General features: G+C 62.0%; 42 protein-coding genes and 1 pseudogene (2 of these 43 cut by a window edge). 22 read left to right on the plus strand and 21 right to left on the minus strand.

What is annotated here, in order from left to right:
* The 4 genes in view from QMG40_RS14060 to QMG40_RS14075 are tightly spaced (at most 60 nt apart) and all read right to left on the minus strand, a layout consistent with a single transcriptional unit that may run on beyond the window.
* On the minus strand, positions 1 to 1,708 hold the 5' portion of the coding sequence (locus QMG40_RS14060; RefSeq protein WP_283531731.1) for an ABC transporter permease. It extends 23 nt beyond the left edge of the window; the window shows 1,708 of its 1,731 coding nt (coding positions 1-1,708); its start codon is at positions 1,706 to 1,708; the stop codon falls past the left edge of the window.
* Positions 1,709 to 1,768: 60 nt separating this feature from the next.
* The gene (locus QMG40_RS14065) at positions 1,769 to 2,779 is read right to left on the minus strand and encodes an ABC transporter substrate-binding protein (protein ID WP_283531732.1); all 1,011 of its coding nucleotides are present in this window, start codon (positions 2,777 to 2,779) and stop codon (positions 1,769 to 1,771) included.
* Positions 2,780 to 2,834: 55 nt separating this feature from the next.
* Positions 2,835 to 3,671 carry a metallophosphoesterase family protein gene (locus QMG40_RS14070; RefSeq protein ID WP_283531733.1) on the minus strand — a complete coding sequence of 279 codons (837 nt, stop codon included), beginning with the start codon at positions 3,669 to 3,671 and terminating at the stop codon, positions 2,835 to 2,837.
* Complete coding sequence (locus tag QMG40_RS14075; protein ID WP_283531734.1) at positions 3,665 to 4,396, minus strand: tyrosine-protein phosphatase; 732 nt, start codon at positions 4,394 to 4,396, stop codon at positions 3,665 to 3,667. Before QMG40_RS14075 ends, QMG40_RS14070 begins: the two co-directional genes overlap by 7 nt.
* Before the next feature lie 405 nt (positions 4,397 to 4,801).
* Between QMG40_RS14075 and QMG40_RS14080 the strand changes: the two genes are divergently transcribed.
* Together QMG40_RS14080 and QMG40_RS14085 are read left to right on the plus strand one after the other, a co-directional pair.
* Positions 4,802 to 6,250: a purine-cytosine permease family protein gene (locus QMG40_RS14080; RefSeq protein ID WP_283531735.1), complete on the plus strand. Its 1,449-nt coding sequence runs from the start codon at positions 4,802 to 4,804 to the stop codon at positions 6,248 to 6,250.
* The gene (locus QMG40_RS14085) at positions 6,237 to 6,902 is read left to right on the plus strand and encodes a cyclase family protein (RefSeq protein ID WP_283531737.1); all 666 of its coding nucleotides are present in this window, start codon (positions 6,237 to 6,239) and stop codon (positions 6,900 to 6,902) included. Before QMG40_RS14080 ends, QMG40_RS14085 begins: the two co-directional genes overlap by 14 nt.
* 155 nt (positions 6,903 to 7,057) lie before the next feature.
* Here QMG40_RS14085 and QMG40_RS14090 read toward each other — a convergent pair whose 3' ends face one another.
* Positions 7,058 to 7,873, minus strand: a complete 816-nt coding sequence (locus tag QMG40_RS14090) for an isocitrate lyase/PEP mutase family protein (RefSeq protein WP_349361624.1) — start codon at positions 7,871 to 7,873, stop codon at positions 7,058 to 7,060.
* A 358-nt stretch (positions 7,874 to 8,231) separates the two neighbouring features.
* Here QMG40_RS14090 and QMG40_RS14095 point away from each other — a divergent pair, with 358 nt between their 5' ends.
* The 12 genes from QMG40_RS14095 (at position 8,232) to QMG40_RS14155 (ending at position 21,965) form a co-directional block, all read left to right on the plus strand.
* Complete coding sequence (locus QMG40_RS14095; RefSeq protein WP_283531739.1) at positions 8,232 to 9,101, plus strand: aldo/keto reductase; 870 nt, start codon at positions 8,232 to 8,234, stop codon at positions 9,099 to 9,101.
* Positions 9,102 to 9,170: 69 nt separating this feature from the next.
* Positions 9,171 to 9,872 carry a type 1 glutamine amidotransferase domain-containing protein gene (locus QMG40_RS14100; protein ID WP_283531741.1) on the plus strand — a complete coding sequence of 234 codons (702 nt, stop codon included), beginning with the start codon at positions 9,171 to 9,173 and terminating at the stop codon, positions 9,870 to 9,872.
* A 402-nt stretch (positions 9,873 to 10,274) separates the two neighbouring features.
* The gene (locus QMG40_RS14105; RefSeq protein ID WP_283531742.1) at positions 10,275 to 11,438 is read left to right on the plus strand and encodes an ROK family protein; all 1,164 of its coding nucleotides are present in this window, start codon (positions 10,275 to 10,277) and stop codon (positions 11,436 to 11,438) included.
* A 230-nt stretch (positions 11,439 to 11,668) separates the two neighbouring features.
* Positions 11,669 to 12,127, plus strand: coding sequence for a PTS sugar transporter subunit IIA (locus QMG40_RS14110; RefSeq protein ID WP_283531743.1), 459 nt, complete (start codon positions 11,669 to 11,671; stop codon positions 12,125 to 12,127).
* 66 nt (positions 12,128 to 12,193) lie between these two features.
* A complete protein-coding gene (locus QMG40_RS14115; protein ID WP_283531744.1) occupies positions 12,194 to 12,466 on the plus strand; it encodes a PTS sugar transporter subunit IIB in 273 nt (90 codons plus the stop codon).
* Between the two features lie 33 nt (positions 12,467 to 12,499).
* Positions 12,500 to 14,038: a PTS ascorbate transporter subunit IIC gene (locus QMG40_RS14120; protein WP_283531745.1), complete on the plus strand. Its 1,539-nt coding sequence runs from the start codon at positions 12,500 to 12,502 to the stop codon at positions 14,036 to 14,038.
* Between the two features lie 135 nt (positions 14,039 to 14,173).
* A complete protein-coding gene (tal, locus tag QMG40_RS17405) occupies positions 14,174 to 17,008 on the plus strand; it encodes a transaldolase (protein ID WP_459253017.1) in 2,835 nt (944 codons plus the stop codon).
* A gap of 32 nt (positions 17,009 to 17,040) precedes the next feature.
* Positions 17,041 to 17,316 (plus strand): HPr family phosphocarrier protein, encoded by a 276-nt coding sequence (locus QMG40_RS14135; RefSeq protein WP_283531746.1) that lies wholly within the window; start codon positions 17,041 to 17,043, stop codon positions 17,314 to 17,316.
* A gap of 182 nt (positions 17,317 to 17,498) precedes the next feature.
* A complete protein-coding gene (tkt, locus tag QMG40_RS14140) occupies positions 17,499 to 19,577 on the plus strand; it encodes a transketolase (protein ID WP_283531747.1) in 2,079 nt (692 codons plus the stop codon).
* Between the two features lie 18 nt (positions 19,578 to 19,595).
* Positions 19,596 to 20,303: a deoxyribose-phosphate aldolase gene (gene deoC / locus QMG40_RS14145; protein WP_283531748.1), complete on the plus strand. Its 708-nt coding sequence runs from the start codon at positions 19,596 to 19,598 to the stop codon at positions 20,301 to 20,303.
* An 80-nt stretch (positions 20,304 to 20,383) separates the two neighbouring features.
* Positions 20,384 to 21,577: an ROK family protein gene (locus QMG40_RS14150; protein ID WP_283531749.1), complete on the plus strand. Its 1,194-nt coding sequence runs from the start codon at positions 20,384 to 20,386 to the stop codon at positions 21,575 to 21,577.
* Between the two features lie 10 nt (positions 21,578 to 21,587).
* Positions 21,588 to 21,965 (plus strand): YfgM family protein, encoded by a 378-nt coding sequence (locus QMG40_RS14155; RefSeq protein WP_283531750.1) that lies wholly within the window; start codon positions 21,588 to 21,590, stop codon positions 21,963 to 21,965.
* A gap of 438 nt (positions 21,966 to 22,403) precedes the next feature.
* Here QMG40_RS14155 and fepB read toward each other — a convergent pair whose 3' ends face one another.
* From fepB to QMG40_RS14205, 10 genes are all read right to left on the minus strand, one after another.
* Positions 22,404 to 23,408 carry a Fe2+-enterobactin ABC transporter substrate-binding protein gene (gene fepB / locus QMG40_RS14160; RefSeq protein ID WP_283531751.1) on the minus strand — a complete coding sequence of 335 codons (1,005 nt, stop codon included), beginning with the start codon at positions 23,406 to 23,408 and terminating at the stop codon, positions 22,404 to 22,406.
* Between the two features lie 132 nt (positions 23,409 to 23,540).
* Positions 23,541 to 24,293, minus strand: coding sequence for a 4'-phosphopantetheinyl transferase family protein (locus QMG40_RS14165; protein ID WP_283531752.1), 753 nt, complete (start codon positions 24,291 to 24,293; stop codon positions 23,541 to 23,543).
* Positions 24,290 to 25,627: an enterobactin transporter EntS gene (gene entS / locus QMG40_RS14170; RefSeq protein ID WP_283531753.1), complete on the minus strand. Its 1,338-nt coding sequence runs from the start codon at positions 25,625 to 25,627 to the stop codon at positions 24,290 to 24,292. Before entS ends, QMG40_RS14165 begins: the two co-directional genes overlap by 4 nt.
* Positions 25,614 to 26,453, minus strand: a complete 840-nt coding sequence (locus tag QMG40_RS14175) for a siderophore-interacting protein (protein WP_283531755.1) — start codon at positions 26,451 to 26,453, stop codon at positions 25,614 to 25,616. Before QMG40_RS14175 ends, entS begins: the two co-directional genes overlap by 14 nt.
* Entirely contained in the window at positions 26,450 to 35,068 is an 8,619-nt protein-coding gene (locus QMG40_RS14180) for an amino acid adenylation domain-containing protein (RefSeq protein ID WP_283531756.1), read from the minus strand. Before QMG40_RS14180 ends, QMG40_RS14175 begins: the two co-directional genes overlap by 4 nt.
* A gap of 13 nt (positions 35,069 to 35,081) precedes the next feature.
* Positions 35,082 to 35,324 carry an MbtH family protein gene (locus QMG40_RS14185; protein WP_283531757.1) on the minus strand — a complete coding sequence of 81 codons (243 nt, stop codon included), beginning with the start codon at positions 35,322 to 35,324 and terminating at the stop codon, positions 35,082 to 35,084.
* Positions 35,321 to 36,235, minus strand: coding sequence for an isochorismatase family protein (locus QMG40_RS14190; RefSeq protein ID WP_283531758.1), 915 nt, complete (start codon positions 36,233 to 36,235; stop codon positions 35,321 to 35,323). Before QMG40_RS14190 ends, QMG40_RS14185 begins: the two co-directional genes overlap by 4 nt.
* Before the next feature lie 55 nt (positions 36,236 to 36,290).
* Complete coding sequence (locus tag QMG40_RS14195) at positions 36,291 to 37,928, minus strand: (2,3-dihydroxybenzoyl)adenylate synthase (RefSeq protein ID WP_283531848.1); 1,638 nt, start codon at positions 37,926 to 37,928, stop codon at positions 36,291 to 36,293.
* 2 nt (positions 37,929 to 37,930) lie between these two features.
* A complete protein-coding gene (locus QMG40_RS14200; protein ID WP_283531759.1) occupies positions 37,931 to 39,088 on the minus strand; it encodes an isochorismate synthase in 1,158 nt (385 codons plus the stop codon).
* A 31-nt stretch (positions 39,089 to 39,119) separates the two neighbouring features.
* Positions 39,120 to 39,908, minus strand: coding sequence for an SDR family oxidoreductase (locus QMG40_RS14205; RefSeq protein ID WP_349361625.1), 789 nt, complete (start codon positions 39,906 to 39,908; stop codon positions 39,120 to 39,122).
* Between the two features lie 490 nt (positions 39,909 to 40,398).
* Between QMG40_RS14205 and QMG40_RS14210 the strand changes: the two genes are divergently transcribed.
* From QMG40_RS14210 to QMG40_RS17410, 4 genes are read left to right on the plus strand one after another with little or no spacing between them, the layout of a single operon-like run.
* Positions 40,399 to 41,448 carry a FecCD family ABC transporter permease gene (locus QMG40_RS14210; RefSeq protein WP_283531761.1) on the plus strand — a complete coding sequence of 350 codons (1,050 nt, stop codon included), beginning with the start codon at positions 40,399 to 40,401 and terminating at the stop codon, positions 41,446 to 41,448.
* Complete coding sequence (locus QMG40_RS14215; RefSeq protein WP_283531762.1) at positions 41,445 to 42,485, plus strand: FecCD family ABC transporter permease; 1,041 nt, start codon at positions 41,445 to 41,447, stop codon at positions 42,483 to 42,485. Before QMG40_RS14210 ends, QMG40_RS14215 begins: the two co-directional genes overlap by 4 nt.
* Positions 42,485 to 43,405: an ABC transporter ATP-binding protein gene (locus QMG40_RS14220; RefSeq protein WP_283531763.1), complete on the plus strand. Its 921-nt coding sequence runs from the start codon at positions 42,485 to 42,487 to the stop codon at positions 43,403 to 43,405. Before QMG40_RS14215 ends, QMG40_RS14220 begins: the two co-directional genes overlap by 1 nt.
* 23 nt (positions 43,406 to 43,428) lie before the next feature.
* Positions 43,429 to 44,745, plus strand: a complete 1,317-nt coding sequence (locus tag QMG40_RS17410) for an enterochelin esterase domain-containing protein (RefSeq protein ID WP_459253020.1) — start codon at positions 43,429 to 43,431, stop codon at positions 44,743 to 44,745.
* A gap of 1,466 nt (positions 44,746 to 46,211) precedes the next feature.
* Here QMG40_RS17410 and QMG40_RS14235 read toward each other — a convergent pair.
* Together QMG40_RS14235 and QMG40_RS14240 are read right to left on the minus strand one after the other, a co-directional pair.
* The gene (locus QMG40_RS14235; RefSeq protein WP_283531764.1) at positions 46,212 to 47,483 is read right to left on the minus strand and encodes a M20 family metallo-hydrolase; all 1,272 of its coding nucleotides are present in this window, start codon (positions 47,481 to 47,483) and stop codon (positions 46,212 to 46,214) included.
* A gap of 48 nt (positions 47,484 to 47,531) precedes the next feature.
* Positions 47,532 to 49,184: a thiamine pyrophosphate-dependent enzyme gene (locus QMG40_RS14240; RefSeq protein WP_283531765.1), complete on the minus strand. Its 1,653-nt coding sequence runs from the start codon at positions 49,182 to 49,184 to the stop codon at positions 47,532 to 47,534.
* Between the two features lie 127 nt (positions 49,185 to 49,311).
* Here QMG40_RS14240 and QMG40_RS14245 point away from each other — a divergent pair, with 127 nt between their 5' ends.
* The 4 genes from QMG40_RS14245 to QMG40_RS14260 all read left to right on the plus strand — a co-directional run bounded on the left by QMG40_RS14245 (position 49,312) and on the right by QMG40_RS14260 (position 53,074).
* Positions 49,312 to 50,493: a helix-turn-helix domain-containing protein gene (locus QMG40_RS14245; RefSeq protein WP_283531766.1), complete on the plus strand. Its 1,182-nt coding sequence runs from the start codon at positions 49,312 to 49,314 to the stop codon at positions 50,491 to 50,493.
* Positions 50,494 to 50,672: 179 nt separating this feature from the next.
* Complete coding sequence (locus QMG40_RS14250) at positions 50,673 to 52,028, plus strand: MFS transporter (RefSeq protein ID WP_062004795.1); 1,356 nt, start codon at positions 50,673 to 50,675, stop codon at positions 52,026 to 52,028.
* Entirely contained in the window at positions 52,025 to 52,420 is a 396-nt protein-coding gene (locus QMG40_RS14255) for a RidA family protein (protein WP_283531767.1), read from the plus strand. The genes QMG40_RS14250 and QMG40_RS14255 overlap by 4 nt, the downstream gene beginning before the upstream one ends.
* 3 nt (positions 52,421 to 52,423) lie before the next feature.
* Entirely contained in the window at positions 52,424 to 53,074 is a 651-nt protein-coding gene (locus tag QMG40_RS14260; protein ID WP_283531768.1) for an RraA family protein, read from the plus strand.
* A 65-nt stretch (positions 53,075 to 53,139) separates the two neighbouring features.
* On the opposite strand, the gene QMG40_RS14265 is transcribed toward QMG40_RS14260, so the two are convergent.
* From QMG40_RS14265 to QMG40_RS14280, 4 genes and pseudogenes are all read right to left on the minus strand, one after another.
* Positions 53,140 to 54,516, minus strand: a complete 1,377-nt coding sequence (locus QMG40_RS14265; protein ID WP_283531769.1) for an NAD-dependent succinate-semialdehyde dehydrogenase — start codon at positions 54,514 to 54,516, stop codon at positions 53,140 to 53,142.
* Between the two features lie 926 nt (positions 54,517 to 55,442).
* Positions 55,443 to 55,925: pseudogene (locus QMG40_RS14270) on the minus strand (transposase); the annotation flags it as partial.
* A gap of 157 nt (positions 55,926 to 56,082) precedes the next feature.
* The gene (locus tag QMG40_RS14275) at positions 56,083 to 56,796 is read right to left on the minus strand and encodes a copper homeostasis protein CutC (RefSeq protein ID WP_283531770.1); all 714 of its coding nucleotides are present in this window, start codon (positions 56,794 to 56,796) and stop codon (positions 56,083 to 56,085) included.
* 16 nt (positions 56,797 to 56,812) lie between these two features.
* On the minus strand, positions 56,813 to 57,671 hold the 3' portion of the coding sequence (locus tag QMG40_RS14280) for a M81 family metallopeptidase (RefSeq protein ID WP_283531771.1). 716 nt of this gene lie beyond the right edge of the window; 859 of the gene's 1,575 nt are visible here — the last part of the coding sequence; its start codon lies off the right edge, out of view; its stop codon occupies positions 56,813 to 56,815.

Consider the following 57,671-nt stretch of genomic DNA (forward strand, 5'->3'; position numbering starts at 1 on the left):
TTACGGCAGCTGTCATCGACAGGCCCACAATTCCCACAACCGCCACCAGCAGCGCCAGTGCTGCGGCACCGCCATAGTCTCCAGCTTGTTGAAGATTGAAGATGCTCACACCCAAGGTTTGAGAGCCCGGTGCCACCAACAAAATGGAGATGGTCAATTCACGCACGGCTGTCAGTAGTACCACCACACCACCGGTGATGGCCGCAGGGACAGCCAACCGGGCCGTGACATCACAGAGCGCCCTGAACGGAGAGGCACCGGCAACACGTGCGGCTGCCTCCAAACTTGATGACACCGAACTCATAGGCGCACGCACAGCCTGAACCACTAGGGCAAGGAAGGCCATGATGTAGGCCCCTAGAATCACCCACCCCGTATTGAAGATGCCCAGCATTGGCGCAATAAGCAGCCAGCCCACAGCAACCACAAGACCAGGAAGTGCCTGCGGCAGGGTCGCCACAGCATCCAATGCCCCGTTGCTTCGATGCTGACTGCGGGTCAGCAACAGTGCCACGGCCAAACCAAGAACGGTGCAGCATGCAGCAGCCAGCCCGGAGAGCATCAGCGAATTGCCTATACCCTGGAGTGTGTTTGGTGAGCTGGCAGCCACCATCAAGTTCTCTAGTGTCAGGTTCTCCCAGGTCAGGGGCACACCCGGCGCTGGGAGCAAAGCCTGCGCGGCCAACGCCAGCAGCGGTACCAGGCAGATGCCAATGGTCCAGATCCAGAGCAGCGCTGCCAGGGGGATTCGTGCCCGGCCCAGCTCCAGGGCCATGCCCGAGGGCCCGCTTCCCAGTTCGGTACCTGTGGGAAGTTTGCGTTGCGCCATAACAGCAAGGATCGCCATAACCAGCAGGACCAATCCAATGGCGGAGACCGCCGGTAAGGGATTGCTCGTGGTACTTGAGGCCAGAAAACGGTACACAAGCGTGGTGAGCGTTGTATAACGCTCCGGTAGTCCAATGAGTGCTGGAATGCCGAAGTCCGAGAGGTTGGCGACCATCGTCAGAACAAAAGCTGCCAAAAGTCCCGGACCCAGCAATGGCAAGGTGACAGTCCGTAACACGCTCACTGTTCCTGCCCCGGAAATGCGTGAGGCTTCCTCAAGGTTCCCGGGAATTCGCTTGAGCGCAGCACTGATCACCAAATACGCCATGGGGTAGGAGTGCACCGTCAGTAAGAAGACCACACCCCATCCGCCAAAAATACTCACGGATTGCCCGCTCCCCCACCCTTGAAGGGTTTTGTTCACGGGACCGTTGGCACCCAGCAGTGACATCCACGCCATGGCCCCGATGAAAGGTGGGATCAAAAATGGTAAGAGGACAAGCCACCGCAGCATCATTCTCGATGGCAGGTTGCTGCGCTCTAGCAAAATGGCGAGCCCGGCGCCAATAATTGTGGCTAGTACCGCCGATCCCCCGGCGCTTCCCAAAGAGTTCAGCGCCGCTTCGGCAACGGCGGGATCGGCGAAGATGGCGATGGCCTCTGTGCCTGTGCCTTGCAAAACCAAGGCCGCTAGTGGCATCCCAATCAGGAGGGCTAGCGCCAGCCACACCACGGATCGTAAAACACCGAAGCCATCATGTAGCCGTGTCTGGGCGTTGGGCCAAACCCTACTTTTCAGGCGAAGCAATGCCGTCCCTGGGCGAAGGCGCCGGTACCTCTGGCCGGGAGCCGGCACAGCTTCGCGTGCGGGGGCTTCCATTGGAGCGCCCGGGTCACTGGCAGGTGGAGAAGTAGTGGTTTGGCTGACCATCAATTGCAACTATTTCAACAAAGAGTTGAAGAAATCTACTGCCTCAGTTTGGCCGCCGGCAATTGATTTCAGGTCCGGATCCACTAGCTTGATGTCTTTCAGAGCCGGGGCGCCCTTGGGCACGCCTGCATCCTCGCGCACCGGCAGGTAGGACTGGCGCACGGCAATTTCCTGGCCTTCTTTGGAGATGAGGAAATCCACGAATGCCGTGGCTGTTTTGTGGTTGGCAGAGTCCGTGAAGACCCCTGCAGGCTGGGACACGTATGGTGCACCGTCGCTGGGGTAACTCACCGCGATGGGTGATCCTTTGGCTGCCAGTTCACGTGCAACATAGTCAACAACGATGCCAATTTCGGAGCTTCCCTCAGCCACTGCTTGACCAACGGGTCCGTTACTTTCCAACACGAGCGGGGCGTTTGCCACCAGGTCCTGCAGCCAGGTCTTGCCCATGACCGGTTCCTGGAACCACACAGAGGTGTTGAACGCGGCAGCACCGGAGACATCCGGGTTGGGCATGGCGATTTTCCCTTTGTATTTTTCGTTGGTCAGGGCCATCCAACTGGCCGGGGGTTCAGACTGCGCACCGGTGTTGTAGGCGATGATCGTCGGGATGATCCGGGTGCCAACCCAGTAACCTTCGGGGTCAATGAACTTCTTATCCAGTGCTGAGCTGTTTTGCACATCAAGTTTGGAGAGCACACCTTCTGAAGCGTACTTTTCAAACGTGGGCACATCTGCGGCCAGAATCACGTCGGCAGTGATCTTTCCGGCTTGACGTTCGGCGGCAATGCGCGTCTTGAGCTCACCGGTGGCGGCACGGAAAACCTCCACCTTGACGCCGTCGTTGGCTTTTTCAAAAGCTTGGACTATCTCATCGATCTTCTTCTGTGGCTCCGAGGTGTAGACAATGAGCTTCTTGTCTTGAGCGGCTTCGGGTGCACTTGAGGTGCCTGAGCAGGCGCTCAGCCCCAGTGCTGTGACGAGAAGCATGGGAGCGATGAGGTGGAGGCGATTTTTCATTTTTTCCTAAGTGTTTACTGCGTGGTTTGAGGGTTGGTACGGGTGCGTATTGGTTTTAGGCGATGGCTGGTTCGCGGGTTAAACCGCGGATCTCGCAGCTAAAGGAGGCAGCGGGTGCGTTGATGTGTACGGGTGTTACCGAGAGGTTTTCGGCGTCGAGGGTGATGACGCTTAACCAGCTGGTATCCAGGCCCTGAATGTGGGTCTCCGGGGCGAACAGGTTCAGGTTGTAGGACACTGCCGGAGCCGCCCAGACAGGGATGGCACCCAATGCACCCACGGCAGAGGAGTGGTAATGACCGCAAAAGATACCCCGGATGTCACTGCCGGCAAGAACCGCTGCCAAATTTTCTGGCTCCGCTAGCCCTCGTCCGGCCTGTGCCAACAGCACGGAAGGAATCGGAGGGTGGTGGAGGGCCAGCACAGACCCGCGCGGGGCCGCCGTCGTTAGTAAATCAGCGAGCCATTGCAGTTGCTCCGACGTCAGCCAGCCGGCCCGCTTCCCAAATCCATGGCTGTCCAAACTGATGATTCGCAGTCCCGCTACCTCGTGAATAGTATCGCCAGGGAACGGTCCGCTGGCGAGCCGGGCGCGGTTGAATTCGTTGCCCACGGAGCCGGCCGGATCGTGGTTGCCTGGCATCGTGATGATGGGACATTGCAGGTCCTGTTGAGCTTGGGCAAACAATCTGGCGGCGCTGGGGTGGATGTTTTGGCCGCGGTCAGCAATGTCGCCTGTGATCAGCACGGCGTCAGGGTTGAAATGTGCGGCTGCACTGAAAGCGGCAACGGTGCGGGACCAGGTATTGATGTGTCCGTGTAGCAAACCGTTTTCGCCCAGCAGGTGGGTATCGCTGAGTTGCACAAGCCGCAGCACATTGCTTTTCAGCATGGGGTATCCGGCACAGCCGCGTCATGGGAACGTGCCAAATGCGCGCACAAAAGGGTCAGCTCAGCCAAGGAGGATCCATTGGCCAGGAGATACCCGGCGGCGCTTCCGAAGTGAGAAGCCACCCAATCTAATGAAGTCTCCAAAGCCTCTGCAGGACTTTCCAAATGCAGCTGTAAGGCTGTTGCAATGTCCTCCGCGCTACCAAGTGCCAGGGAAAGCTCGTCCCTCTTCATTTCCTGGTAGCTTTCGGTCATGCTTTTCGCGCTTAGTGTGTAGTCAGCCAGCACGGTGGTTCTATCCGTCCCCACGGCTTCAAGAATGAGCGCCACCACAAGCCCGGTTCTGTCCTTGCCAGCAGCACAGTGGATCAGGACTCCGTGCGGAAGTGCGGCAGCAACAATGCCAACGGCTTTGGCAATTTCGGTTCCACGCGTGGTCAGCAGATCCGAATAGACCTGTTCAATGGGAGTGGAAACCGGCAAAGCACCATTGTAAAGAGGAGCCGAGACGGAAATAGTGCCCGTCAGCACCCCATCGACAGGAGCTAAGGACTCAAACGGTTCGCGGAGGTCAACAACAGTGCGCAATTCAAGGCGCTCAAGCTGCGCAACGGCCTCTGCGTCAAAGCCTGTGGGTGCCGCGGAGCGATAGAACTTCGCCAACAACGGGGCCGGGACCCTGCGGAGGTTGGATAGCCGCGGCGATGCTGCGATCAAACGTGGCACTGTTTTCCCTCAATTCATGGCCGTGGTTCCTCAGTAAGGAGGAACGGCTTCGAATTGATTTGATCGTGCAAAGATTACCAGCTGGTGAACTACCGGCTACGTCGTGATGGCTTTGAATGAAATCTTAAAGTTTCAGTTTTCTAGCAGCTAGGAGGGAGCGTTCCGGTACTGCTTGCTCCGGGGTTTGACTTGCTGATTCTGGAGGCAGTGAACAGAAGCTTTCAAAACATGAAACCCAGTTCTTGCAAGGAATCCGAAACAATTGCCCTGGACCTCACTACATGCGTCAGCGCCACACCTTGACAATGTGTCAAACAACACACAAGATAGTACGACAAAAGTTTTCTTGGGGGCAACATTTGTTTACCTACTAATCCGCTAATGAATGTTGAGGCGACAGTGCCCATGAATACCGATGTGAGGGCTTCATCATCAAGCAGCCCCTCCCCCTGGAGCCGACTCTCCAAACGATTGAATGCTGACTCCGATGGATACGGTCCCATTATGGGCACTCTCGGCACCCGGCGTATTGGTCTTATCTGGCTGGCAGCTAATCTGGTGGTCACTACTTTGCTGACGGGAACCTTGTTTGTGCCAGGCGTCTCGTGGCCTCTGGCCATCGGGCTGATCATTGCAGGATCTCTTGTGGGCGGCGTGGTACTGGTACTCATCGGCAATATAGGCACCCGAACAGGCCTCCCCACCATGTCACTGACCAAAGGTGCTTTTGGTCTTCGTGGATCCTTCTTGGCAGTCGCCGCCAATGTGGTAATCCTGATGGGCTGGAGCTGGGTTCAAGCCATGCTGGCTGGCGTGACGGTCAACTTTCTGGTGGAGCAGGCTACTGGTTTCTCCAATCCTGTACTTTTCTCGGTCATGTGCCAGTTATTCGTTGTGGGGTTGGCAATATTTGGCCACGCTGGGATCGCCAAGGTTGAGCCGTGGCTTGCCCTAGTCATCCTCGCCATCATGGCGTATATCTTTTTCGTTGCCTTCACCTCATACCCGCCTGCCGATTTTGCCGCCCTCAAGGTTGACGCCACTTTGGGCTGGTCGGGAATCACCGTGCTGGACGTGGTTATCGCCACCGCCATCTCGTGGACGGTACTCTCAGCTGAATTCAACCGGCTGGCCAAGACGCAAGCTGCGGGGGTTGTGGGTTCCGGTATTGGTTACGTTCTCTCAACGGTCTTGTCGATGAGTTTGGGCGCCACGGCAATCGCCTACGTGGTACTGGCAGGCGGGGAGCCTGTTGGATTCGATCCGAGCGTTATTGTTGGCGCCTTCGGCGCTCCGCTGGCAATCGTCATTTTCCTGTCCGTGATGGCCACCAACACAATGGTGGTCTACGGCATGGTTTCCTCAGTGGTGAATATGGCCCCCACCCGCAGGATTCGTTTCCTTCCAACCGCGCTGGTTTTGGGCGCCATTTCGGTCTTGGGCGCCACATGGCTGGCGCTCTTGGAGCAATTCACCTCATTTTTGACCGTTGTTGGCGCCTTGTTCCTCCCCGTCTTTGCCATCATGATTGTGGATTACTACATTGTGCATAAAGGCCACTATGGGCCAGATATTTTACGCGGCCGCGGCGGACAGTTTTGGTATCAAGGCGGGGTGAACATAGCCGCTATTGTTGTGTGGCTGGTTGGCGCCAGCACCTCAGTGATCCTGACCTACGTGACTCCCAGTCCTATCGGCGCCACCATTCCCACCTTTGTCATCTCGTTTGTCTTGTACCTGGGGTGGGCCTTGCTCTTCCGCCGTATCAGGGCGGACAGGCCAATCTCCCACCACCTGACGCAGACAGAGAATGCAATCGCTAACCCAGAGAGTCAAGAAAATGCACATCGTTGATCTGAGCCAGCCCGTTTCCTCCGGAATGCAGGTTTTTCCCGGCGATCCCATGGTTTCATCGCGAGCAGTCGCCACCAACGCCGCGGATGGATTCCAGGTCGCTGAGCTCCATCTCGGAACACACTCAGGCACCCATGTGGACGCCCCACTTCACACCATCGACGGCGGTATGGCCGTTGACGAGCTGAACCTGACTGCGCTGTGCGGGCCCGCACGCATCATTCGCGTTCTGGGAGCAGAACCACGCAGCATGATTAAATTCAGCACTGTAGCCGCGCAGCTTGAGAACCTGACCGCCGGGACCATTGTGCTGTTCCACACTGGCTGGTCCGTGCACTTCAACACACCTGCCTACCTTGAGCATCCGCATCTAGACCCGGACATCGCCAAGCATTTGCTGGCACAAGGCGTTTCAGTCATCGGTGTGGACGCCTTGAACCCTGACCCCACACCGGAGGCCCAGACGGATGGGCCATTGCACTTGCCTGTGCATCAGCACATTCTCGGAGCAGGTGGGGCCATCATTGAGAATTTGAGCAATCTGGCCGCCGTGACCTGGAACAACCCAATATTTGCGGCACTCCCGCTGCGTCTGATCGGCTTGGACGGTTCCCCCGTCCGGGCCGTGGCCATGCGCGCCTTGCCCGCATAGCACCAGCACACTCATAGCACCCGCACGCTGCACTGGCCTCGGCAGCAAAGCTCCCGCCCACAACACTAGATCCGTGGATGGGACAAACTGCAGCCGTGGCGCCTCCAGTCCCCACGCACAGATCAATGAGCCAACGTACAGCTCTAAAAATATCGTCAGTCAGGGGTGGGCATCATGCGGGGAGGCCGCGCGTTGAAGGCCACGAGTTGCCTCTGCACCTCCGCGTAGGCAGTGGCCTCCGGTAGTTTTAGACCAGCACGCAAGGCCGTGACAGTTTCCAGAGCTGCGTCCACTGCTGCACGATAGGGCAATGAGCCAGAGCTTACTCGCCGTACTCCCAACTCTCCCAGCTCAGCAACTGTGAGGAAGGGATGGGCCAACACATTCACAGGCAGCTCAGTGCCACCAGCGATGGCTCTAATCCCTTCAGGGTCTGCAAGACCGGGGACAAATATTCCGTCAGCACCAGCGTCTTCGTAGGCGTGGATGCGCAGCAGGACGGCATCTACGGTTGCTTGTTCGGCAAACCAGAGATTGTCCACCCGTGCGTTAACAAAAACGCTTGGGGCTCGCCGTTTGACCTCAAGGACTTTGCTGGCAAAAATCGCTGGATCCACTAAGTGTCCAGAGGTGCTGTCTTCGATGTTCACACCCACCACTCCATGGGCTGCCAATTCAGCCACAAAATCCGCCACCTCACTGGGGTTTTCTGAGTAGCCATCTTCAATATCGGCGGTGAGGTGCACAGGTAGCCGACCCAGAATCGTTGTGAGGGCGGCGGTTGCCTGTTTGCTGGACCGTCCCCCGTCGGGGCTGCCCGTGCTGACTGAGATACCGAAGCTTGTAGTACCAATGGCAGGGAAGCCTGCTGCGGCAAAGGCTAAGGCTGAGCCAACATCCCAGGCATTCGGGAGCACGAGTGGAGCTTCAGCGTGATGGAGATCCTGAAACGAAGCCATTGTCATTCCCATTCTGAACAACCGCAAAGGCAGATATTTCTTCAGAGTACTCCTGAGAGCTCAAGGCGCAAGGGCTCGCGTTGATTTTCTCAAGTGGTCACACAATCTATTGGCGCAGCGAGGAACTGCTGCTGTGCTGGTGGGAGAAACGTGAGTTACTGACAGTCTGCGCGCAGCGACACGACAACTCAGTAAGCTGCGGAGCGCTTTTGGTCTGAAAAGAAGGGCCTACGCAGAATCCAGGCGAGAGTTGCAGCACTGAATGTGACTAAACACTCTCCTCTGGGCCTAGATACGGATGAGAGTTGTTTCCTCCGCCGCTCCAGAGGCATGAGGGAATACAGGGTAAGCATAGGCGGTTATCGCCCCTATGAACCATGACAACGCACAGAATCTTCAAGTATCAGCCACCATCGATCTGTTGGATCTTGGACGGGTCCATCGTCTGGGGTTCGGTGCAATGCGCATCGTCGGGGACGGGGTTTGGGGTGAGCCTGCGGATCGGGACGCCGCGATCGCCGTCGTACGCCGTGCCGTGGAACTCGGGGTCGACTTCATTGACACCGCTGATTCCTATGGGCCCAACGTGAGCGAGGAGATCCTGGCCGAGGCGTTGCACCCCTACAAGGATGGCCTGAGGATCGCCACCAAGGTGGGCTTTACCCGCACTGGACCCGACATGTGGGTGCCGGTGGGCCGCGCCGAGTACCTGCGTCAGCAGACCGAGCTGAGTCTGCGCAAGCTCAAGGTGGATTCCTTGGATCTGTTGCAACTGCACCGGATAGATCCCAAGGTGGATATGGAAGAGCAATTTTCAGTTCTGCGTGATCTGCAGAAAGAGGGCAAGGTTAAGGCGCTGGGCCTGTCGCAGGTCAGCGTGGCCGAGCTCGAGGAAGCCGGGAAATACTTCACCGTTGCCACTGTGCAGAACCGCTACAACCTCACGGACCGCAGTTCCGAGGACGTGTTGAACTATGCCGAGAAGAACGGTATTGGCTTTATCCCGTGGGCGCCAATTTCCGCTGGTGAACTATCACAGCCGGGTGGACCCTTGGATGAGGCTGCTAAAAGGCTCGGTGCCACAACCTCGCAGGTGGCTTTGGCGTGGCTGCTGCGCCGTTCGCCGGTCATGATGCCAATTCCCGGTACCAGTTCAGTGAAGCACCTCGAAGAAAACTTGGGCGCGGCCGCCGTCGTTCTCGATGACGACACCTACGCGGAACTCGAAGCGGCGCGCTGACCGCTTTCTATTGAATCAGCAACACACCATTCGCTGGCCCAGAAGGGCTGGCAGAGCAGGAGTAAGAACATGGCTAACATACTGATGGTTGTTTCCGCAGCCGATTCCCTCACCATGAGGGATGGCTTCGAGCACCCCACCGGATACTGGGCAGAGGAGCTTGTGGTTTCCCACAAGACCCTGCTCGACGCCGGCCATACGGTTCACATCGCAACTCCCGGAGGCGTGAAGCCCACTGTGGATCAGGTGAGCCTGATGGACGATTCGGCAGGGGGGAAAGAAAGGGCGGATAGTTTCCGCGATTACATCGCCTCGATAGACGCTGAGCTGAGCGCCCCACTGGTGCTGGCTGAGGTGAGCGCCAAGAACTATGACGGCGTGGTCATGCCCGGTGGACACGGCCCCATGACCGATCTTTACAAGGATGCGGATATGGGCAGGCTGCTGATTGACGCCAATACGGCCGGGAAGATCATTGCCCCGTTCTGCCATGGCCCAGCGGCTCTGCTCAGCGCCGTGGATGATGAGGGTAAGTTCGCGTTCGCGGGGCGCCGTCTAACGGTCTTCACCAACGAGGAAGAACTCAATGGCGGGACCGGACCCAACACTCCTTGGTTCGTTGAGGATGCCCTGCAGGAAAAGGGCGCCATCATCGAAAACTCTGATCCCTGGAGCTCGCATGTGGTCCGCGACGGCAACCTCATCAGCGGACAAAACCCGCAGTCCAGCGAAGACGTCGCCAAGGAAGTTATCAAAGCACTGCAGAAATAACAGTCGCCTGAGACGGGGCTGGGGTTCATCTCAGACGGGGCTCCGCCCGCGGGGCCCCGTCTCAGGCAGCACCTGCGTTACTGCTGACAGATCTTGTGGTCACGGCCTACGAACTGCCAAACACGCAGGCGGTCCATATAGGCTCAAATTGTCAAGGACCCCGGCACAGCCACTGGAGTAAAAAGGGTCTCGTGGCAGGCTATGAGAACTATTGCCGGGTCCCGGGGACAAGAGTTCTTGACTTAGCGGTTGAATAATTCGCACCCGACGCATCAACCTGCTGACTGGAATCGCTACCGAGCTGCCCGGCTCAGTGCCGCTCTGCTACCTTTAGTGTAAAAGTAGTCTTAAGTCGTTTCCCGGAGGCAAATCCGGTAGGCCTTCAGAAGGGAGCAGAAATTCATGGCACATGTCTTCTCCACGGGTTCCGGAGTTGCCCTGAACCTGATTCGTTCCGGTCAAGCAACCTCACGGCGCAACCTCATTGATCAGCTTGGCTGGTCGAGGATAACCTTGGCCAGGCGCCTGGATGAACTCCTTGAAGCAAAGATCATTATCAGTGTGGGCCAGTCAGACTCCCAGGGTGGCCGCCCACCGGAAGAATTTGCCGTCAACCCTTCTGCAGGTCTCCTCCTGGCCGTGGACATTGGCGGCTCCCACACCCGGCTAGCTATCACTGATTTAGTTTCCACTGTCCTCATTGAAGATGAGGCTGACATTGGTCCCAGCGAAGGTCCCACCGAGATATTTGATTGGGCCGGCCAAGTATTCGACCACATGTTGGAGCGGCTTGGAAAAACCCATCAGGATGTAGTTGGCATTGGAGTTGGGGTTCCTGGCCCCGTCGATTTTGGCAGCGGCCGGCTGGGCAGCCCCCAGCTTGATCCACAATGGGAAAACGTACTGGTCAAGGAATTCTTTGCAGAACGCTATGGTCACGCTGTTTTTGCTGTTGACCGGGACGTCAATGTACTTGCCTTGGCCGAAGCGCGGCGCGGCTGGCGAGAATACACCGATGTCATTGTCCTCAAAGCCGGCATCGGCCTTGGATCTGCGTTCGTGCTGAACGGCGCCATCTACCAGGGATCCCGCGGCGGAGCCGGCGATCTAAGTTACACCCACGCTGGAAGCGGCCGCCTCCAGCGGCTGGAACATGTGGCTAGCGGCGGCATCATCCGCAAAGAACTCCTGCGACAAGGCCACAAGGTGCGAACAAGCAAAGATATTGTCAACCTTGCACGGGTCGGCAACGCAGAAGTGTTGCGCCTTCTCGCGGAAAACGGCACCATCATCGGGGAAGCTCTCGCCAACATAGTCGGTGTACTCAACCCCCAGGCAGTGGTTGTTGGTGGCAACTTGGCCGAAGCAGGCGAAGCCTTCGTAGCAAGCATCCGGCAAGCCATTTTTTCCGGAGCCAGAGACTACTCCCTGAAATCTCTGGTGGTTGAGCCTTCTCGACTTGGCTCAATTGCAGGCGTTACCGGAGCGTCCCTCATTGCACAAGACGCCCTCTTTGAATCCGACAGGATCAGCAAACTAACCCGCACCAACACCAAGTCTCTCTAGCCTCACTCACAGCGCGCTCCCCCGTGACGCGGCGGGGGTTACACCAGAGCGCGCCCGCCGATGCAGACACCAGCAGTGTAGGCGTCCTAGACCTCAGACCTCCACAACGATTCACACAAATAGTTACTTTGGTCTATTTGTAGACAAAAGGATTTAATGCCTGTAGCGTGATTCACGGCACAAGCCCTCCGGGGTTGATGCTCTCAATTTTCACTGACGAAAGAATCACCATGGCAATAGATTTGGCGCAGACCCTCTGTTCAATCACCACCAAAGCCACCGCCAAGGATTGGCGCGATGCGATCCGTCTCTCTGGCGCAGGGCTCGTTGCCGGTGGGGCCGCAACAAAGGAATACACCAACCAGATGATTGCCGCTGTTGAGGAACACGGCCCGTACATCGTCATTGCCCCTGGCATTGCTTTGGCCCATGGCCGTCCCTCCGATGCTGTCCTGACAGGTGGCCTTAGCTGGGTCAGCCTTAAGGAGCCTGTGGAGTTCGGCCACCCCAAGAATGATCCCGTCTCCCTTGTTATTGGTTTGGCCGCTGTTGACCACACCACTCACATGGACGTTCTGAAGGCTTTGGCAGGGATCCTCTCTCAGAAGGGCAAGCTGGAACAGCTCGTGGCTGCAAGCACGGAAGATGAGTTGCGCTCACTTTTGACTGACGCAGCTTCCGCTGCCTAAATCCTCACCGTTTTCTCGCTAAACGTCCCCACCCGATTTTAAGCAAATTCAACGAAAGGCACCACCATGAAAATAGTTGCAGTGTGCGGCATGGGCATTGGCACCTCAGTGCTGCTCAAAATGAACGCAGAAAAAGTACTTGACAAGCTGGGAATCGACGCAGATGTTGAAGCCGCAGATATTGGAGTTGCCAAGGGCGCGGCCCAGACGGCTGAGATCGTGCTGACTTCTGATGAGCTCGCTGGCGAGCTCGGGGATGTGCCAGCCAAGGTCATCATCATCGATAACTTCTTTGATCTCGAAGAGATCACTACCAAACTCACCGAAGCCCTCCAGTAACCTGGCCCACCCGCATCGAAAGGACCATCCATTATGGAGTGGCTCGTTGTAGTACTCAATTTCATTGGGCAGCAAATCCTCAATGTCCCCGCGTATCTCATCGGTATCATCACTGCTTTGGGCCTGATGGCCCTTCGCAAAAACGCCGGACAGGTCATTGGCGGTGGGCTAAAGGCAGCCATCGGCTTCCTGATCCTCGGTGCGGGTGCAAATGTTGTGGTTGGCTCACTGGACCCCTTGGGCCAGCTCATCCTCAAGGTCACCGGTGCACAGGGCGTCATCCCCACCAACGAAGTCATCACGGCCATGGCCCAGGATGACTTTGGCGCACAGAGCGCGTACGTACTGACACTTGGTTTTGTTGTCATGCTGATGCTCGCCCGCTTCACGCCACTAAAGTACGTGTTCCTGACCGGCCACCACATGGTCTTCATGGCCACCATGCTCACAGTTGTCCTTTCAGTAGGCCTCGGCGCTGACCTTGGCTGGCTTGTTGTGTTGATCGGAGCTATTTTGCTCGGTGTCATCATGGTGGTCATGCCAGCATTCATCCACCCATGGACCAAGAAAATCACCGGCAATGATTCAATCGCCATCGGTCACTTCGGCTCGCTGGGATACTTGGCTGCTGGTGCGGCCGGTCAAGCTACAGGCAAGCGAAGCAAGTCAACAGAAGATATCAAGTTCCCGCAGAGCCTGAAGTTCCTGCGAGACTCCATGGTTTCCACCTCTCTGTCCATGGTTCTGATCTACATGGTCTTTACCGTGTGGGGCTTGATCGCCCTGCCCATGGATGAAGCGTTGCCGATCTTCGGTGCTGCTGATGGCGGCGCGTTCATCATGGCGGGCCTGTCTCAGGCCCTGCAGTTTGGTGTTGGTGTGGCAATCATTCTCTACGGTGTGCGCACCGTCTTGGGCGAACTGGTCCCCGCTTTCCAGGGCATCGCTGAAAAAGTTGTTCCCGGCGCAAAGCCTGCACTGGATATCCCCATTGTGTTCCCGTTTGGCTCCAACGCAGTGCTTATTGGTTTCCTGAGCTCCTTTGCCGGTGGTCTCCTGGCCTTGGGCCTGTTGGCTATCTGGCTGCACCCGGCCTTCGGACTGGCATTGATTCTGCCTGGCATGGTGCCGCACTTCTTCACCGGTGGCGGTGCCGGTGTCTACGGCAATGCCACAGGTGGCCGTCGTGGCGCCATCTTTGGCGGGTTCATCAACGGAGTCATCATCACCATCCTGCCAGCGATCTTGCTGCTGGTACTGGGTGACTTTGGCTTTGCCAACAGCACCTTTGGCGATGCAGACTTCGGCTGGTTCGGCACACTGATCGGTGTCAGCTTGCGCGGCGGTACGGCCCTGGGAGCAGTTTTGACTGTTCTGATCGCCGTTGTGCTTGTCATAGCGGCCATCATTTTCCAGGTCAAGGTCGTCAACCGCGGCTGGGTACCCGGCGCAAAACGCGATGCGTGGATTGCTGAAGAAAAAGCTGCAGAGGCTGCCATTGCCGCTCAGGCTAAGGCGGAACTCGCTGCCCAGAAGGAAGATGCAAAGGCCGCTGCCAACGCAAGTTCCTAACAATCATCTAAGCGCCAGATCCCTGACTCGTCAAAGAATGTGGGCTCTGGCACCACTTATCACCACCCCCGTGAGCCTGCCCGGAGCGCAACGCTCCGTGCAGGCTCACCCTTTTGAAACGTCCAGGAGCATTGTATGACTTCCACACCAACCGGCCAGTTAACAGAGGCAGGAGTGTCCATTTGGCTCGATGACCTCTCCCGGTCACGGCTGTCCAGCGGCAGCCTGCAAACGCTTATAGCCGAGAAAAATGTGGTTGGCGTGACCACTAACCCCAGCATTTTCCATGCCGCCATTACCTCCAGCAGCGATTACAAGAGCGCCATTGCCGATCTTGCCGCGCAGGGAGCCAGCGCTGAACAAGCCGTTTTTGATATTACGACGGCGGATGTCACCGAGGCGTGCACCCTCCTCTCCCCCATCGCGGTAGCAAGCAACGGCGTCGACGGTCGTGCATCCATCGAAGTGGACCCCCGCCTGGCGTGGGATACCGAAAGCACCATTGCAGAAGCACGGACCCTGCATGCCACGGTGAACAAGAGCAACGTCCTGATCAAAATTCCGGCCACTAATGAAGGCCTCCCCGCAATCACCACCGTTCTCGGTGATGGGATTAGCGTCAACGTCACCCTCATTTTTTCCCTGTCCCGGTATGCCGCCGTTCTTGATGCTTTCCAGAGTGGTTTGGAGTTAGCGGCAACGAACGGTCATGACCTTTCCACCATCCATTCCGTTGCCTCTTTTTTCATATCGCGAGTAGATGCTGAGATTGATGGCCGCCTGGATGCCCTCGGTACCCCAGATGCCTCGGATCTGAAAGGAGCCGCCGGTGTTGCCAACGCCGTGCTGGCTCACCAGATTTTTGCCAACAACCTCTCAACACCGCGGTGGAAGGCGCTGGCAGCGCTCAACGCCGTGCCGCAACGCCTGTTGTGGGCCTCCACTGGCTCCAAGAACGCTAACTACTCCGATACCAAGTACGTCAGTGAATTAGTCACCGCCGGAGTGGTCAACACCATGCCGGAGGCAACATTGCTGGCCGCCTTTGACCATGGCGTTTTCACCACAGACACCATCACAAGCAACTATGCATCCGCCGCTGACACCTTGGCAGCGCTGGACAAAGCCGGTGTCTCCTACGAAGACGTCACGGCACTCCTAGAGGCTGAAGGCCTGAAGAAATTTGTGGCCAGCTGGAAGGATTTACTCGCGGATGTTGACTCTGCTCTGCGGCGAGCGCGCAACACCCACACCGCAGCCGCCGTGTTCCACGGAGTGGGGGTCAATGCTGGACGAGTGCTTGGACAGGTGTTACAAATGCCGGCAACTGTCGCCGAACCAGCAGCAACCTCCCCCAAGGACGCTGGGGCATCGTTGGAGGCAAACAAGGCCGCCATCAAGTCCGCTGCCAAGACGGTCCAAACGCAGCTGCGCAACCGTGCCGAAACTGCCTCTGCAGAGAGCAAGGACATCCTGCACGCGACCGCCCAGATGGCTGGCGATCCCATGCTGATCAAGGCGGCCGGCAAACTACTCTCACCGGATGCACCCGGGGGTCCGCGATCCCCGGCACGGGCCATTTGGGAAGCCGGTCAGACGGTGGCAGATACACTCACGGCCTTGGGCGGCTATATGGCGGATCGCGCAACCGATGTTCTGGACGTGCGCTCACGCATTGTTGCCGAGCTGCAGGGCCTTCCGGGACCGGGTATTCCAGTCTCGCCAGCCCCGTATATTCTGGCAGCCACTGACTTGGCACCGGCAGACACCGCCACATTGGACCCCACAAAGGTCCTGGCTTTGATCACTGCAGAGGGTGGCCCCCAATCACACACAGCTATTCTGGCCCGCATGCTGGGTTTGCCGGCCATTGTTGCGGCCCCCGGCGTGGACGGCATTGTCGATGGCACGCAGGTCTACGTTGACGGGGCAGCCGGGAGCGTCACCACCAACCCTGATGAAAGCATGCGCACAGCGGCCGCCACGTGGGCTACGCAGGCAGCACAGATGCCCGCCTTTACCGGCCCAAACACGCTGGCCGACTCACTGCATATCCCGCTGCTGGCCAATGTTGGCACCGGAGAGGATGCCCGCAAGGCAGCGGCAGCGGGAGCAGAAGGTGTTGGTTTGCTGCGCACCGAGTTCTGCTTCTTGGACCGCGAGAAAGAACCCACAATTCAGGAACAGGTGGCAGCCTATGGCGCTGTGCTTGCAGCATTTCCGGGGAAAAAAGTTGTGATTCGTACCCTGGATGCCGGTGCCGATAAGCCATTGCCTTTCCTGACCCAGGCCGATGAGCCCAACCCTGCCTTGGGTGTGCGCGGGTACCGCACCGTTGCCACCTCCGCCGGTGTACTGGAACGTCAACTCACCGCCATCGCCACGGCCACGGCCGCTCATGAAGCGGAGGTGTGGGTCATGGCCCCGATGATTTCCACCGCCGAGGAAGCTGCCCAATTCACAACACTGGCCAAATCTGCCGGACTGCAAACGGCAGGCGTCATGGTGGAGGTGCCCTCGGCAGCCTTGACGGCTTCCGCCATTCTTAGTTCAGCCGATTTCGCCTCGTTGGGTACCAATGATCTAACTCAGTACGCGATGGCGGCCGATCGGCAATTGGGCCCGCTGGCAACGCTAAATGACCCGTGGCAGCCTGCCGTGCTCAAGCTCATCAAGCTGACGGTTGAGGGCGCTTGCCAAGCGCAAGTCTCCACAGGCGCACCCAAGCCTGTGGGAGTCTGCGGTGAGGCGGCAGCGGACCCGGCTCTCGCCGTCGTACTTGTGGGATTGGGCGTCTCAACCTTGTCCATGAGTGCCCGTTCCCTGGCGCCTGTGGCCGCTGTTCTTGCAACGCTCACAATGGCGGAAGCTCAGCGGCTAGCTGCCGTGGCGCTGCAAGCCGTCAGTGCCACATCCGCCCGGGAATCGGTGCGTGAGCAGCTTCCGATCCTTGCCCAACTTGGCCTCTAAGCCTTTCTGACCCATCGACCAAAGGAATACAAATGATTGAACGTACCGCCACCGTTGCCACTCGCGTAGGCCTGCATGCACGCCCGGCAGCAATTTTCTCCGAAGCCGCTGCCGAATTTGACCTGGACATCACCATTGCACGCGCGGGTGAGCCGGCTGAGGATGCCATGGACGCTGCCAGCATGCTCTCACTCATGAGCTTGGGCATTGAATGTGGCGAGGTAGTTATCCTGCGCACAGAGGGCGCCGGAGCTGAGAAGGCACTGGAGACGCTGGTTCGGATTTTGGAAACAGATCACGACGCATAATTACACAACCTGGATTTGAAACGGCTGGGCGGACCTGTGGGTGCGCTCCAGCCGTTTCGGCTTTAACCCCGCCGAGGTTGCTGCCTTTCCTCCCATTCGCACTTATTGCTTATTTGGTTATTAGTGCTTAGAATTTAGTTATAAGTGCTTTATTTTGCCCGTAGATCTCTCAAGGAGCGCCCATGACGAACACCTTCACGCTTGAATCCACCGCTGATGCCATTCGATATGCGAGGGTACTTCCGCTGGACGTGGTCCAGGCCAAGGGATCAGGGCACGCCGGGACAGCTGTGGGACTGACTCCCTTTTTATTCACGCTGTTTCAGGAATACCTCCGCCATGACCCAAAGGACCCCTCATGGTTGGGCCGGGATCGTTTTGTGCTCTCTTGCGGACATACCAGCTTGTCGCTGTATGTCCAGCTGTACATGCATGGGTACGGGCTGGAAATGGCGGACCTGCAGGCAGCGCGAACACTGGACTCACTCACACCAGGACACCCCGAATTTGGCCACACCGCGGGCGTTGAAACTACAACGGGACCGTTGGGACAAGGCATCGGGAACGCTGTTGGAATGGCCTTGGCGGCGCGCCGGGTAAGGGGCATGATGGACCCCGGCGCCGAAAGAGGCGCCAGCGCCTTTGACCACAAGATCTTCTGCTTGGCCTCTGATGGGGATATGCAAGAAGGCATCAGCCACGAAGCCGCATCACTGGCCGGCCATTGGAAGCTGGAAAACCTCGTCTTGATCTGGGATGACAATGAGATCTCCATCGAGGGCTCAACAGCTATCGCCACCAGTGATGATGTCTGCGCCCGGATGGCCTCCTACGGCTGGGCGGTCCTTGAAATCTCAGATGCCGAATCACAAACGGACATTCGCGCCGCGCTGGATGCTGCCCTTGAGGTGAGCGGTGCTCCCGTGTTCATCCGACTAAAGTCCCGGATCGGCTTCCCCATGCCCACCCTTGGCGGGACTGCAAAGGCACACGCGGGCGCTCCGGGCGCCGATGAAGTGGCCGCAACCAAGTCTGCCCTGGGTCTGGATCCTGCCATAAGCTTCTTCATGCCCACCGAGCTGTTGGCGGCAACCCGGGGCGCTGCCACCGCACGGGCCAAGGAGCTCAAGAGCCCGTGGGAAGAGAAGTTCACCGCGTGGCAGAAGGCCAACCCTGCCCAGGCCACACTGTTGACACGCCTACTGAAGGGAGAACTGCCCGAAGGCTTCAATGCCAATTTCCCCACCTTTGAACCGGGAAGCAGTGTAGCGACCCGCATTGCCAGCGCCAAGGTTCTCGCGGCCGCCGGTCACAGTGTTGAAGAACTCTGGGGCGGATCTGCCGACCTGGCCGAGACCAACGGGACCTGGTCCAACGAGTTTCCGTCCATGTTGCCTCCCGGAGTTGAAAGCACCCAGTGGCCCGGAAACGAATACGGCCGAGTCCTGCACTTCGGCATCCGTGAACACGCCATGGGATCCATCCTCAACGGCATCGCCCTCAACGGGCTGACACGAATCTTCGGGGCAACCTTCTTTGTCTTCTCTGATTACATGCGCCCTTCGGTTCGGCTCGCCGCGTTGATGCAACTACCTGTTACCTATGTTTGGACCCATGACTCTGTTGCCGTCGGCGAAGACGGCCCCACCCACGAACCGGTGGAACACTTGTGGGCACACCGGGGGATCCCGGGATTGTCAGTAGTACGCCCCGGGGACGCCAATGAAACCGTTGCCGCCTACGAACGGGTGTTCAAGGAAAACTCCGGCCCAACCGCCATGGTCCTTAGCCGGCAGAACATACCCACACTGGAGCAGGTGGATGCTGTCCGCGAAGGAACAAAAAAGGGCGGCTATATTCTGCAGGACAGTGCAGACACCCCTGAGCTGATCATTATCGCCACTGGCTCGGAAGTTCACTTGGCAGTCCAAGCCGCCAGCACTCTCACCGAACAGGGCATTGCAACTCGTGTGGTGTCCATGCCGTGCATTGAATGGTTTGATTCTCAGTCGCAGGACTACAAGCAGTCAGTACTCCCCCGCTCAGTGAGTGCACGCGTCAGCGTTGAAGCCGGATCCGACCAGGGCTGGTACCGCTTCCTTGGCACGTTCGGTGAGGCTGTTTCTGTTGAAGGATTCGGCCTTTCCGGCAACGGCGCTGAGGTGCTTAGCCGCAAGGGCATCAGTTTGGAAGCCGTGCTGGCGGCAGCACAAAAGACTCTGCGCAGCAGCGCATCATTGACCGCAACTCTCAGCAACTGAAACAAAAGGAGCTTTTCCATGACGAACAATGATTCCTCCCCCTCGATTTCCGCAGCGGCTCTGGCCCACTACATTGACCACACACTGCTCAGACCAGAGGCCACTGCCGCAGATGTCCAGGCAACGCTTGCCGAAGCTCTTGAGCTGGGCACCTATTCCATCTGCGTCTCACCCAACATGCTCCCGCTCGCCCTGCCAGAATCGTCTTTGCTGAAGATTGCAGCCGTGTGTGGGTTCCCCAGCGGCAAACACGCCTCCAGCATCAAGGCCAGTGAAGCGGCGCTTGCTGTGACTCAGGGTGCTCACGAAATTGACATGGTCATTGATGTTGGTGCCGCTGCTGCCGGGAACTTCACCAGCGTTCAAGCAGATATCGCGGCAGTGCGTCAGGCCGTCCCGGCCCCTACTGTCTTGAAAGTCATTATCGAGTCCGCTGCCCTCACCCCTGAGCAGATTGTTGGCACTTGCCGTGCGGCGGTGGCAGCCGGGGCTGACTTCGTGAAAACATCCACCGGTTTCCACCCTGCCGGTGGAGCAAGCGTGGAAGCTATCAGGCTCATGTCTGAAACTGTTAACGGCAAGCTTGGCGTCAAGGCATCAGGTGGTATCCGCAGCCAAGAAGTTGCTCTGGCGATGATTGCCGCCGGCGCCACGCGGCTGGGCGTCTCCGGCTCCCGTGCCGTCTTGTCTGAAGCGGCACCAGCCTCCGGAGCCGCCGGCTACTAATCCCGGATTCGGGCCCCATTAGTGCCTCACTGGCATTTCCCTTACATTGGTGGGACAAAGCAAGCGAAGGGCGCTAATTCATGGGCAAAGAAGGCAACGCAAGCCAGTCTTGGGGATCAACTGGTCCCGGGATGCTGCTGCGGCTGATCCGGACCGCGGACCGTTGGACCAAAACAGAGCTGGTCCGCGAGTCCGGTTTGGCGCGTACTACGCTTATTGAGCGCCTTGAACACCTCCAGAGTGCAGGCTATGTAACTTCCAATAAGCAGCCCACCCAAACCGGCGGGCGCCCGGCCGAGACTTACTCCTTCAACGATCAGGCAGGGTACCTGCTGGTTGCCGATATTGGTGGAAGTCACGTGCGCGTGGGTGTCACCGATTTAGCCGGTATCCTGCTGGCGACCTCGGAGAGAGATCTAAATCCTGAAGACGGGCCGGACGCTGTGCTTGGCGGTGTGATCGACGATCTAGACGGGCTGTGCCGGACGGGCAAACTGGATCCTTCCCGTATCCGCGCCATCGGTGTGGGTGTGCCGGGCGCGGTCCACGAGGGAGTGCTGTCCCGCCCGGAAATCTCGGGGTGGGAAAGCACATCTGTGGCGGGTTGCTTTGCCCAGGCTTTTCCGCAGGTCCCCGTGTTGGTGGATAAAGATGCCAACATCATGGCCAGGGGTGAACAGCGTCAGAATCCCGAGAAATACCAGAACATGCTGGTTCTCAAAGTAGGGATGGGGTTGGGCTGCGGAATTGTTGTCGATGGCCGAATCCTGCAAGGTGCAGCGGGCGCGGCAGGCAGCATTGGACACATCCCACGGGGCGGGAACGTGCAGTGTAGTTGTGGTCAGTGGGGGTGCTTGGAGGCCGTGGCCAGTGGGCGTTCCATTGCCAAGGCACTACTTGATGCAGGGCAGGAGGTTCACACGAGCCGCGACATTGTTAATTTGGTGCGAAAACGTGACAGGCAGGCATTGGATCTTGTGCGCCAGGCAGGTCGGGAGCTAGGGGAAATGCTCGGACTGGTTGCAGCGGTGATGAACCCTTCCATCATCATTGTGGGTGGGAACTTGGCAGAATCGCCGGAACCTTTACTGGCAGGCATTCGCGAGTCCATTTACAGCCACTTCCTCCCGTCCCTGACAAGCGGGTTGGAGATCCGCCCATCAGTGGTGGGCTCCGCGGCAGGACTCACCGGTGCCGCCGAACTGGCCCTTGAAGCGTTACTGGATCCCGCACGCATCGACGAATCGATTACTCTGGGGCAATCGTGGCGCTAGGTTTACTTGGATGCAGGTCAACCTGCGGCGCCTGTTCGTCAGTATCGGCATAGTCATTGGGCTCGCAGTCTTTATTGGCTGGCAACGGTGGACGTTGCGGAGGCGATCCACCTCTGCTGTGCTTTCCGCCAAGGAACTATCCACCATGGCAGAAAAAGATGTTCATACCGCGCTGGAGAATCTGTTGATGTTTGAAGAACAATTCACGAGCGCTGGGGACCCTGGCAGCGCTGCTGAAACGCATGTCTATGATCCTGGCGCCTCCCATCAAGCCACGCACACAATTGCGCTACTGCGCGCTCATGAGGCGCGGGTTGAGCCTCTGAGCTGGGCGGACGTCCCCGGGGGTTTTTGGCCGATGTATGGGACAGAGCTGGTGACAAGTTAAATAAATGGTGTTGGTTCAGCACCAACAACTATCGTTACATGTCCGCACTATATTTCTTTATCCACGCCCGGTCAGGATCGAACCGATGACCCGCGCTGTCGCCATGATCGACCAAATCGATTTGTCAAAACCCGTTTCTAGGCTTTGGCAGTGCACCAAGCGCATGACAATGAATGGCAATGGAAGTGAAGCAATTGTCGATGAATTTAATGAGCGTCTAATGAGTTTGCATAAAGCTGATTGTTTCAGTCATTCGCTTTCACCCGTGTGCAAAAACAGGCTTCTCGACCTGCTAATGATGGCCGTCACGAGAACTCTGCCGAGTAGTACAACTCTGCGGCCCCTGAGGGACAAATAGCCTTTGAAGTCATCCTAAAAACGGTAAAGGGCCGGCCAGCCGCGTGCGGCCGCCAGGCCCTTTACCGTTAAGGACCAGGCCTAACTGAATGTTGCCCCGAGCAGATCCACCAGTTGGATGGAACTGTAGTAGTCAAGTCGGAAGGACGTCGGCCCCATGGCCACGACCTGTTCAGACTTGACCGAGGGCAGGTTGGCGAGGACTTTCTCGCCCTCGAACGCCTTCACGACGGAGTCGTCGGCGGCGAGCAGGAAGACGGTGTTGCCCATGGCCGCCTTGGTCAGATTTTCAAAGGAAATGAAGGCGAAGTCCTGCCGGGCCTGGTCACTGGTGTCAAGGCCCTCCGGTACGTCGGCGATCTTAAATCCGAGGGAATCGAGCACCTTGGCGTGCGTGCCTGTCAGCTTGGCGACCCCGTTGTCCTGGCCCGGGCCGTTGTAGCTGATGATGTTAGATTCGCCGGCCGGGAGCTTGATCTTGGCCGCAACATCCTTCACGTGGGCGTCGTACTTGCCGATCACGGCATCGGCATCCGCCTCATGGCCGGTGGCCTTGCCCAGTTCCAGGGCCAGGTCCTGCCAGGAGTTGCCGCCGTAGTTCACCACGATGGTCGGCGCGATGGCGCTCAGTTCCTTGTAATGATCCGCCGTGCTGTCGGCGCCGGAGGTGGAGACCACAATCAGGTCCGGAGCTGCTGCCACGACGGACTCGAGGTCAAACTCCAGGTTGGGGTACAGCACGCCCACGTTGCGTTCCTTGGCGACGTCAGCCCACTGCGAGAAGAAGCCCTGGCTGTCCGTGACGTCGCTGGGGTTGGTTGCCGCAGATGAGACGACAGGGGCCTCAATAGCCAGCAGGGTGCCCGTGACACTCAGGGACGTGGAGACAATCTTCTTCGGCTGGGACGGGATGACGGTCTCGCCGTCCTCGTGCGTGATGGTCCGAGGCCACGATACCTCGCTCCCGGCACCCACGGTTCCCGCATTCGCCGCGTCCTCGCCAGTGGTCCCCGAGCAACCGCTCAGAGCTATGCCCGCCGCGGCCGCGACCGCGATCAAAGGCAGTAGTTTGCTTCTAAACTTCACAGTGTTTTCTCCTCAAAGGGGTGGTGCATGTGGGGTGGACGAGTGTGCCCGCAGATCGCGGCTCCGGTTTTCCGGATCGTCAATGCTGAAAAGTTAGCATAGGCTTACCTAAGAACATAATTGCCTATGGTTTTATGACGTAATTATGCGCGGCGTCTGGCCGGAGCGCAGGTCACCGGAATTCCCCCGCAGGAGCAGTGTCGCGACACCAGTTACGCACACGGCTGCCGAGTGCCCGGCACCCGTCGGGACGAGCTGCACAGTAAGGCGCTGGAGTGGCTGCTGGGATGCCGACCATGCAACCGGGGACGCGAAGCAGAGCCTCGCGGGGTCTTGACGCAGCCCCACCCCCGTTGCCTTCAGGAGCGCTTCCTTGCGGACCCAGAAGTCGGCGCGGGCCATCCCCCGCCGCCATACCGGCATCCTGGCGACCCACTCCCGTTCCGCAGCCGACAGCGCAATGTTGTCAAAGCCGGCAAAGGCAGTTGATGCGTGCGCTTCGACGTCGACGCCGATGGCGGGACCGTCCGTCACGGCCACCAGGACGTGGCCTTGTGCGTGCGAGACGCTGGCGCGAAGCTGCTCCACTGGCCGCCCTCCGCGGACATAGCGAAGCACAGGCTTGTTTTCCGGTGCGGTCCCGGCCGGTAGGTGGACACTTGCGGGCTCGATGCCGAAGTCCCTGGCCAGCAGGCCCTTAAGTAGGACCCTGGCCGTTGCCGAACGGTCCCTATCCCCCTGCCGCCGTCTGCCGGAAAGTAGTTCACGCTCGGCCGCGCTCAAGTGTGGGGAAGCAGCGGCCGCTGGGTCGGGCGGGCCCTGAGCTATCCAGACCGTGGCTGGGTGCACCCAGCCGTTCCTGTCCCGCGCCGCATCGGCGTTCATCGCTTGGCCTCAATTGACGGTTCACTCGTGGAACGTGATGCCTGTTCAACGCCCTCCCCCTGATCGCTGTCCACGATCCGGTCCGCACGGCGCAGGGGCCCGAATCCGGTCAGGCCAGCAAGTCCGAGAACCATTGCCCCTGCGCCGAACACGGATACGGCGGCAGCGGCCGGCACAGCGCGCCCCAGTCCGCCCAGTCCCAGCGCCCCAGCGGAGTCGCCGCCCACTTCCTGGGCCATCCACAGTGCGTTGACGCGGCCCAGCAGCCGGTCCGGGGTGTGCGCCTGCACCAGCGCGTATTGCAGGATGCCGCTCATGGAACCCAGTGCCCCAAAAATAATCAGGAAAATCAGCGCCGAGCCCAGCCCTCCCCCCGTCCAGCTGGCAACCCCTAGCGCACCGAGGCTGACAAAGGACCCAATGGACAGAAGCATCATCGCCCTGCCCGGGCGCCGCAGGCCGGCCAGCGGGCCGCTCAGCAGCGTTGCGGCCACGGCTCCGCAGGGCACAGCCGCATACAGCAGACCCGTGCTCTGGGCGCCGATGCCGAGGGGCCCAGCTGCCAAGGCAGGCAACATGACCCTGATTCCGGAAGCCATCGTCTCCAACGTGCCGAGCAGGACCACACCCCTGATCACCGGTTGGCGATACACGAACACGGCACCTTCGACGGCGGCCCGCAAGGGGTGACCTGGCGGGGCCGAGGCATCGGGCTTCAGCGGCGGCAGGCCCGTTAACAAAGTGACGGTGAGCAGCGTCGCCGCGGCTGCACCCACATAGGCCCAACCCACGCCAGCCACGGCGATGACGAATCCAGCCAGGGCGGGGGACACCATGGTTCCCAACCTCACTGTGAGCATGTTCAGTGCACCCGCTGCCGCCAACTTGTCCCGCGGCACGAGGGTCGGGGTGACTGCCATGAGCGCCGTGACGCTCAGTGCCCCAAAGAATCCGTCAAGTCCTCCGACCGCATAGACCACCGCTACGGAGGGTTCGGGCAGCCAGGCATTGACGGCAAGTATGGCGAAGCCCGTTCCACCAATTATGCGGGAGTACAGAATGATCTTGCGCCGGTCCATCCTGTCCGCGATGTCGCCACCCACCAGCATGCCGGCAAAGGCGCACAGCCCCTCCACCGTTGCGGCGGCACCGACCTGAAGGGTCGAGCCGGTGAGCCCATAGAGCTGGAGGGGAATGGCCACGGCCAGCATGCCCAGCCCGAAGATCGAGATGGTCCGGGCGATGAAGATCCGTCGGAATGCTGGGCTGGTTCGCAGGGGCCCCGTATCGATGACCAGCTGTCGCAAGCGGCTGGTAGTTTCAGTCTTGGTCATCGTTGTCCTCGGCATGATGGTCCAGACCGGCCACGCCGGCCTTCCAGTACCCGTCGATGTCCGTGTGGCCCGCAGGTACACCTAGGACGTCGCGCACGTGGCTGCGGATCGGACGGACCGCCGAAGCCTCTCCGGCCACCCAGACAAAGAGCCCGTCCACAGGGGCGGCGAAGGCCCGGACCGCGTCAGCCAAGACGCCTGGCCCGTGGACGGAACGGTCTAGGTACCTGAGCGTGGTGCCCGCCCGCCGGGGCAGCTCCACCTTTTCGGCCATGGAGGCCAGGCTGGCGAAAACGTGGGCAGTGGCGCCGGCCGGCAGCTCCTCCATCCAGCGGGCCATGGCTGGCAGCGCCGTTTCGTCGCCCGCGATCAGGTAGTTCTCGAAGCCGCCGGGGTACAGGTGGGAGCCCCTGGGCCCCAGGAACCCCAGTTGGTCGCCGGTGGTGGCGGACCGCGCCCACCGGCCGGCCGGGCCGTGGTCGTGGAGGACGAAGTCGATCGTGAGCCTCCCCGCGACGCGGTCCAGGGCCCGCACCGTGTAGTCCCTGAAGAGGGGGCGCGGGCGCCCCGGCGGCATGACGAGCCTGCCGTCGGCGACGGCGGGTAAGTGGATCTCCCCCGTCGCGGGTTCCGGGAAGACGAGCTTGACGTGGTCGGCAACCGCCAGCGGCAGGAACGGGAACGGTTCGCGCAGGTCGTCCCCGCCGAAGACCAGCCGCCGCATTGACGGGGCCAGCATCACGTCGTCCACAACGCACAGCAGGCGCGGCACGAGCCGGTGGATGCGCAGTTGGATCTCTTGGCCGTCAACGGCAGTGGTGTTCAAGGGTTTGCCTTTCGGTGGGTGTGGTTGTTTTGGCTGTGGTGGTCTTTGGTTCCGGCCAGCAGCCTGGCCAGGCGCGGACCGAGGTCGGGGAGCGTTTCCGGGGACAGGATGTCCTCGTGCCGGCAGTCCACCCCATGGGTGGAAAGCGACTGGACCCGGCCCGCCCACGCCGCCTGGGGGTCGTAGCCCTCGGGCAGGGTTTTGGCGGCAACGAACAGTTCCGCCTTGCCCGGGAAGTGAGGCGTGACTGCGCTTGAGAGCAGCCGAACGGAGTCCTTGTAGTTGGCCACGATGTCCGCATCCATGCCGTCGGGCCCCTGCCCGGCGGCCTGGCCTAGGTCCCGCTGTTCACGTTCGGCCTCGGCCTCGGCAGCTGCCTCCCCGGCGCTCCAGTCCTGTCCCTCGGGCGGGTAGGTGTCCAGCAACCCGAGGAAGGACACTTTCTCGCCCTCGTGCGCAAGCCTGGCGGCAAGGGCGTGGGCGATGGTCCCACCGAGCGAGTAGCCGAGCAGGCTGTAGGGACCGTGCGGCTGCAGCGAGCGGATGGTGGCATAGTGCCGCTCGTGGACGTCCGACAACGCTGAGGCGCCCGCAAGGGCGCCGACGGGGCGCGGGGACTGGAGCCCGACGAGCGCCTGGTCTCCGTCGAGGTGCCGTGCCAGTGCCCGGTACTGCCAGGCGAATCCGGAGGCCGGGTGGATGCAAAACAACGGATTTCCGCTGCCCTGGCGGATCGGCAGGACCTCCCCGAACGCCTCACGCCCGTCCGAGGCGTCCTTGATCCGGCGGGCCAGGGCCTCGACGGTGCCGGCGGCCATGATGCTGCCGACCGGGACCTTGCGGCCCAGCTCACGGCCCAGCCAGGCGGCCAGGCGCATGGCCAACAGGGAATGGCCGCCCAGGGCGAAGAAATCGTCCGCGGCGCCGGGGTCCGGCACGCCCAGAACGGCGGTGAAGCCGGCTGCGACCGCTTCTTCCAGCACGCCCCGTGGCCGACGGCCCGAGCGGCGGTCCGGCGCCGGGTCCGGCAGGGCATTGCGGTCAAGCTTTCCGTTGCTGGTCAGCGGAAACGCCCCCAACACCAGCACGGCGGCAGGCACCATGTGGGCAGGCAACAGGCGTTCGCACGCCTCCCTGCACCGTGCCACGAGTACCTCCGGGCCGGCTTCGGCACCCTGCCCGGGGTGATCGGTCGGGACGATGTACGCGGCCAGGATCCGGTCGTCGGCGCCGTGCAGCCCGGCGGCAGCCCCGCCGCCAGAGCCCCCGGCGGCCCTGGCCGCCACCACGGCCGCCCCGATGCCCGGCACATCGGCCAGCACGGACTCAATCTCGCCCAGCTCGATCCGCTGGCCGCGGATCTTGACTTGGTCGTCGGCACGCCCCAGGTACTCCACGTCCCCGCCGGGCAGCCGTCTGACAATGTCGCCGGTGCGGTACATGCGCACCCCGGTTCCGTACGGGTTGGCCACGTAGCGCCCGGCCGTGAGCCCCGCCTTGCCCAGGTATCCGGTGGCCAGCTGCGCTCCCGCCAGGTACAGCTCCCCCGCAACGCCCGGCGGGGCCGGACGCAGCATCCCGTCAAGGACATGCAATTCGGTGTTCCACACGGGCGCACCGATGGGCACCGATCCGGTCAGCTGCCCGGGCACCGGGTCGACACCCCGGAACCAGCTGACGTCCACGGCCGCCTCGGTGGGCCCATAGAGGTTGTGCACGGCCACCCCGAACGCGGCCTCGGCCTTCGCGGCCAGCTCACGTGAGAGTGCCTCGCCGCTGCAGAAGGCCCGGCGCAGTGCAGGCAGCCCAGCCCCTGCCGGGCCTTCGCCCGCGTCGGCCAGGAACGCGGCCAGCATGGACGGCACAAAGTGCACCGTGGTCGCGCCGCCGTCGCGCATCAGTTCGCGCAGCAGCACGGGGTCCTTGTGGGCCCCGGGCGGAACAACCAGTTGGGATGCCCCGGCCAGGAACGGCCAGAAGAATTCCCACACGGAGACGTCAAAGCTGGACGGGGTCTTTTGGACCACGACGTCTTCCGCACCCAGGGGGTGGGCGTCCTGCATCCACAGGAGCCGGTTGACGATGGCACGGTGGGGCACCACGACCCCCTTGGGGCGGCCCGTGGAACCGGAGGTGTAGATAACATAGGCGGGGTGGTCGGGAGTGAGTTCCGCCGCCACCTGCAGGCGCCAGCCTGCAGCGCAGCCGGTCTCCCCCACCTGGACAGCACCGACGGCCGCTCCGTCGACCAAGATGGTGTTCGTGCCCGCAGGCAGCCCGGGCGCCAACTCCACCGTCGTCAGCACCGCCTGCGGGGCCGCGTCGGCCAGCATATAGGCCAGACGCTCTGCCGGGTACTCGGTGTCCAGGGGAAGGTAAGCGGCCCCCGCCTCGATGACGGCCAGCAGCGAAATGGTCAGTTCCGCGGAGCGGGGGACGCTGACGGCAACGATGTCCCCCGTGGCCACCCCTGCGCTGCGCAGGCGCCGGGCCAGGGCCAAGACCCGTTCCCGCAGCTCAGCATGGCTGTGACTGCGGGCGCCGTCGCGCAAGGCAACGGCGCCGTCCGCCAGCACGCCCCTGCCATCCAGCAGGTCCCGGAGCGTCACAGGTGGCAGCGCATGCCGGGTGTCGTTCGCGGCCTGCAGGGCGGCACGTTCAGCGTCCAGGAGGGTCTCGGCGGCCACAAGGGTTTTCCCGCCATCGGAAACCACTCGGCAGACTGCGGCCAGGAAACGCGGCAGGATGAAGGCGCCGGCCCCCTCGCCGAGGCGGTGTTCAACGACCACCCGGTACCCGGCGCTCTCCGGGAGCACGAGCACCGTCAGCGGGTAGTGGGTGTAGCCGCGGTTGCGGACACCGGAGAGGCGCAGCCCGGAGCCTTCCCGGCCTGAAGGGTCCCCGTCTGCCGGGTAATTTTCCATGACGAAGAGTGAGTCAAACAGCGTTCCGGTGCCGGCAAGGTGCTGGATTTCGGCCAGGCCGAGCCGGGCGTGTTCGCGCAGTTCAGCCTGCTGCTCCTGTAGGTCCCCTAGTTGCAGGGCTGGCGGAAGAGTCGGGTCCAGCATCACGCGGACCGGGACAGTGTTGGTGAATAGCCCGATGAGCTCCTGCGAGCGCTCGTCCTCGCGGCCGGACACCGTGGTGCCGAAGACGACGTCGGTCCTGCCGGTCAGTTCCCCCAGCATGAGGGCGTGGGCGAGGGCGAAGATGGAGTTGTGGGTGGCGCCGTACCTTTGCGCGGCGTCCGTGAGGCCACGCAGCAGCCCAGCGTCCAGGAGCGTCGTCGCCTCGGCCGGCTCCCCGTCGTCGACGGCGGCCACAAGGGTGCCCTCCAGCAGGGTGGGGACGGCGCCTTCCAAGGCAGCCGACCAAGCAGCGCCATCAGTGTCCGCCGGCAGGCGCGATGCCGACGCCTCCCTGTACTTCCCCAGGGTGCTGGGCCCGGCCTGCCCTGACTCGTAGCAGTCAAGCAGTGCACGGACGATGAGCGGGGTGGACCAGCCGTCGACCAGCAAGTGGTGCATCCCCAGCAGGAGACGTGCGGAACCGTCGGGCCACCGGACGAGCCGTGCCGACAGCAGCGGGCCGCGCCCGACGTCGAACACCCGGGCGGCCTCCCGGCGCTCCAGCAACAAAGTTTCCACGGGTGCCTCGGAACCGTCGGGGATCACGACCTCGACAAAGTCCACGGGGCGGCGGAAGGCTGGGTGCGGCACCACCTGCACGGGAGAGGGGCCGGCGGTGGTGTCAAAGGAGGCGCCCAGCTGCGGGTGCGTGTCAATGACGTGTTCGATCGCCTGTCGGAGCCTGTCTGCTGAGACCTGATCGTCGGCAAATTCCAGGACGGTCACCGAGCAGTAGTTCTCGCCATCCTTTCCGAGCTGGTCGTGGAAGAGCAGGCCCTCGTGCAGCGGGCCCAGAGGCAGCACGGCCAGCACGGGCCCGTGCCCCGCCTCGATGGCGCTGATGGCGGCCGTGTCCAGGCCCGTGCCGGGGGCGTCGGCCGGCACCAGCGTGGAGGCGGCCGCCACCGGTTCACATTCGACAAGTGCGCCCAGTGCGATGGCGGCCCGTTCAATGAGGCCCGCCAGGGCGGCAACGTCGTCCCCGTTGAGCAGTCGCGGCGCCCAGCTCCAGCACAGGGCGAGCCGCCCGCCGTCGAGAAACGCGTTCAGTTCCAGCGGATGGCCCAGGGGTGCCTGCCCGTCCTGTGCGACGGCAAAGGCGTCCGCGAAGACCGTGCCGTGCGGAACGGGCGTGAAATGCCGGCCGGGGGCGGGGAACCGTCCGAGGTAGTTCACGAGCAGGGCCGGCGGGTTGGCCGCGGCTGCGCTGGCCAGGGCGGCGGTGCTGCCCTGGTCCAGGTAGCGCAGGATTCCGTAGCCGATGCCGTGGCCGGGCGTGGAGCGCAGTGCCTGCTTCACGGCGCGCACGGCGGCCAGGGCGTCGGCGGATCCGGCGAGCGCAGCAGCGGTGTCGACCCCGTCCAGCGGAATGAGGACGGGGTGTTCCGCCGTCAGCCACCCGACCGTGCGTTCGAGGTCCTCCTCGTCGCTGTGCCGTCCGTGCGTCTCGCGGGTCAGTGGCACGGCTCCGAGCTTGAAATGGTGGGCGGCTGCGAGCGCGACGACTGTCATCAGCGTTTCTTCCACCGTCGCCTGGCAGGCTTGCGGCAGCGACTCCAGGAGCGCGGCGGTTGCGGCCTCGCTGAGCCTGATGCGTGCGTTGCCGGCCGTTGCCACTGTGTCGCGGACCGGGTCCAGTAGCCCGCGCCCGAGCGGGTCGGCACCGCCCTGCAACTGCCGGCGCCAGTGCTCCAGCTCGGTGCGGCGGGAGGCTGCCTGGCCGCTGATGAGCAGTCCCCACCGGCGCAGGGATGTCTGTTCCGGTTCGAGCTGGGGGTCACGGCCGTCCAGCAAGGCTGTCACCGCAGCTTCGAGGTCGGCCAGCAGTGTGCGCCAGGAGACGCCGTCGACCACCAGATGGTGGATGGCCAGGACCAGCCGGCGTGCCTGCGGCACCTCCTTCCCGGGCAGCGCGCCGTCAAGCAGGACGGCCTGGACCATGGCGCCCGCCGCGGGGTCCAGGCGTTCGGCTGCGGCACCGAAAGCCTCCCCCGTCCCGCCCCCGCTCTCCCGAACGGTGCCGTCCGGCAGGCCGGAGGGCGCAGGGGTGGCGGGCGCAGGGGTGGCGGGAATGTGCAGCACGTCCCCGACCACGCGGGCCCGCAGCGCCGAGTGGACCCTGAACACCTCGGCCAAGGCGCCGCGCAGGAGTTCGGCGGTGACGGCCCCGGGGACCGTGACGCAGGTGCCTTGGGCGTAGCGGCTGCCCAGCCCGGCCGTTTCGCCCAGCCAGCGCTGGATGGGCAGGGGCTCGACGTCGCCCGTTGCCTCTAAGGCCCGTTGCGGCGCGATCTCCAGCGGCACGAGCACGGCGGCCATGGCCGCGGGGGTGCGCTGGGCGAACACGTCACGGGGCCGCAGGGCCTGTCCTGCCCGGCGGGCCGCCCCGCACACAGCCATGGCGGAAATGCTGTCCCCGCCCAGGACAAAGAAGTCGTCGTCGGGGCCCACGGCGGGCAGACCGACGACGTCGGCAACTGCCTTGCACAGCAGCGCCTCGGCCTGGTTGGCGGGGGGACGCCCGGTGACGGGCACGGCGACTGCAGGCGCTGGCAGGGATGACCGGTCGACCTTGCCGTTGACGGTCAGCGGCAGGGCGGGGATGCGCACCAGGACAGCGGGGACCATGTGATCGGGCAGTGTCTGGGCCAGCTCGGCCCGCAGCCGGGCCTCGGGCGCCCGCTCCCCGGACAGGGGGCTGCCGGCGGCGGGCACAAAATAACCGATAAGCCTGTTGGTGTGCCCGAGGGCCTCGGCGACCACGACGGCGGCCCCGACGCCGGGCAGGGCGCCCACGGCGTCCTCCACCTCGCCAAGCTCCACCCGGTGCCCGCGCACCTTGACCTGGTCATCAACACGGCCGAGGCAGTCGATCTGTCCGTCGTCCTGCCAGCGGACGAGGTCTCCCGTGCGGTACATGCGCCCGCCGGGATGTGCAGGGTCGGCCACGAAGCGGGCTGCCGTCAGGTCCGGACGGCCAAGATAGCCGCGGGCCAGCCCGGCGCCGGCAATGTACAGCTCTCCCACGACCCCTACGGGGACTGGACGCAGTGCGCTGTCAAGGACGTATACCCGGGTGTTGCCGATGGGCCTGCCCACGACAGGGTGCAGTGAGTCCGTGGTCGCGGCACCCAGCGTGTCCACCGTGTATTCGGTGGGGCCGTAGAAGTTGTGGCTATGGGTGCCCGGGGTGGCACGCAGTACGTCCCACAGCGCGGCCGGGGCTGCCTCCCCGCCGAACAGCAGCAGGGCTGGGTGGTGTTCACCGGGGGCCAGCAGCCCGCATTCAAGCAGCTGCGTGCCCAGGGACGGGGTGACGTCCATGGCGTCGATGCGCGCGGCGCGGACCAAGTCAACAATGGCTTGGGGGTCGCGGCGCTGCTCATCGTCCATGACATGAAGTTCATGGCCCAGGAACATCCAGATGAGCTGTTCCCAAGAAGAATCGAAGGAGAAGGAGGCGCTGTGGGCTGCCCGCACCCTGCGCCCGCCGAGTGACACCACCGTTTGGCCAAAGACGCCGCACTCATGGTTGGCGAGCAGGTTGGATAGTCCCGCATGGGTGGTCATGACGCCCTTGGGGCGGCCGGTGGAGCCGGAGGTGTAGATGATGTAGGCAAGGTCGCCTGCCTGGACGGGACGGGACCTTTCGTCCTGCCGCACGGGACCCGGCTCCAGCGCGGCAAACGCTGCCTGTGTGGCTGCGTCGTCCACGGACACCACGCAGCCGGCAAAGTCCAGCGTGTCCGCCAGGGCAGCCGTGGTGAGAAGGACCTGGGGCGCAGCGTCGTCGAGCATGTAGGCCAGACGCTCTTCGGGGTAATCAAGGTCCAGCGGCAGGTAGGCGGCACCGGCGGCGAGCGCGGCGGCAACCGCGACCACGGTGTCCAGTGAGCGTGGAAGCGCAATGGCGACCGTTGAACCGGGGCCTGCACCGAGTGCGATGAGGTGACGGGCAAGGGTGTTGGACCTCGTACTCAGCTCGGCGAAGTCCATCCGTTCGCCTCCCGCCACAAGGGCTGTGTCGTTGCCACGGTCGGCGGCCTGCCGGTCCAGGCGGTCTATGACAGTTGCGCCGGTTGCCTCCAGTGCGGGCCCGCTGCCCCAGTCCGTCTGAATGGCGGCGATTTCGTCTGCGAGCGGGAGGGCCGCCTCATGGATGCCCGCGTCCTCACCGTCGGCCAGGGTTGCAAGCCAGGCCTGGAGCCTGGCAGCGTGCAGCGCCAATTCCGTGGCGGAGTAACGTCCGGGGGCTGCTTCCAGCTCGAGGACGATGTCGCCGTTCAGGCGGTAAACGGCAAATTCGAGGTCGTCCACGGGCCCGGCGGAGAGGTGTTCGGTGTGTACCGTGGCGCCTGGCAGCTCCGCGGCGTAGTCAAAGATCTTCAGGTTCAGCACGGGCCCGTGGAGCTGGCGGCCACTGCCGACGAGGCCGGCGTCGCGCAGGACGTGTTCCGCTCCGTAGCGGCTGTGCCGGCGGACGGCGGCCAGTTCCGCAGCGGCTTCCGCAGCCAGCCCGCCGAGGGTCTCATTATTGCCCAGTGCCAGCCGCAGCGGCATGACGGCCACAACGGGGCCCCCGGCCCGCAGGGCGGCCCCGCCTGTTCGATTCATGAACGGGATGCCGAGCACGGTCTCCCTGCTGTTGGTCATGCGGGCCACGTAGGAGCCGATCCCCGCCACAAGGACGTCGGCCCAGGTGACCTTGTGTGCGCGCGCAATCGTGGAGATTGCTGCGGACAAGTCCGTGCCCAGTCGAACCTTGTGGCGGCGCACCCGTCCCGGCCCCCCGGCCCGGGTGTCCACAACGGCCAAGGTGGCCGCCGGGGGAAGCCCTGCGCAGTAACTGCGCCAGAAGGCTGCATCCTCCCCCTTCGCTGCCGAGTCTCGATAGTCCCGTTCGGCGGCAACGACGTCAGCGAAGGCCGTAAAGGCTGCGGGCGGGCAGGCGGTGCCTTCCACAATCGCCCGGTAGTGGGCGCAGGCCTGCCGGGTGACTGCGCTGAAGCTGTAGCCGTCGAGCAGGATGTGGTGGAAGCGCTGGTACCAGATCCACCGGGTGTCCCCGACACGCAGCAACGCCTGGCGGTAGAGCCGATCCGCGCCGCCCAGGGAGACCGCGGTGCCAAGGTCGGCATCCATGAATGATTCGGCCGCCCCGCTGCCGGTGCCTCGCAGGTCCACGACCTCCAGCCCGTACCGCTGGGGTGGGCCCTGCCATTGCACCGGTTCCCCGCCAACCTCGCCGAAACGGAACCCCAGCGTGTCCACTTCCACCAGTGTGCGATGCACGGCAGTGGCGAAGGCGTCCTCGTCGAGCACGCCGTCGATATGCATGCAGCGCGCCACGTTGAAGCTGCTGCCGGACTCCCCACCGAGCTGGTGGGCATGCCAAATGCCGGGTTGCGCCCCGGCAAGGGGCATCATTGCTGTCGCATCAAGGGGTGTCTGCGGCAGATCAATCACTGATGATGGCTGGGTGGTCATGGAGTCTTCCTTCTCAGTTGCGGGTGGTCTGGCGTGCGGCGGCGCGGATCTGATCGCGCAGGCTCAGCGGACGCAGGTCTGTCCACTCGCGTTCGATGTAGTCGATGCATCCAGGCCTCGAGTCCGGGCCGTGAATGAGGTGCCATCCGAGCGGGACCGGGATAAATTCGGGCCACAGGCTCTGTTGCTGCTCCGCGTTGGCCAGGACCAGGAAGCTGCCGTCTTCGTTGTCGAACGGGTTGCCGGTGGCGCTCATGCCGGTGCCCCTGCCGTGCTCAGTTCCTGCGGGGCGCCTGGTTCCAGCGCCCGTGCCCAGTCATGGATGGTCGGCGCTGCGGCCAGGACTTCGAAGGCGGCCTGCAGCCCCTCCCCGCGCAGCGTCTCCACCAGGTCCATGAGCCGGATCGAGTCCAGGCCGAGCTCGAGCAGGTTGTCGTGGTCGCCTATCTCCGCGGGTTCCAAGTAGACCAGCTCCGCAACATGGCCCCGCACCACTTCGTCAATTCCCCTGCGGATGCTCTGGCCCGTGGCCCATGCCGTGGAAAGGGAGTCGGTGTCGGTGACCACCCCGCAACGCCCCGCCACCCATTCCAGGGCCTGTCGGTGGTGGCCGGCACTGAAGTCGGCCACCGCGTCGGCCACCATGAATGGCTGCACGTCGTTCATGAAAGCGTCCGCGGCCGAGACCTGGCAGCCGATGTGGGCGTACACACCGGTGATGACCAGCTGGTCCCGCCCAAGTTCGCGCAGGGTCTCGGTGAGGTTGGAGCGCTGAAAAGCGGAGTAGCGCCATTTGGTCAGCACCGTGTCTCCGTCCTCCGGGGACAGCTCGTCAATGATTTGGGCGGCTTCCTCGTTGGCACCGATGCCGGCACCCCAGAAATCGTTCAGCAGTGCCCTGTCCCGAGGCTGCTGGTGGGCCGGCTGGGCCGTGTAGAACACGGGGATCCCCTGCTGCCGGGCCTGTCCAATGAGCCGGGCAGTGTTCGCTACGACGGATCGGGCTGGTTCCAGCCCGGTGCCATAGGGCCGCAGGAAGTGGCGTTGCATGTCATGGACCAGCAGCGCGGAGCGGGCGGGATCCGCGGTCCACGGCACGGCAGGCCTCGGCAGCTCGCCGCGGCCGGGCAATGTGTAGGAAATGGTCTGGGGCAGGTCGTTCTTCATGGGTTTGCTCCTGGTGCTTGATGGGTGGTGTCAGGGATGCCGGTCGCCGGTGTTCTCACGGGACTGCAGCAAGCTGCCCGGCTAGGGTGCGGCGCAGATCCGCCCTGCTGTTCTTGCCGACGCCCGTGGTGGGGAATCCGTCGACAATATGGACGCGGTCCGGGATTTTGTGGGCGGCGAGTCCGCGACTGCGCATGAAGTCGAGAATGTCCGTCCTGGTCAGGGGCGTTTCGGCCGGCACGATGACGGCACAGGACACCTCTCCGAGAAAGGGGTCGGCGACGGCGACGATGGCGGCGTCGTGGACCCCCGGGTGTGCCAGCAGGTGGTCCTCGACCTCCTCGGCCGAGATCTTCTCCCCTCCGCGGTTGATTTGGTCCTTGCTGCGGCCTTCGACGCTCAGGTGCCCTCCGGGCAGGACGCGCACGATGTCGCCTGTGCGGTAGTAGCCGTCGAGGGTGAATGCGGTGGCATTGTGTTCGGGCACCCTGTAGTAGCCCCGGATCGTGTAGGGCCCACGAGTCAGCAGGTGTCCTGGTGTCCCGTAGGGCACCTGGTTACCGTCGTCGTCGACCACCAGGACCTCGTCGGCCGCGCTCATGGGCCGCCCCTGAGTGGTGGCGACGGTTTCCTCATCGTCGTCCTCCCGGGTGTAGCAGACCAACCCTTCGGCCATGCCGAAAACTTGTTGAAGCCGCGCCCCCAGAACTTGCGGGAGCCGGCGGGCCGCTTCGGGCAGGAGCTTGGCTCCGCCAACCTGAATGGTTTTCAGGCTCCCCAGCCGTGCCGTGCTGCCAGGTGCAGCCCGCATCCAGGCCAGCGCCAGCGGCGGGACGAGCGGCACGCAGGTGACCCCTTCTTGCTCAACGAGGTCAAAGGCCTGCCCCGGTGAACCGTTTGAGGCCAGGACGACCTTGCCGCCGGCGAGCAGCGCACCCAGGAATCCTGGGGAGCTCATGGGGAAGTTGTGTGCGGCGGGCAACACGAGCAACAGCACGGTGTCACGGTCAAAGCCGCTGACCTCGACGCTCCGGCGCACCGAGTACAGGTAGTCGTCGTGGGTGCGCGGGATGAGCTTGGGCGTGCCCGTGGTTCCCCCGGACAGCTGCAGGAACGCCAAGTCCGAGGTGTCCACGGCCACGGCCTCCCGTGGTGCGGCAGCGCCAAGCCGGGCCACGTTGTCCAGGGACTCCTGGCCTGCCCGGGGCGTGCCGTCGATAATAACCTTCAGCCCCCCGGGGATGCCCCGGGCCAGTGTTGCGGCCATGTCCCGGTAGTCAAACCCGTCGTGGATGCCGGGCCCGATGTAGGCGACGGGGCGCGCCTGGACGGCAATGGCGGACAGCTCGCTGATCCTGTGCGCCGGCAGCAGGTAGACGGGCACGGCACCTGCCCGCATCAGGGCCAGGGCGGCAACCACGAAGGACACCCTGTTGGGCAGCTGCAGCATGACCCTGGTCCCGGCGGCGATCCCGTACCCGGCCAACCCGGCCGCGAGCCGGCTGACCCGGGCCTCAAGATCCGCATAGTTAACGCGTTCGTCGGCGTCGACGAGGGCCACCCTGTGCGGCGTCGCCACGGCATGCCGGGCGGCGATGGCGTCGAGCCGCTCACCGGTCCAGTAGCCACGGGCTCGGTAGAGCTCGGCCGCTTCGGCCGGCCACGGCACCATTTCCCGTTCCTGCGCCCCCATGGTCAGCACACCCCCAGTCCGGCAAGGATGGTGCGGAACTTCGCCTCGGTCTCGGCATGTTCGAGTTCCGGGTCGCTGCCGGGGACTATGCCGGCCCCGGCGTGGACGCGCAGCTCATCGGAGGCGATCTCGGCACAGCGGATGCTCACGGCCCATTCGCCGTCGCCCTGGGCGTCCATCCACCCCACGGCACCGGCATAGAATCCGCGGCTTGTCTCCTCGAGTTCCTCGATCAGGCTGCAGGCAGCCTCGGTCGGCCAGCCACAGACGGCCGGTGTCGGGTGCAGCGCAAAAGCCAGGTCCAGCGACGTCGTTTCCTCCTCACGTAGCCGTCCCTCGATGTGGGTGGACAGGTGCCACATGGAGCCGGTGCGGACCAGTTCGGGTGTGGCCGGGACCCGCAGCCCCGTGCACAGCCCGCTGAGCACCTCGGCAACCATGTCAACCACGATCGCGTGTTCACGCAGGTCCTTGGAGGACCCGAGCAGCTTGCGGGCGTTGGCCTGGTCGGCTGCGGAGTCCGCGCAGCGAGGCATCGAACCGGCCAGCGGGTTGCTGATGGCGCGGGATCCGCTGCGACGGACCAAGAGCTCCGGGCTCGCACCGACCAGCGTCCGCCCCTCCGGCAGCGGTGCTGCAAAGACGTAGGCCGAAGGGTTTTGCCCCACCAACCGGGCGAAGAGTTCGGCAATGTCCAGCGGGGACGCCAGCGAGGTGCGCAACGAGCGCGCGAGCACCACCTTTTGCAGGCCTTCCGGTGAGAACTTCTTCAGGGCCTTGGCCACGGCCGTGGTGTAGTGGTGGTCAAGGGAATCAGCCGCCATGGCCGCTCCATGTCCGGCAATGCCGCCCTCGTGCGGCGCCGTGCCGGCGTGAAGGCGCGGCCCGCGCAACGTCGAGTCCAGGGCGATGAACTCACCCATCCCGCCGGGCCGGAAAGGCAATACGCCGGCGATGGCCGACGGCTGGCTCGTCGCCGCACAATGGTCGGCGAGCTCTTTGCGGGCGGTGTCCGCCGTCATGCGCAGCCTCCGGCTTCCGCGGCCAAGGATGCTGCCGGCAGTGCCGGACATCAGGAAGTCCCCTGGCCGGTACTCGGCAATCGGGTCACGCAGCCATGCGGGGCCGGGGAGCGGCCGTTCGTTTGCTTGAATGGTCATGAAATGCCTTTCATTGAAGATTTCCTTGGGTTCAGGCGCGCAGGGTGGCGCCGCCGTCGACGTACAGGTCCTGCATGGTGATGTGCCGTGCGCGCTCGGAGAGGAGAAAAAGTGCGGCGTCGGCGATGTCTCCGGGGTCGGCCAGCCGCCCCAGCGGGATGCCGACGCGGAACTGTGCCGGATCCCCGGTGAGCACCGAGTGCAGGCCCCCTTCCCTGTCAGAGCCCCACATGCGACGCTGCATGTCGGTGTCCGTCGATCCCGGGCACACGGTGTTGCACCGGATTCCTTGCGGCGCCAGCTCGAGCCCGATGGCTCGCATGAGCGCGGCGGCGGCCGCCTTTGACGCTGAATAGACCGGCATCGTGGCCCGTGGCACACCGGCGGCGTTGGATCCGATGTACACGATTGACCGGTTCCTGGCCGGGCTTTCCAGCAGCTGACGGGCCGCCGCGGTCGCCACCAGAAAGGTACCGTCGGCGTTGACGGACATGACGTGCCGCCACTCCGCAAGGCCTGTTGCCAGGGCGGAACCCGTCGACAGGACACCGGCCGCGTGGACCACTGCCGCCAGATGGCCGTCCAGCCGCGCGATGGTCTCGAAGAGTCCGTCCACGGAATCCGGGTCACTCACGTCCGTCGGGACGGTCACCACGTTGGGGCCGCCGAGCTCACCCGCCACGCCGTCAAGGCCCGCCGCATCATGGTCGGCAAGAACCAGCATGCAGTCGGGTCCGCTTTCGGCGCGGATCCGCAGGGCACATGCCCTGCCGATGCCCCCTGCCGCTCCTGTCACAAGCACCACTGTCCCTGGTGTCACTGTCGTGGCCTCACTGTTGTTTGTTGGGTATACCGGCTTCCGGCTAACTGACCTGACTTAGCATAGCCTTACCTAATTTATTTAGGGAACATTTTCGTAACGTTATCTCAATCCACAGGGCCCGCGACACTCCCGGCGGCCTCGGTGTGCGGATGCGAAGGGGATGGGCAAGTCCCCTTCCTGAATGGAATTCGCTGCGGCGAAGCTGCGGCGAAGTTCCCTGCATTCCGCAGGATTTCCCGCGCCCGGCGGACGCTGCGGGCACCTCGGCAGCACAACCCCTCCATGCACGGGCCCCGCAGCCACGGCAGCAGCGAATGTGAAACGCCCCACACTTTTGCGCCATTGCGGCATGTTCTTCATGTTTCGCAACGGGCTTCCACCGCAGGGTAGTGTGTCAATGTCTTAGGTAAGGCTATCCAATGCCCCGCCCCGGTTGGTCGCAGCTGTTGCGGCCACCCGCCCCCTCGCCAAAGGAGAATCCCCGGTCATGTCCACCATCCACCTGCGGCCCGCAGCGACAGCAGCGCCGCGCCGCCGGCGCCCACACCCGGCCATGGGATGGACGCTGGGCCTGGCCCTGCTGGGGCTCTTGTTTCTGGCCAGCGTCGCCACGGGCAGTCGCACCATCCCGCTGAACGAAACCTGGCAGGCCCTGACGGCGTTCGACCCGGGGAAGAGCACACACCTGCTGGTTGTTGAATTGCGACTGCCCCGTTCCGTATTAGCCATAGTGGTGGGCGCAGCCTTGGCCTTGGCTGGGGCGCTGATGCAGGCCCTGACACGGAACCCTCTCGCCGAGCCCGGCATACTCGGGGTCAACGCAGGTGCGGCTGCAGCTGTGGCCGTAGGGCTGGCCTTCTTCGGCGCAACTGCACCACAGGAGTACATGTGGTTCGGCTTCGCCGGGGCAGGGGCGGCTTCGCTGGTGGTCCACGCATTGGGACGGGCCCACGACGCCGGAAACAACCCTGTCAGACTAATCTTGGCCGGTGCCGGGCTGTCGGTCATGCTCGGCTCGCTTACCGCCATCATCATCATTGCCGGCGACTCGACGCGCCTGCGCAACTACGTCAGCTGGGCCAGCGGTTCCCTACAGGGACGGGGCTGGGACGTGCTGTTGTGGGTCCTGGGGGCGTGCATCGCTGCGGCTTTAGCAGGGCTGGCTACGGCCCGGAGTCTGGACTCGCTCTCTCTCGGCAACGATCTAGGTAACGCCTTGGGGCTGAAAATGCGGACCACGTGGCTGGTGGGTACTGGAGCCATCGTACTGCTGGCAGGGACGGCCACGGCAGCCGCCGGTCCCGTCGGTTTTCTCGGCCTGGCAGCCCCGCACATGGCCCGCATGATCGTGGGACCCAACCATCGCCGCATGCTCCCCTACTCCATGCTTATCGGCGCGCTCCTGTTGCTCGTCGCTGACATCCTTGGCCGCGTCATTGCTGCCCCCGGCGAGATCGGTGCCGGTATCATGAGCGCCGTCATCGGCGCACCGGTGTTCATCGCCCTGGCCCGCCGCCGGAAGTTGGTACAGCTGTGAGCGCCACTTATACCGACCGTAGGAACAGGTTCGGCATCCCCGCACCGGCCCGGCCTGGCCGCACTGTCGGCATCGGCCTCGTCCTGGCCGCGGCCGCAGGGGTACTGGGGATCATCTCCATGCAGACAGGCACCATCGCGTTTTCCTTCCATGAAGTCTTCGTCGCTGTCTTTGGCTCCTCGCCGGACCCAAGAGCCTCCCTGGTTGTCCAGAACATCCGCCTCCCCCGCACTGTAACTGCCTTGAGCGTCGGCCTATGCCTCGGTGCAGCCGGCGCCACGTTCCAGTCAATTTCACGTAACGCCCTGGGTTCTCCCGACATCATTGGCTTCACCACGGGGGCCGCGACGGGCGCTGTCGCGCAGATCATGCTGTTCAACGCCGGGCCCGCGGCGACAGCGGTGGCGGCTATCTGCGGGGGGCTTGTGACGGCCGCCGTCGTCTACATCTTGTCCCTGCACGGCGGGGTCACTGGAGGTTTCCGCCTGGTGCTGGTCGGCATCGGCGTCGGGGCTCTTCTTGCAGCAGTGAACACGCTGATGCTGGCCAAGGGCAACGAGGATCTGGCGGCCCAAGCCAACCTGTGGCTGTCCGGTTCACTTGCCTCCCGAACCTGGGATCATGCAGTCCCTGTGCTGGTGGCCGTGCTGTTGCTCCTTCCGATCCTGCTCGCCCAGGGGCGCAGCCTCGGGCTGCTGGAAATGGGCGACGACGTTGCTTGCGCCTTGGGGGTGAGAGTCGAGGCAAGCCGGCTCGTTTCCATGGCGGCCGCCGTTGGGCTGACGGCCGTGGCCACCGCCGCGGTGGGGCCGATAGCGTTCGTCGCGCTTGCCGGCCCACAACTTGCCGCCCGGCTCACCCGTTCCGTCCAGGTGCCCGTAGGGACCGGGGCCTTGATGGGGGCCGTGCTCATGGTCGCCTGCGACCTGCTTACGCAGCGTCTGCCCCTTGGCGCGCACGTGCCGATTGGGCTGATGACCGGGCTCGTGGGCGGCTGCTACCTGCTGTGGCTTATCACTAGGAGCAAGAACATCTGATGCACGCCACAAGAAAGACCTTTGATGGGAGAACCTCCGTGACCACCACCTCCACCTCGCCGGGATATAACGGCGGAACTGGGAATGCCGATGTGCTCTCCGGCCACGGCCTGGACATCGGCTACGACAGCCACCAGATTTCCCGTGGGCTGGACGTTGTCATCCCACCGGCGTCCTTCACAGCCATCATCGGCCCCAACGCCTGCGGGAAGTCCACCCTGTTGCGGGCCCTTTCACGCCTGCTCAAGCCCACGGCCGGGACAGTACTGCTGGAGAGCAAAGACATCCATGGGTACCGCACCCGCGACGTGGCCCGGCGCCTGTCGCTGCTGCCGCAGTCATCCACGGCTCCGGACGGCATCACGGTAGGCGACCTCGTGGCTCGCGGCCGCTTCCCCCACCAGGGGCTACTGCGGCAGTGGACGGATCAGGACAGGTCCGCGGTGGCTTCGGCCATGGCCGCCACCGGCATCACCGAGCTCGCGGACCGGGCCGTCCGGGAATTGTCCGGCGGCCAGCGACAGCGCGTGTGGCTGGCCCTGGCCCTGGCACAGGACACTCCCATCATGTTGCTGGACGAACCGACCACTTACCTGGACATCGCCCACCAGCTGGACGTACTGCGACTGTGCCGCAGACTTCATCGCACCGGCAACTACACCCTCGTCACGGTCCTGCACGACCTTTCCCTGGCGTTCCGCTTCGCCGACCACGTCATCGCCATGAAAGACGGGCGCATCGTGGCGCAGGGCCCGCCCGCGGAGATCGCCACGCCAGAGCTCATGCGCGAGGTATACGGCATCGAGTCGGTCGTCATCGAGGACCCGGCCACAGGCGGGCCGCTCGTGGTCCCGCTGGAACCCGACGAGCTTGCAGGCCCGGCGGCGACCACCGCCGTAGGAACAAGGGCCCGGGCATGAACGCTCCTTCAATTCCCGGTGCCATGCCGGAGCCCTTCCCCGCACCGCGGGACCCAGTTCCCGGGCCTGCACCGTCCATCCCCGTGTTGCGCGGTCATTTCCGTTCCTCTTGGGATGGCTGGGGGCCCGGGCGCCGGGACGCGTTCCTCCAGAATCTCGCAGGCGGCACAGGGGCGCCCCTGGTCGCGCCTGCCCCGGACGGCCGTAGCACCCACCGCGCCGTGACCTTTTTTCATCTGGATCCGGCTGCCTCGGCGGTGATCCTCTCCGCCAACGCCCTCGTCAACCACCTGGATGTGAGCGCTAGCGAGTTTGAGTGGCTCGGCAATTGCGGCTTCTGGGCGCTCACCTACCTAATGCCGGCCGACTGGGAGTCAGGCTACCGGGTCACCGTCCACCCGGGACCGGGCCCGGCTCCGTGGCGGGCGGCCAAGGAGCGCCGACCCATCCGCATGGCAGCCGACGCCGGAGGGCCCGACCCCCTCAACCCCTTGCTGGGTGCGGGCATGAACGGCGGGCCCACCTCGGTGGTGCGGCTGCCCTCGGCCCCTTCCGCCCCGTGGCTGGCAACCGTCTCTCCCCGCCCTTTCGCGGGCAGCCCGGCCATGGGCGGGGACCCCAGTGAGGGCGGGCTGCCCTGCAGTGAGGATGCCCCGGGCCTTGAATGCCTCAGGGTCACGGACTCGGGCGCCGGACGGGTGCGCACGGTGTGGCTGTATTCCCCGCCCCCGGGATCCGCCACGGGCCCGACACCACTGCTGCTCCTGCACGACGGGCAGGTCTGGGCGAAGTACCTCAATCTCAAGGCGACCCTAGACGCGGCCGTGGGCGCCGGCGTCGTGCCCGCCATCCACGTAGCCATGATCGACTCCCTCGACGTCGAGACGCGCTCACGGGAGCTTAGCGGACCTACCGGTACCGTCGACTTCGTGGCCGTTGACCTACTGCCGCTGCTCCGCCGACGCCTGCCCGTCCGTACCGACGCCGCGGGGACTATCGTCTCCGGCGCCAGCTACGGCGGACTCGCCTCGCTGTGGCAATTGGCCCGGCACCCTCACCTCGTGGGGGTGGCCCTGGCCCAGTCGCCCTCGCTGTGGCGCTACGACCTGGCCAGGCCGTTGCGAGACGTGGTGGACCGGGTCACGATCCGCCTCCAAGCCGGCATCTACGAACCCGACATCCACGAGACTACGCAACGGCTTTACGCAGACCTTGTCCCGCTCGGGGCCGACGTCAGGCTGCGCACCGTCACCGGCGGTCACGACTGGGCCTGGTGGAACACCTGGCTCATCCACGGGCTCGCCGAGCTCCTAGACACTGACTTGCAGTGCCGGTCATGAACGGCATTTGGCCACAGTTCTAATGGGGAGGTGAGATGCAACAGAGCCCCCCATACCCGGCTCCAGATTCAGTGCGTTGGCGCTGTCACCTCCCCAGATTTGTTAGCTGATCCGCATCTCAGGGCGCAGTAGTAGCTCATGGTGACAGCCTCTGGGCTTCAAGGAATACTGGCGGATATCTGCCGAAGACTGGCCGCCCTCGGAGCGGCGGAAGTCGGTTTCACTGAGCTATCCAAAGCTCTCCGCCGGAAGTGCTCACGCTTCAGCCCCTGTCTAGTGGGTTTCAAATGAGTTCGGGCGGGCCTTTTCACCCTGAAATCACTCCTCTGCGCCGAAACGGCAGGTCAGCAACCCATACCTCGGTCTGCCGATTGATCACAACCGATAAACGTTGCGTTCTTGCGCAGGTGCCCCTGAAAATAATTCCACATGTCCAAAACCCGTACCGTTACGGGCTATCGGCAACTACCGGCCATCAATGGGCACAGTCGGATTTGAACCGATGAACCACGCTTGCTTATCAGGGGTCGATAGAACCTCCCAATAGGCCGTATTAGCTTGTCCCTGCATGATGTTCTTGTAACAATGCAAGATACTAAATAGTGGCTGTTCTATCTTCAAAAGTATGATTTTTGTATGACGAGGTGGGAACTCCCGCCTATTGCGCCACGGTCCTCGCAGTCGAGCCAACGAAGCGACACATTGCCCTTCTCATTTTACTCCCGATCCATGACGCTGAACCTGCAGATAGCGCAATTCAAGGTACCGGACTTGGGCGCCCCCACGTGGTTCCTGGCTATCGGGCATACCTCACTCTGATCCTGAACTTGTTGTGGCCTCAATCGGCACCATCGGGGTTATGTACGGCGTCGCCACCCATAAAACGGCGGCATAATTCCCGGGCCGGCTCAGAGATAGGGGGTGTGGATCCGCGGCCATTGGGCCATTGACAAAGGGCTCCACCACCGGCGCAACGTGACCTGGAGGGAAGAACATTCCCAGGTCAGAAACGGTGAAGCACCACAAGTTATGGGATCTCTAAGGAACATCGCGATCACCACTCTCCGGCTCACAGGCGAAACCAACCTCGCCAAAGCTACTCGCGCAGCCCGCAACTACCCCAGTCGGGCACTTAAGCTAGCCGGCATCACTACCAGCTAAACGACCTTTCAGCCGCCCTGGGCTTAACATCGGGTCGCCCGTTAGAGAAATATCGAGAACAACAGTACAGAAATTGTTGCGAAGTCCGTGAAAGCAATGATTCATCCCCAGTTCGCCGCGGCGGCATCCTTGTAGGGATGAACTCAGCGTTCATCCCTACAAGAGCGCAGCCAACAAGCGACAGTGAGAGCCCATCCCGGCGTTCCGAATCCCAGACACCGCATGCCCATGGCAGAGTGAAAAACGAGGGTCGTCAATTGGCTTTATACCTAAGTAGGTGAGCTGAGCCGTCCCAGATACGTTGCCTAATCCAGCTCACCTTCCGCGAGTCGGCCCACTACATCTGTGAGCATGTGGAGGCCGGAGACAATATCCTCATCACGCGTGTACTCATGCTCATTGTGCGAGATGCCATCAACTGAAGGTACGAACAACATGACAGTGGGGACAATATCTTTCATATTGGTGGAGTCGTGGCCTGCTAAGGTCTTTACACGCTGGTGGCGTAGTCCAAGATTGGCTGCGGCTTTCTCTGCTAGTTCGACGCCGGCTGGCTGGTAAGGTGTCACCGGCCAGCAGTGCGAATCCTCCTTAGCAATCGTCACATTGGCCAGCCTCTCGATCTTTTCAATGTGCCCGTGGAGTTGGAGGTCGGCTTGCGCTAGCACGTCTTCATCCGCAGAGCGCAGGTCTAACAACAAAGTGACTCGTGAGGGAACCACCACCGGTGAGTTGGGGTAAACATCTAGTTGACCCACGGAAGTGTGGAGAACGCCGGGGAAGCTATCAGCGAGCTCTCTAGCGGCTACCACCAGCATGGATGCGCCCAACAGGGCATCTTTGCGGTCGGTGATGATAGTGGATCCGGTATGGGCCTGCTCGCCATTGACAATAAATTCGTATTTGTTGGCGGCCCAGTTTGAGTCGACAATGCCGATGGTGATCCCTCCGCGCTCCATGCTGCGCCCTTGCTCAATATGGATTTCCGCACAGCACGCGGCCTGCGGCCCTGCCCCCGCACCGAGGCATCCAATGGCTGCGAGCGCCTCGGCTACCGTCACGCCGTCGCGGTCCTGCGTCGACAGTGTCTGATCGAGTTCCAGCTTGTTGGTGTAGACGGAGCTGCCCATCATGGAGGGTTTGAAGCGTGAACCTTCCTCGTTAAACCAGTTGACAACGGCTATGTTGTACTTCGGCAATGATCCGGAATTCTTGTAGGCAGCAACTACGCGGAATGCGGCGTGTGCAGCGGCAAGTACGCCGTATGCGCCGTCGTACCGGCCGGCAGTGGGCTGGGAGTCGAGGTGGGAACCCACGAGAACGTAAGGGGCACCATGAACCAGTTCGTAAGTCCCGAATTGGTTGCCGATCTGATCAAATTCGACGGTGAAACCTTGGTCTGTCAACAGCTGTGTGAACCACGTTCGTTGTAGGCCGTCGGCGGCGGATGCGGCTAGTCTGTCAACGCCTCCGTTGGCGGTGGCACCGAAGGTGCACAGCATGGCGAAGTCTGCCATGAAATCGGCGTCGTCACCTGTGAAGTTGTCTGGATTGGGTTCGAGAATTGTTTTCAACATGAGGGTTCCTTAAGCATTGTCTGGGGAGGCTACCGCGGAGCGAGACGGCTAATCTGATGTTTTCGGGGACCTGGTTAGTGGATCCTGCAACACGTGCAGGATGGCAGGTAGTTCGCTTTGGACCGCCCGCTGGAACGCGCCGCGGAAATCCTCGGTGCGCTCCACCCGCTCCCCATAGCCGCCGTAAGACCGGGCTAGTGCGGAAAAGTCCGGGTTTACGAGCCCCGTACCGGATGGCCTTCCGGGGTAGTGGTTTTCTTGGTGCTCTCGGATGGTTGCGAAGCATTGGTTGTCGACGACGATCACGATAAACTTCGCACCGTAGGCGATGGCCGTTGCTATCTCTTGGCCGTTCATCATGAAGCAGCCATCTCCGGCAACGGAAACTACTTGGCGGTTTGGGTACACCATGCTTGCCGCCACGGCTGCAGGGATGCCGACTCCCATGGCGCCATTTCGGGGGGCCACCAAGGACTGCGCCGCAGTGTGCTGGAGGTACCGCGCGGGCCACAGGGCATGGTTGCCCGCACCGTAGGTGATGATCGCATCTGCTTCTAGCTCTTCGCGCAGGACCGTCATACAAGCACTCATGTCTACGTGGGAACCGCCGTCTAGGTGAGGCGTTGAGTATGCTTCATATTCGTCACGTGCACGCTTGAGCCATTCCGGCAGAACTGACATCTTCAAGTCCAGCTCGGCGAGTTCATTGGCGAAGGTACTGACATCTGCCACGATGTGTTGGTCAATCCGACCGTAGTGCCCCAAAGTGTCTCCAGGCATTGCCACTACAGTCTCTGCAGTGAGTCCCCGAGTGAACCCGTCGCTGAGAACGTCTGCGCGGGGGCATCCGATGAACAAGAGCAGATCTGCTTCGTCTAGCCGCTGGGCGTTCGCGTCGCTTCGGGCGTAGCCGAGGCTGCCAACGTAGCTGTTGCCGCCCGGGAGCGCGTGCGGCACCGCGTCGTAGGCCCGGAAATCGGATACCACTGGCACTCCGTGGCTGGCGGCCCAAGATACCAGCGCTGTGCCGCAGTCCTGCGTCCAACCTTCGCCGCCCACGATGATCAGTGGCTTTTTTGCCTCTGACAGCTTGCCTCCCAGCTCGGCGAGCGCGGTCGACGTCGGCCCACTCTGGGCCCGTGCGCGCATGGGTACAGTGGTGCCACCGGGGACCATGTGGGTCAGCACATCTTCTGGCAGTCCGATGACCACCGGGCCCATCCTGCCGCTCATTGCAGTGTGAATGGCATCCTCAACCATCGAGGCCGCTGAGGCAGCATCGTCCAGGACCAGGACCTTCTTGGCCGTGCTTCCAAACCAGGAGGTGATATCGAATTCCTGGAACGATTCGCGGCCTCGGTCCGCTACGGGGATCAACCCGACGAAGAGAATCAATGGGGTGGCGTCTTGGTATGCGGTGTGAACGGCGATGAACGCGTTGGCTGCGCCTGGTCCGCGGGTCACCATGGCGATGCCCGGCAACCCTGTGAGTCTTCCCTCCGCTAGTGCCATGAAACCGGCACCGCCCTCGTGTCTTGTGACAACGGTGGTGATAGGTGATTCATGGAGCCCATCAAGCACGTCGAGATAGCTCTCCCCCGGAACACCATAGACCCGAGGAATGGCTGCCGCTTCGAGCTGGGCGACGATGAGATGCCCTGCGGAGACGGCCCGCTCTGGTGCCAAAGTGGAGGAGCTCATGTCAGACAACCTTTCAAGTGTTTTCACAATAGTGGCGTCCGTGAGGACCGCCACTACCCATGATGGCAGTTGTGGTTGTGGGGGGAACTAGCCAGGCTCAACGATTTTCCTCGTCTAGGCTGTGCTTATGCACATTCCTTCTGTTCCGCTCCGTCCATCGCTCGATGAACCTGAGACGAGCGAGGGTCGCTGGGTTCTGCTGGTGACGGAACTCAAGGGCAGGCTCCCCGCCATGCAAAAGCTATTCGTGGAGCGGGTGCAGGCCATTGCAGGTTACTCGGGCGATTCCTTTGCTGTCGAAGAGTTGGAAAATTCAGCGGTCGTATCTATCGGTCTCATCCTCAATTCCATGGCCGGCGAAGAACACTATCCACGCATGGTGGAGTTCGCCACCGGCTTGGGCGCGCGCCGCGCCCGCCAGGGAGTGGCGGCCGAGGCCCTAATGTCGGCAGTGCGCCTAGACTTTCCTATCATCTGGTCCACACTCCTGCGCCTGTCCACCCCCGCTGATGCATCTCTAATGGCTTCACGAGCCGAGGATGTTTGGCGCGTGGTCGACGACTATGCCTCCGCGATCCATTCAAGCTACCTATCAACACGAGTCGCTATGGCGCAGCAAGAAGCCGGGGTAAAACAGGAATTCATCTCGGCTCTTTTCAGCGCTCAGGGTCGACATGTTGAGACACGGGAGCGGTTTGCCCGTGCCTTCGATGTCAATGCAGACGCCCAATACGCCATTGCTGCCGGCAAAGGGCAGCGGGCGGAAGAGCTCCGCAAACTGGCCGCGTTTCCCACCCCCTCAAATCCAATCTTTCTTCACGAGTCTGCCGATTACACCTACGTATTCTGGCCTATCACGGAACTTAAATTCGGTACCCAAGATGCACTACCCACTGGGGTGGCAACCATCCCCTGCGGGGTTGCAGTCTCTGCAGATGGCCTGATGGGGTTGGCAAGCGCGGCACGAGTCGCCGCCGCTCTCTCGGAACTGGCCAAACCCACTGACCACGCTCCCGTAACGGTGGACAAGCACTGGGCGCGACTTGCGAGAACTCGCTTAGACGAAACTGGCGTCGACCTCAGGGCGCTCCTGGAGTTGCAGTTAGGCAGCTGCCGTGTGGAAGAGCTTGAACGGCTAAGGGAAACGGTGACCTGCTTTTTACTCAACGGCAATGTTGCGGTCACTGCAGAGACCTTGTTCTGCCACCGAAATACCATCCTCAACAGGTTGCGACGTTTCAAAGAAGTGACCGGGATCGATCTGACCGTTCCCGCCGAAATAGCCCGCGTCGTTGTTGCCTGGGCGTAATCAGTCATCGTTGTTGCTGTAATGACGGATCGTAAGTGTGCATCTGCCCAATCCTAGGCTCCCAAACGTGTGCGGATCCGCCTTGTGACTCACAGCACCTCGAATGGATAGTAGAACAAGATGTTGAAGTTACTCCTTCCTACTCTCCTCGCCCCGGATCATCACCATTGGAGCCCCACATGACAACCGACGTAACACGTATCACTGCGGAAGCCGAAAAACTGGACCGCAGCAAAATGCGGAAAATTGCCACTGCCAGTGTCATTGGCACAACTGTTGAATGGTACGACCTGTTCCTTTTCGGAACGGCATCAGCCCTCGTATTCAACAAGATTTTCTTCCCGGATCTCGACGGCGCGATTGGCACCATACTGGCGTTCATGACTTTCGCCTCGGCCTACGTGGCCCGCATGGTTGGCGCCATCATTTTCGGTCATTTCGGAGACCGGGTGGGCCGCAAATCAATGCTGTTGATCTCCCTGATCGGCATGGGTGTTGCTACCTTCGGAATTGGCTTGATTCCAGACTTCAATACCATTGGTGTCGCAGCGCCCCTACTGCTGCTTACCTTGCGACTGTGCCAAGGGCTCGCGCTGGGTGGCGAATGGGGTGGTGCTGTCCTGATGACCGTGGAGCACGCTCCAGCGGATCGGCGCGGGTTCTTTGGTTCCATGGTTCAGATCGGTGTCCCGATCGGAACCTTGCTGGCCAATATTGCGTTTTTGATCGTGGCCAGCACTCTCGATGAGGCAAGCCTGCTGAGTTGGGGTTGGCGCGTCCCCTTCCTGCTCTCCGCAGTTCTGGTTGCAGTAGGAATTTACATCCGTTTGCACATAGAAGAAACGCCCTCCTTCAAGAAGGTCCAGCAAACCGGCGCCAAAGCCAAAATTCCGTTTGCCGTCCTGATGAAGAAATACTGGCGCCAGGTAGTCCTTGGCGGCATCGCCACGCTGTCCACCGGCAGCACCTTCACTCTCTTGGTCGCTTCAGGCGTCAACTACGGAACCAAGGAGCTAGGCCACTCAAAGACACTGCTGCTGTGGGCAGTCATGTTCGCCTGCATCGTGGCCTTCTTTGCCATTCCATTCTTTGGCAGGTTGTCAGACAAGGTGGGGCGTAAGCCCATCATCTTTGCCGGCGTGATCGCCGAGGCTTTGCTCGCTTTCCCCCTCTTCTGGATGATGGATACTGGATCACCCGTATTATTGTTCCTCGGCTATGGCCTGATGATGCTAGCGTTCTCCGCCAACTACGGACCCATCGCTACGTTCCTCGCTGAACTGTTCGGCTCCAAAGTTCGTTACTCCGGCCTATCTATCGCCTACATGCTCTCCGGACTGTTGGGCTCCGCTGCCACACCAGCTATCACCGTGGCTCTACTTGCCGCGACAGGTCAGAGCTCATCCATCGCTTGGTACGTCATGGGCGCGGCAGTCGCCTCGTTGCTGGCCCTTCTGCTTCTTACTGAAACCCGATACGGAAATATCCACGAAGTCGAAGATGCCCCGTCAGATAGTGTTGAGGTCTCCAAATGAGCATCAGGCGCATTCACGCCGCACCTGGCCATGTCGCGCCCGTGGGACCTTACTCCCAGGCCGTAGTAGCCAACGGGTTGGTGTTCACTTCCGGTCAAATCCCAGCCCGGAGTGACCTCACTGACCAGCCTGCGGAGTTTTCGGACCAAGTGCGCCAGACCATTCGAAACCTTCAAGCCATTCTTGAAGAAGCCGGATCGGACTTGGAGCATGTTATTAAAGTGAACACCTACCTAACGGACATCGAGCAGCTGGCTGAGTACAACTCCGTCTATAAGGAGTTTTTCGGAACGCACAAGCCGGCGAGAACCTCAGTGTGTGTCTCGCTGTGGGGCGTCAGCCTGGAAATCGAATGCGTTGCCGCACTCATCGAACCAGTCAAGGAGCTGTAGCGAATGACTGAACCATCTGTGGACTTGGCAGAGCAAGACTTATTGGACCAGCTCGGGACGCTCAGCCTGCCCACGTTAGGGCATTTTTTGGAAGATGGTTTTTGCTCGCCAATGATTGCCACTGTTGTCCCTGGCAGCAGGATGCTCGGGGTCGCCTCCACCGCTCTCATTCCCGATGCAGACGCCATCGCGGTCAATCAAGCTCTGGTTCGGTTGCGCCGAGGCGAAGTGCTGGTTCTGGACATGGGCGGCGATACCATCCATGCCCCGGTAGGCGCAGTCACTGCTGCGGCTGCCAGGTCAAAGGGTGCCGCCGGAATTGTGGTCAACGGCCCCGTCACCGATGTGGCCGAGCTCCGCGAACCGGCGGAGGACGGTTCCGTGCTGCCGGTCTTCTCACAGGGCAGCACCTGCCTGACAACCAAGCGGCACAACTCTGGCCGTGGCCTATTTGGCGTTCCGGTTACCATCGGGGGCGCAACAGTGCACCCGGGTGATCTGATCATGGGTGATGACAACGGCGTGGTGGTTCTGAGCAAAGCCACAGCCGCTGCTGTGATCGACAAGGCACAAGCCTCAGATCTTGCAGAGCCAGCCATTCTCGGGCGAATTGCCAGCGACGAGCCCCTGGAGAACATCTTGGCACTGGGTTAGGAGTTGCAGGCGAAAGTAGTGGCCCCGTTTCTCTCAAGGGAAACGGGGCCACTACTTTTTTTGGGCTATGCAAGCGGAGTACGGATGAGTTTCTTGTTGACGAATTCACTCATGCCGTACTTAGCCAGTTCCCGGCCAACACCGGAAGCTTTGACACCACCGAAAGGGAGATCGGCTTGGGTTCCAGTGGGGCTGTTGATCCAGACCATCCCTGTGTCGAGGCGATCCGCCACCTGCTTTGCTTTTTCGGGGTCGGCGCTAAAGACCGATCCGCCGAGACCGTAGGCCGAACCATTAGCCAAGGCGATGGCCTCCTCTGCATTCTTGACTTTGTACACTACAGCCACCGGGCCAAAAATCTCCTCGTGAAAAGCACGCATGTCAGGAGTCACGTCTGCCAGCACAGTAGGGTGCATGAAGGCGCCTGGGCCTTGGAGGCGCGTCCCTCCTGTCAACAACGTTGCACCCTTGGCGATTGCGTCATCCACTTGGCTGATAACTCCTTCCACTGCAGCTTCAGAAGCCAAGGGCCCAAAGCGAGTGGAGGCATTGGTGGGGTCGCCTGGGACAACAGCCGCCATTTTAGAAGTAAAGGGCTCGAGGAAATCGTCGTAAATATCTTCCAGCACTATGAATCGCTTAGACGCAGTGCAAGCTTGTCCACCATTTCCCATGCGCCCGGACACCGCGGCTTTGACCGTGGCCGCCATATCTTGGGAGTCGAGCACGATGAAGGGATCTGAGCCGCCCAGTTCAAGGACAAACTTCTTCAGATTTTTGCCCGCAATCTCACCGACCGCCGAACCCGCCCGTTCACTGCCCGTCAGAGAAACACCCTGGACCCGGGGATCGGCAATAATGGTTGCGACTTGATCATTAGTGGCGAAGAGATTGATGTACGCGCCATCAGGAAGAGCTGCTTCTTCGAAGATCCGTGCGATGGCCAGCGCTGAGCGGGGGCAGCTCGGGGCGTGTTTGAGCACAACTGTATTACCTAGCATGAGGTTCGGAGCCGCAAATCGGGCAACCTGATAGTAGGGGTAGTTCCACGGCATGATTCCAAGAAGCGGCCCCACCGGTGCAGTGCGGACCATGGCTTCACCCCCGCCTTTAACGGTGAGAAACTCATCTGCGAGGAAGCCAGGACCCTCCGTGGCGTAGTAGTCGAAGATGTCAGCCACCAAATCTACCTCCCCCATAGACTCCCGCAGCGGTTTGCCCATCTCCTCGGTAATAAGCATCGCCAAGAACTGCTTTTGGGTGCGGTACAGGTCCGCAACCCTGTGTAAAACGCTAGAGCGGTCATGGACCGGCGAGTGGCGCCACTTGGCAAAAGCCTCATGGGATTGGGCAATGGCGGACGCTATTTCGGCATCGGTTGCTTCTGGGAATTCCTCGAGTGTGGTGCCAGTGGCGGGGTTCACTACCTTATATGCTGTCATAGCTCCACGCTACCGGCAGCGTTGCTTATGTGGGGAAACACTGTGTAGGCGCCCAATCTGCGGCAAATTTCCGGGGCAAACGAACAACTTTTTCGACACAAACGCAACCTTCAATTCCAAGTTGCGTCGAGGGTGACTGTGGACAAGCTCTAACCTGAGGATCTACCCACACTCTGAGTGAATACTTCGATGGATAAGTTAATGCTCACGGAAGGACACTCCCGCTGCCTAACCCGCCCTCCGAGGCGCCTCTGTTGCCTGGAGAATAAGCAGAATTCTACGATCTTTTATTCGATGCAGATCGAGAAGAAAAATTTACGAATATCGGCTGCCTCCGTCAGTGCACTAGCAACGTCATCCTGATTGCTTTGCACCACGACCTAACCGGATCTACCTTGCAAGTGAATGATCTCCATTGAGCGTCCCCCGCTGGGCACAGGCCAAGTAATCCAACGCGGTTGCATCTATATGCTCTAACGGAATCGAGTGGGCCTGCGGCATGCGATATTCGAACCGAAACAGTCAGTGCTGAACACCCGGAATTGCGAAGTAATAAAATACCAACCGAGACTGTCACCGCATGTCAGAGTGTGTTGAGTGCTCAAAATCCCTCAGTAGTTATCAACATTTATAACCCCGCTGTCATGCCATCGGTCCATTTCGGGTTGCCAATAGGCCCTTTTGACCAGTTTCTGCATGGCCCGACTGCAACAACGAGTGATACTAAATACTCTCCACTTTGCACTGATAAGGATGAGTTTTGTATGACGTGGTAGGAACTCCCACCCAACTGCGGCGCACCCTCTCGCACGGCAAACCAGCGGTGTCAGCGGGTTACGTCCCGTGGAGTGGTCGAGTTTGCCTCGACACCGTGCGGGTCAGTTCTTTGATTATGCTGCAGTGAGTTCTGGGAGCAAAATCGCCTCCTATACGGGTTCGGTGGGTGCTGTGTTCATGGCCTTGAGTTCGGCCATGGACGCTTCGGAGATGTAGCGGCGGTCCCCTGCTTCCCATTCGTCATGTTGCTCGACGAGAACCGCGCCGGCAAGCCGCAACAAGACTGCCGGGTTGGGGAATAGTCCGACGACGTCGGCACGCCGTTTGATCTCCTTGTTCACCCGTTCGATGGGATTCGTGGACCATATCTGCCCCCAGTGCCTGGCCGGGAACCGGGTGAACGCGAGGACGTCATCCCGGGCGTCGACGAGCATCACGGCGACCTTCGGATGGGACTTGGCCAGCATCCGCGTGACCTCGTCGAACGGGGTGTTCACGTGTGCAGCGTCGGGCTGGGCGAAGGCGGTGCGGATGCTTGAGGCGACCATGTCTTGGGATCCCTTCGGCACGATCGAGAGCACGTTACGCATGAAATGGACCCGGCACCGCTGCCAGCCCGCACCATGAAAAACCTAAGTGCCTCAAATCCGATGGCTTACAAGAATGCTCAGCCGAAAATATTGTCCATGTTCTCGAACGACGGGCAGTTCACGAGCACTTAGCGCCGAATACTGTTCCATTGTTCGTCAAGGGCCGATGGCGAACTGGTGGGGATGACAAACAAGTGGCTCAGCCCAGCGCAGCTTTGGCCTGTGCCACGAGGCTGGTGCTTGTGGCATCCAGTTCCTGTGTCCCACCGCCGGGTCCGGCCGGGTACTTGTCAACGAATGCCGTCCGTGCCGACAGGTGCACAGCATCGACGCCAACCCCAGCCAACGCGGGAATGTCCTGTATCCGAACGCCCCCACCAACCATGATCTCAATACCCGCGGGGCGGTGCGCCACCATGTCTGCCAGGACGGCCAGCCCGTCGATGCTCCGTGCGGCACCTCCGGAGGTGAGAACTCTACGGACTCCCGAAGCCGTCAGGCGCATGAGCTGCGCCAACGGATCAATGCTCGCGTCCAACGCCCGGTGGAACGTGACGGTAAGTCCGTCGGCGGCGTCGACCCACTGGTCTAACGCCCGCAGGTCGATGTCCCCCTCGGGCGTTAGCGCACCAACCACCACCCCATGCACACCGGCAGCTTTCAAATGCTTGATTTCCAACGCCATCGCCGCCACTTCTTCGCGGTTGTAAACGTACCCTCCCCCGCGGGAACGCACCAGTGCCTGCAAGAAATGGGATCTGCCCTGTGACTGCGCCAGCACGGCCTCAACGGTGCCGTTCGACGGCGTCAGACCGCCCAGTCGCAGCGCAGTGCACAACTCCACCCGGGTGGCTCCACCCTCAATGGCTGCATGTGCTCCTGCAGCATCCTGGACGGCAATTTCCAAATCCATCACTGGTTTCAACAATCTATCGGCGATGCACGACGGCGGTCAGGGGCGGGGTGTTCCCTGCCGTAGAAAAAGGAAACACACCATCGGCCAGATGAGAATGTCCCAGACGCAATAAGTCCTGGTCCACACCCCCAGGGGTCAGTGCCAGCTTCCATCCTGCCGCGGCGTCAAAGAGTTCCGGCTCCAAGTAGCCAATCTTGACCACGATGATGCCAAACTCATTCAAGTCCAGACCCAGCTGGGTGAAGTCAGAGACATGGTGGAACGGTTTCCGGCGCTGCGTCACAATGGAGAAGACATTTCCTACCTGGATGACGGCCTGGGTTCCCGCCGTCGCATCACCATCGGTGATCGAATACACGGTCCCCTGCAGCCTGACCGGACCATGGGCGTTGTGGTCAACCCGGGCGCCAGCTTCCACATCCACGGCACCGCCTACTCCGGCAGCCACCGCCTGGGCAACCGCACCGGGATCAAAGATCGATGCGTGCACCAGCTTCACATCGGCCTCCGCCAGTTGTTGGCTGTCCAGCAACTGGGCCAGTGTCCAGGTAACGTCCCCGGCTCCGCCAGCTGTTGGGTTGTCACCGGTATCGGAGAGGAAGTATGGCCGCGGGGCATCAGGGGCAGTTGCCGCCTGGATGCCCTCCGTCAGGGTGGCTGTCTCGGCCACAAACACAAAATCGTTCCGCGCATCCCAGTACAGGTGCGCCAGACGTTCGGCCTCACGGGTGATGACTGCCTCATCATCGCCGGTGACCACTACGTACGCTTGACAGCGAGGTTCATCGGCCCATGCGTACCCCACCCAAATGGCGGCGTCAGTGACACCGCCCAGCTCGGTGACGGCAGGAACCTGATCATAGATTCCCTTG

This window comes from Arthrobacter antibioticus (assembly GCF_030063205.1).
Taxonomy (GTDB): Bacteria; Actinomycetota; Actinomycetes; order Actinomycetales; family Micrococcaceae; genus Specibacter.

Coding starts and splice junctions, on each gene's coding strand:
- QMG40_RS14115 (WP_283531744.1), top strand. CDS start 12,194: ATGAAAATAGTTGCAGTGTGCGGCATGGGCATTGGCACCTCAGTGCTG.
- QMG40_RS14150 (WP_283531749.1), top strand. CDS start 20,384: ATGGGCAAAGAAGGCAACGCAAGCCAGTCTTGGGGATCAACTGGTCCC.
- QMG40_RS14185 (WP_283531757.1), bottom strand. CDS start 35,324: ATGAGCGCCACCGGCAACCCGTTCGACAACGAAGACGGCAGCTTCCTG.
- QMG40_RS14260 (WP_283531768.1), top strand. CDS start 52,424: ATGACTGAACCATCTGTGGACTTGGCAGAGCAAGACTTATTGGACCAG.
- QMG40_RS14240 (WP_283531765.1), bottom strand. CDS start 49,184: ATGAGCTCCTCCACTTTGGCACCAGAGCGGGCCGTCTCCGCAGGGCAT.
- QMG40_RS14065 (WP_283531732.1), bottom strand. CDS start 2,779: ATGAAAAATCGCCTCCACCTCATCGCTCCCATGCTTCTCGTCACAGCA.
- QMG40_RS14255 (WP_283531767.1), top strand. CDS start 52,025: ATGAGCATCAGGCGCATTCACGCCGCACCTGGCCATGTCGCGCCCGTG.
- QMG40_RS14095 (WP_283531739.1), top strand. CDS start 8,232: ATGAACCATGACAACGCACAGAATCTTCAAGTATCAGCCACCATCGAT.
- QMG40_RS14235 (WP_283531764.1), bottom strand. CDS start 47,483: ATGTTGAAAACAATTCTCGAACCCAATCCAGACAACTTCACAGGTGAC.
- QMG40_RS14190 (WP_283531758.1), bottom strand. CDS start 36,235: ATGAAGAACGACCTGCCCCAGACCATTTCCTACACATTGCCCGGCCGC.
- QMG40_RS14165 (WP_283531752.1), bottom strand. CDS start 24,293: ATGAACGCCGATGCGGCGCGGGACAGGAACGGCTGGGTGCACCCAGCC.
- QMG40_RS14220 (WP_283531763.1), top strand. CDS start 42,485: ATGCACGCCACAAGAAAGACCTTTGATGGGAGAACCTCCGTGACCACC.
- QMG40_RS14105 (WP_283531742.1), top strand. CDS start 10,275: ATGGCACATGTCTTCTCCACGGGTTCCGGAGTTGCCCTGAACCTGATT.
- QMG40_RS14265 (WP_283531769.1), bottom strand. CDS start 54,516: ATGACAGCATATAAGGTAGTGAACCCCGCCACTGGCACCACACTCGAG.
- QMG40_RS14155 (WP_283531750.1), top strand. CDS start 21,588: ATGCAGGTCAACCTGCGGCGCCTGTTCGTCAGTATCGGCATAGTCATT.
- QMG40_RS14070 (WP_283531733.1), bottom strand. CDS start 3,671: ATGCTGAAAAGCAATGTGCTGCGGCTTGTGCAACTCAGCGATACCCAC.
- entS (WP_283531753.1), bottom strand. CDS start 25,627: ATGACCAAGACTGAAACTACCAGCCGCTTGCGACAGCTGGTCATCGAT.
- QMG40_RS14245 (WP_283531766.1), top strand. CDS start 49,312: ATGCACATTCCTTCTGTTCCGCTCCGTCCATCGCTCGATGAACCTGAG.
- QMG40_RS14120 (WP_283531745.1), top strand. CDS start 12,500: ATGGAGTGGCTCGTTGTAGTACTCAATTTCATTGGGCAGCAAATCCTC.
- QMG40_RS14275 (WP_283531770.1), bottom strand. CDS start 56,796: ATGGATTTGGAAATTGCCGTCCAGGATGCTGCAGGAGCACATGCAGCC.
- QMG40_RS17410 (WP_459253020.1), top strand. CDS start 43,429: ATGCCGGAGCCCTTCCCCGCACCGCGGGACCCAGTTCCCGGGCCTGCA.
- QMG40_RS14080 (WP_283531735.1), top strand. CDS start 4,802: ATGAATACCGATGTGAGGGCTTCATCATCAAGCAGCCCCTCCCCCTGG.
- QMG40_RS14100 (WP_283531741.1), top strand. CDS start 9,171: ATGGCTAACATACTGATGGTTGTTTCCGCAGCCGATTCCCTCACCATG.
- QMG40_RS14135 (WP_283531746.1), top strand. CDS start 17,041: ATGATTGAACGTACCGCCACCGTTGCCACTCGCGTAGGCCTGCATGCA.
- QMG40_RS14110 (WP_283531743.1), top strand. CDS start 11,669: ATGGCAATAGATTTGGCGCAGACCCTCTGTTCAATCACCACCAAAGCC.
- QMG40_RS14180 (WP_283531756.1), bottom strand. CDS start 35,068: ATGACCACCCAGCCATCATCAGTGATTGATCTGCCGCAGACACCCCTT.
- QMG40_RS14250 (WP_062004795.1), top strand. CDS start 50,673: ATGACAACCGACGTAACACGTATCACTGCGGAAGCCGAAAAACTGGAC.
- QMG40_RS14200 (WP_283531759.1), bottom strand. CDS start 39,088: ATGACCATTCAAGCAAACGAACGGCCGCTCCCCGGCCCCGCATGGCTG.
- tal (WP_459253017.1), top strand. CDS start 14,174: ATGACTTCCACACCAACCGGCCAGTTAACAGAGGCAGGAGTGTCCATT.
- deoC (WP_283531748.1), top strand. CDS start 19,596: ATGACGAACAATGATTCCTCCCCCTCGATTTCCGCAGCGGCTCTGGCC.
- QMG40_RS14090 (WP_349361624.1), bottom strand. CDS start 7,873: ATGGGAATGACAATGGCTTCGTTTCAGGATCTCCATCACGCTGAAGCT.
- QMG40_RS14210 (WP_283531761.1), top strand. CDS start 40,399: ATGTCCACCATCCACCTGCGGCCCGCAGCGACAGCAGCGCCGCGCCGC.
- QMG40_RS14085 (WP_283531737.1), top strand. CDS start 6,237: ATGCACATCGTTGATCTGAGCCAGCCCGTTTCCTCCGGAATGCAGGTT.
- tkt (WP_283531747.1), top strand. CDS start 17,499: ATGACGAACACCTTCACGCTTGAATCCACCGCTGATGCCATTCGATAT.
- QMG40_RS14195 (WP_283531848.1), bottom strand. CDS start 37,928: ATGGGGGCGCAGGAACGGGAAATGGTGCCGTGGCCGGCCGAAGCGGCC.